The 56,274-nt window shown below is 72.3% G+C and carries 53 protein-coding genes (2 of these 53 only partly in view); 29 read left to right on the top strand and 24 right to left on the bottom strand.

Annotated elements, in window-relative coordinates:
* A protein-coding gene (locus ABZX11_RS11715; RefSeq protein ID WP_354912330.1) for an MEDS domain-containing protein crosses the window boundary here: on the bottom strand, positions 1–293 show its start. Its footprint begins 595 nt before the window's first position; 293 of the gene's 888 nt are visible here — the first part of the coding sequence; it begins with the start codon at positions 291–293; its stop codon lies off the left edge, out of view.
* Positions 294–1,261: 968 nt separating this feature from the next.
* Here ABZX11_RS11715 and ABZX11_RS11720 point away from each other — a divergent pair.
* Together ABZX11_RS11720 and ABZX11_RS11725 are read left to right on the top strand one after the other, a co-directional pair.
* Positions 1,262–2,077: a Crp/Fnr family transcriptional regulator gene (locus tag ABZX11_RS11720; RefSeq protein ID WP_354912333.1), complete on the top strand. Its 816-nt coding sequence runs from the start codon at positions 1,262–1,264 to the stop codon at positions 2,075–2,077.
* 54 nt (positions 2,078–2,131) lie between these two features.
* Complete coding sequence (locus ABZX11_RS11725) at positions 2,132–2,662, top strand: sigma-70 family RNA polymerase sigma factor (RefSeq protein ID WP_354912336.1); 531 nt, start codon at positions 2,132–2,134, stop codon at positions 2,660–2,662.
* A 66-nt stretch (positions 2,663–2,728) separates the two neighbouring features.
* Here ABZX11_RS11725 and ABZX11_RS11730 read toward each other — a convergent pair whose 3' ends face one another.
* The 4 genes from ABZX11_RS11730 to ABZX11_RS11745 all read right to left on the bottom strand — a co-directional run bounded on the left by ABZX11_RS11730 (position 2,729) and on the right by ABZX11_RS11745 (position 6,378).
* Positions 2,729–3,937: a glycosyltransferase gene (locus ABZX11_RS11730; protein WP_354912339.1), complete on the bottom strand. Its 1,209-nt coding sequence runs from the start codon at positions 3,935–3,937 to the stop codon at positions 2,729–2,731.
* Positions 3,938–4,493: 556 nt separating this feature from the next.
* Entirely contained in the window at positions 4,494–4,838 is a 345-nt protein-coding gene (locus ABZX11_RS11735; RefSeq protein WP_354912342.1) for an antibiotic biosynthesis monooxygenase, read from the bottom strand.
* On the bottom strand, positions 4,835–5,590 hold the full coding sequence (locus ABZX11_RS11740; RefSeq protein ID WP_176170525.1) for an MBL fold metallo-hydrolase: 756 nt from the start codon (positions 5,588–5,590) through the stop codon (positions 4,835–4,837). The genes ABZX11_RS11735 and ABZX11_RS11740 overlap by 4 nt, the downstream gene beginning before the upstream one ends.
* A complete protein-coding gene (locus tag ABZX11_RS11745; RefSeq protein WP_354912346.1) occupies positions 5,587–6,378 on the bottom strand; it encodes an alpha/beta hydrolase in 792 nt (263 codons plus the stop codon). Before ABZX11_RS11745 ends, ABZX11_RS11740 begins: the two co-directional genes overlap by 4 nt.
* A gap of 65 nt (positions 6,379–6,443) precedes the next feature.
* On the opposite strand from ABZX11_RS11745, the gene ABZX11_RS11750 reads away from it, so the two are divergent.
* The 3 genes from ABZX11_RS11750 (at position 6,444) to ABZX11_RS11760 (ending at position 8,819) form a co-directional block, all read left to right on the top strand.
* Positions 6,444–6,866: a MarR family transcriptional regulator gene (locus tag ABZX11_RS11750; protein WP_176170527.1), complete on the top strand. Its 423-nt coding sequence runs from the start codon at positions 6,444–6,446 to the stop codon at positions 6,864–6,866.
* A 145-nt stretch (positions 6,867–7,011) separates the two neighbouring features.
* Positions 7,012–7,953, top strand: coding sequence for an SDR family oxidoreductase (locus tag ABZX11_RS11755; protein WP_176170528.1), 942 nt, complete (start codon positions 7,012–7,014; stop codon positions 7,951–7,953).
* Between the two features lie 23 nt (positions 7,954–7,976).
* Positions 7,977–8,819, top strand: a complete 843-nt coding sequence (locus ABZX11_RS11760) for a helix-turn-helix transcriptional regulator (RefSeq protein ID WP_354912350.1) — start codon at positions 7,977–7,979, stop codon at positions 8,817–8,819.
* Between the two features lie 24 nt (positions 8,820–8,843).
* On the opposite strand, the gene ABZX11_RS11765 is transcribed toward ABZX11_RS11760, so the two are convergent.
* From ABZX11_RS11765 to ABZX11_RS11780, 4 genes are read right to left on the bottom strand one after another with little or no spacing between them, the layout of a single operon-like run.
* Positions 8,844–9,164 carry a DUF4387 domain-containing protein gene (locus tag ABZX11_RS11765; protein WP_176170530.1) on the bottom strand — a complete coding sequence of 107 codons (321 nt, stop codon included), beginning with the start codon at positions 9,162–9,164 and terminating at the stop codon, positions 8,844–8,846.
* Complete coding sequence (locus ABZX11_RS11770; protein ID WP_354912353.1) at positions 9,157–10,515, bottom strand: acyclic terpene utilization AtuA family protein; 1,359 nt, start codon at positions 10,513–10,515, stop codon at positions 9,157–9,159. Before ABZX11_RS11770 ends, ABZX11_RS11765 begins: the two co-directional genes overlap by 8 nt.
* Positions 10,516–10,520: 5 nt before the next feature.
* Positions 10,521–11,459, bottom strand: a complete 939-nt coding sequence (locus ABZX11_RS11775) for a phosphoglycerate dehydrogenase (RefSeq protein ID WP_354912356.1) — start codon at positions 11,457–11,459, stop codon at positions 10,521–10,523.
* Positions 11,456–12,724, bottom strand: a complete 1,269-nt coding sequence (locus ABZX11_RS11780) for an MFS transporter (protein ID WP_354912359.1) — start codon at positions 12,722–12,724, stop codon at positions 11,456–11,458. The genes ABZX11_RS11775 and ABZX11_RS11780 overlap by 4 nt, the downstream gene beginning before the upstream one ends.
* A 93-nt stretch (positions 12,725–12,817) precedes the next feature.
* Here ABZX11_RS11780 and ABZX11_RS11785 point away from each other — a divergent pair, with 93 nt between their 5' ends.
* Positions 12,818–13,519, top strand: coding sequence for a GntR family transcriptional regulator (locus tag ABZX11_RS11785; RefSeq protein WP_176170534.1), 702 nt, complete (start codon positions 12,818–12,820; stop codon positions 13,517–13,519).
* A gap of 1 nt (position 13,520) precedes the next feature.
* On the opposite strand, the gene ABZX11_RS11790 is transcribed toward ABZX11_RS11785, so the two are convergent.
* From ABZX11_RS11790 to ABZX11_RS11800, 3 genes are read right to left on the bottom strand one after another with little or no spacing between them, the layout of a single operon-like run.
* Positions 13,521–15,551: a hydantoinase/oxoprolinase family protein gene (locus tag ABZX11_RS11790; RefSeq protein ID WP_354912362.1), complete on the bottom strand. Its 2,031-nt coding sequence runs from the start codon at positions 15,549–15,551 to the stop codon at positions 13,521–13,523.
* A complete protein-coding gene (locus tag ABZX11_RS11795; protein WP_354912365.1) occupies positions 15,548–17,107 on the bottom strand; it encodes a hydantoinase B/oxoprolinase family protein in 1,560 nt (519 codons plus the stop codon). The genes ABZX11_RS11790 and ABZX11_RS11795 overlap by 4 nt, the downstream gene beginning before the upstream one ends.
* Positions 17,104–18,174: a tartrate dehydrogenase gene (locus tag ABZX11_RS11800; RefSeq protein ID WP_354912368.1), complete on the bottom strand. Its 1,071-nt coding sequence runs from the start codon at positions 18,172–18,174 to the stop codon at positions 17,104–17,106. The genes ABZX11_RS11795 and ABZX11_RS11800 overlap by 4 nt, the downstream gene beginning before the upstream one ends.
* Positions 18,175–18,260: 86 nt before the next feature.
* Between ABZX11_RS11800 and ABZX11_RS11805 the strand changes: the two genes are divergently transcribed.
* Positions 18,261–19,163: a LysR substrate-binding domain-containing protein gene (locus ABZX11_RS11805; RefSeq protein WP_354912371.1), complete on the top strand. Its 903-nt coding sequence runs from the start codon at positions 18,261–18,263 to the stop codon at positions 19,161–19,163.
* Between the two features lie 7 nt (positions 19,164–19,170).
* On the opposite strand, the gene ABZX11_RS11810 is transcribed toward ABZX11_RS11805, so the two are convergent.
* The gene (locus tag ABZX11_RS11810; RefSeq protein WP_354912374.1) at positions 19,171–20,202 is read right to left on the bottom strand and encodes an aldo/keto reductase; all 1,032 of its coding nucleotides are present in this window, start codon (positions 20,200–20,202) and stop codon (positions 19,171–19,173) included.
* A gap of 65 nt (positions 20,203–20,267) precedes the next feature.
* Between ABZX11_RS11810 and ABZX11_RS11815 the strand changes: the two genes are divergently transcribed.
* From ABZX11_RS11815 to trpA, 3 genes are all read left to right on the top strand, one after another.
* Complete coding sequence (locus tag ABZX11_RS11815; protein WP_354912377.1) at positions 20,268–20,804, top strand: TetR family transcriptional regulator; 537 nt, start codon at positions 20,268–20,270, stop codon at positions 20,802–20,804.
* 314 nt (positions 20,805–21,118) lie between these two features.
* On the top strand, positions 21,119–22,342 hold the full coding sequence (trpB, locus tag ABZX11_RS11820) for a tryptophan synthase subunit beta (protein WP_354912379.1): 1,224 nt from the start codon (positions 21,119–21,121) through the stop codon (positions 22,340–22,342).
* Positions 22,339–23,151 carry a tryptophan synthase subunit alpha gene (trpA, locus tag ABZX11_RS11825; RefSeq protein ID WP_354912382.1) on the top strand — a complete coding sequence of 271 codons (813 nt, stop codon included), beginning with the start codon at positions 22,339–22,341 and terminating at the stop codon, positions 23,149–23,151. Before trpB ends, trpA begins: the two co-directional genes overlap by 4 nt.
* Before the next feature lie 293 nt (positions 23,152–23,444).
* Here trpA and ABZX11_RS11830 read toward each other — a convergent pair whose 3' ends face one another.
* Positions 23,445–24,173: an SDR family NAD(P)-dependent oxidoreductase gene (locus ABZX11_RS11830; protein WP_354912384.1), complete on the bottom strand. Its 729-nt coding sequence runs from the start codon at positions 24,171–24,173 to the stop codon at positions 23,445–23,447.
* An 87-nt stretch (positions 24,174–24,260) separates the two neighbouring features.
* Between ABZX11_RS11830 and ABZX11_RS11835 the strand changes: the two genes are divergently transcribed.
* Entirely contained in the window at positions 24,261–24,863 is a 603-nt protein-coding gene (locus tag ABZX11_RS11835) for a TetR/AcrR family transcriptional regulator (protein WP_217709554.1), read from the top strand.
* Here the strand turns inward: ABZX11_RS11835 and ABZX11_RS11840 are convergent.
* From ABZX11_RS11840 to ABZX11_RS11855, 4 genes are all read right to left on the bottom strand, one after another.
* Positions 24,785–26,254 carry an MFS transporter gene (locus tag ABZX11_RS11840; protein ID WP_354912386.1) on the bottom strand — a complete coding sequence of 490 codons (1,470 nt, stop codon included), beginning with the start codon at positions 26,252–26,254 and terminating at the stop codon, positions 24,785–24,787. The two genes, ABZX11_RS11835 and ABZX11_RS11840, sit on opposite strands and share 79 nt — an antisense overlap.
* On the bottom strand, positions 26,251–27,135 hold the full coding sequence (locus ABZX11_RS11845) for a helix-turn-helix transcriptional regulator (protein WP_354912388.1): 885 nt from the start codon (positions 27,133–27,135) through the stop codon (positions 26,251–26,253). The genes ABZX11_RS11840 and ABZX11_RS11845 overlap by 4 nt, the downstream gene beginning before the upstream one ends.
* A gap of 123 nt (positions 27,136–27,258) precedes the next feature.
* On the bottom strand, positions 27,259–30,222 hold the full coding sequence (locus ABZX11_RS11850) for a trypsin-like serine protease (protein WP_354912390.1): 2,964 nt from the start codon (positions 30,220–30,222) through the stop codon (positions 27,259–27,261).
* A gap of 137 nt (positions 30,223–30,359) precedes the next feature.
* Positions 30,360–31,238, bottom strand: a complete 879-nt coding sequence (locus ABZX11_RS11855) for an XRE family transcriptional regulator (protein WP_354912392.1) — start codon at positions 31,236–31,238, stop codon at positions 30,360–30,362.
* A 137-nt stretch (positions 31,239–31,375) separates the two neighbouring features.
* On the opposite strand from ABZX11_RS11855, the gene ABZX11_RS11860 reads away from it, so the two are divergent.
* The gene (locus tag ABZX11_RS11860) at positions 31,376–32,263 is read left to right on the top strand and encodes an XRE family transcriptional regulator (protein WP_354912394.1); all 888 of its coding nucleotides are present in this window, start codon (positions 31,376–31,378) and stop codon (positions 32,261–32,263) included.
* A gap of 138 nt (positions 32,264–32,401) precedes the next feature.
* Positions 32,402–32,929, top strand: a complete 528-nt coding sequence (locus ABZX11_RS11865) for a CHAP domain-containing protein (RefSeq protein ID WP_354912396.1) — start codon at positions 32,402–32,404, stop codon at positions 32,927–32,929.
* A gap of 267 nt (positions 32,930–33,196) precedes the next feature.
* Here the strand turns inward: ABZX11_RS11865 and ABZX11_RS11870 are convergent, their stop codons facing one another.
* Positions 33,197–33,769, bottom strand: coding sequence for a hypothetical protein (locus ABZX11_RS11870; RefSeq protein ID WP_176170550.1), 573 nt, complete (start codon positions 33,767–33,769; stop codon positions 33,197–33,199).
* Between the two features lie 276 nt (positions 33,770–34,045).
* Between ABZX11_RS11870 and ABZX11_RS11875 the strand changes: the two genes are divergently transcribed.
* From ABZX11_RS11875 to ABZX11_RS11905, 7 genes are read left to right on the top strand one after another with little or no spacing between them, the layout of a single operon-like run.
* On the top strand, positions 34,046–34,990 hold the full coding sequence (locus ABZX11_RS11875) for a helix-turn-helix domain-containing protein (RefSeq protein ID WP_354912398.1): 945 nt from the start codon (positions 34,046–34,048) through the stop codon (positions 34,988–34,990).
* Between the two features lie 57 nt (positions 34,991–35,047).
* Complete coding sequence (locus tag ABZX11_RS11880) at positions 35,048–35,815, top strand: MoaF C-terminal domain-containing protein (RefSeq protein WP_354912400.1); 768 nt, start codon at positions 35,048–35,050, stop codon at positions 35,813–35,815.
* 11 nt (positions 35,816–35,826) lie between these two features.
* Positions 35,827–36,222 (top strand): nuclear transport factor 2 family protein, encoded by a 396-nt coding sequence (locus ABZX11_RS11885; protein WP_354912402.1) that lies wholly within the window; start codon positions 35,827–35,829, stop codon positions 36,220–36,222.
* A complete protein-coding gene (locus ABZX11_RS11890) occupies positions 36,219–37,391 on the top strand; it encodes an ABC transporter substrate-binding protein (RefSeq protein ID WP_354912404.1) in 1,173 nt (390 codons plus the stop codon). The genes ABZX11_RS11885 and ABZX11_RS11890 overlap by 4 nt, the downstream gene beginning before the upstream one ends.
* A 10-nt stretch (positions 37,392–37,401) precedes the next feature.
* Entirely contained in the window at positions 37,402–38,262 is an 861-nt protein-coding gene (locus ABZX11_RS11895; RefSeq protein WP_354912406.1) for a branched-chain amino acid ABC transporter permease, read from the top strand.
* On the top strand, positions 38,249–39,952 hold the full coding sequence (locus tag ABZX11_RS11900; protein ID WP_354912408.1) for an ATP-binding cassette domain-containing protein: 1,704 nt from the start codon (positions 38,249–38,251) through the stop codon (positions 39,950–39,952). Before ABZX11_RS11895 ends, ABZX11_RS11900 begins: the two co-directional genes overlap by 14 nt.
* Positions 39,949–40,641 (top strand): ATP-binding cassette domain-containing protein, encoded by a 693-nt coding sequence (locus ABZX11_RS11905; RefSeq protein WP_354912410.1) that lies wholly within the window; start codon positions 39,949–39,951, stop codon positions 40,639–40,641. The genes ABZX11_RS11900 and ABZX11_RS11905 overlap by 4 nt, the downstream gene beginning before the upstream one ends.
* A 1-nt stretch (position 40,642) precedes the next feature.
* Here the strand turns inward: ABZX11_RS11905 and ABZX11_RS11910 are convergent, their stop codons facing one another.
* Both ABZX11_RS11910 and ABZX11_RS11915 read right to left on the bottom strand, forming a co-directional pair.
* Positions 40,643–41,443, bottom strand: coding sequence for an SDR family oxidoreductase (locus ABZX11_RS11910; RefSeq protein WP_354912412.1), 801 nt, complete (start codon positions 41,441–41,443; stop codon positions 40,643–40,645).
* A gap of 13 nt (positions 41,444–41,456) precedes the next feature.
* Positions 41,457–42,155, bottom strand: a complete 699-nt coding sequence (locus ABZX11_RS11915; protein WP_176170559.1) for an SDR family oxidoreductase — start codon at positions 42,153–42,155, stop codon at positions 41,457–41,459.
* Positions 42,156–42,268: 113 nt separating this feature from the next.
* Here ABZX11_RS11915 and ABZX11_RS11920 point away from each other — a divergent pair, with 113 nt between their 5' ends.
* From ABZX11_RS11920 to ABZX11_RS11935, 4 genes are all read left to right on the top strand, one after another.
* Positions 42,269–44,131 carry a primary-amine oxidase gene (locus ABZX11_RS11920; protein WP_354912414.1) on the top strand — a complete coding sequence of 621 codons (1,863 nt, stop codon included), beginning with the start codon at positions 42,269–42,271 and terminating at the stop codon, positions 44,129–44,131.
* 7 nt (positions 44,132–44,138) lie between these two features.
* Positions 44,139–44,891 carry a MoaF C-terminal domain-containing protein gene (locus tag ABZX11_RS11925; protein ID WP_176170561.1) on the top strand — a complete coding sequence of 251 codons (753 nt, stop codon included), beginning with the start codon at positions 44,139–44,141 and terminating at the stop codon, positions 44,889–44,891.
* A 2-nt stretch (positions 44,892–44,893) separates the two neighbouring features.
* The gene (locus ABZX11_RS11930; protein WP_354912416.1) at positions 44,894–46,495 is read left to right on the top strand and encodes an amidohydrolase; all 1,602 of its coding nucleotides are present in this window, start codon (positions 44,894–44,896) and stop codon (positions 46,493–46,495) included.
* Between the two features lie 283 nt (positions 46,496–46,778).
* Complete coding sequence (locus ABZX11_RS11935) at positions 46,779–47,366, top strand: TetR/AcrR family transcriptional regulator (protein ID WP_354912418.1); 588 nt, start codon at positions 46,779–46,781, stop codon at positions 47,364–47,366.
* Positions 47,367–47,368: 2 nt separating this feature from the next.
* On the opposite strand, the gene ABZX11_RS11940 is transcribed toward ABZX11_RS11935, so the two are convergent.
* Together ABZX11_RS11940 and ABZX11_RS11945 are read right to left on the bottom strand one after the other, a co-directional pair.
* Positions 47,369–48,286 carry an alpha/beta hydrolase gene (locus ABZX11_RS11940; protein ID WP_354912420.1) on the bottom strand — a complete coding sequence of 306 codons (918 nt, stop codon included), beginning with the start codon at positions 48,284–48,286 and terminating at the stop codon, positions 47,369–47,371.
* A 2-nt stretch (positions 48,287–48,288) separates the two neighbouring features.
* Positions 48,289–49,263: a methyltransferase domain-containing protein gene (locus tag ABZX11_RS11945; RefSeq protein WP_354912422.1), complete on the bottom strand. Its 975-nt coding sequence runs from the start codon at positions 49,261–49,263 to the stop codon at positions 48,289–48,291.
* A 230-nt stretch (positions 49,264–49,493) separates the two neighbouring features.
* Between ABZX11_RS11945 and ABZX11_RS11950 the strand changes: the two genes are divergently transcribed.
* The 5 genes from ABZX11_RS11950 (at position 49,494) to ABZX11_RS11970 (ending at position 55,376) form a co-directional block, all read left to right on the top strand.
* Positions 49,494–51,230 carry an ABC transporter ATP-binding protein gene (locus ABZX11_RS11950; protein ID WP_354912424.1) on the top strand — a complete coding sequence of 579 codons (1,737 nt, stop codon included), beginning with the start codon at positions 49,494–49,496 and terminating at the stop codon, positions 51,228–51,230.
* The gene (locus tag ABZX11_RS11955) at positions 51,227–52,804 is read left to right on the top strand and encodes an ABC transporter substrate-binding protein (protein ID WP_354912426.1); all 1,578 of its coding nucleotides are present in this window, start codon (positions 51,227–51,229) and stop codon (positions 52,802–52,804) included. Before ABZX11_RS11950 ends, ABZX11_RS11955 begins: the two co-directional genes overlap by 4 nt.
* A complete protein-coding gene (locus ABZX11_RS11960) occupies positions 52,801–53,745 on the top strand; it encodes an ABC transporter permease (RefSeq protein WP_354912428.1) in 945 nt (314 codons plus the stop codon). Before ABZX11_RS11955 ends, ABZX11_RS11960 begins: the two co-directional genes overlap by 4 nt.
* Positions 53,742–54,647 (top strand): ABC transporter permease, encoded by a 906-nt coding sequence (locus ABZX11_RS11965; RefSeq protein ID WP_354912430.1) that lies wholly within the window; start codon positions 53,742–53,744, stop codon positions 54,645–54,647. Before ABZX11_RS11960 ends, ABZX11_RS11965 begins: the two co-directional genes overlap by 4 nt.
* A 75-nt stretch (positions 54,648–54,722) precedes the next feature.
* Entirely contained in the window at positions 54,723–55,376 is a 654-nt protein-coding gene (locus tag ABZX11_RS11970) for an alpha/beta fold hydrolase (RefSeq protein ID WP_354912730.1), read from the top strand.
* Positions 55,377–55,423: 47 nt separating this feature from the next.
* On the opposite strand, the gene ABZX11_RS11975 is transcribed toward ABZX11_RS11970, so the two are convergent.
* Positions 55,424–56,274, bottom strand: partial view of an aldo/keto reductase gene (locus ABZX11_RS11975; protein WP_354912432.1) — the 3' portion only. The gene runs 70 nt beyond the window's last position; 851 of the gene's 921 nt are visible here — the last part of the coding sequence; its start codon lies beyond the right edge, outside the window — the gene reads right to left on this strand; the stop codon is at positions 55,424–55,426.

Raw genomic sequence — 56,274 nt, forward strand, 5'->3', positions numbered from 1 at the left:
AGAGGCAGCCGGACGTGGTGATCGCGGACCGACATGACCAGCAGCTGACCTCGGTCGGTCAAGCGACCGACGTTCACCCCCGCCGCCGCGAGCCGGTCGAGCGCCCGCAACCGTTCCCCGGCCGACACGAGGCAGCAGATGCGCTCGCCGAGCTGGACACCGGCGGTGACGAAGGAATAGATCAACCTGCGGTACTCCGCATCGGTACCGAACACGGCACCGGCGTGCTCGTGCCGAAGGGCACCCTCGCCGGTGTTCGGCTTCGACCGGCGGATGTCCAGCGGACCTGTCATGCCTTGTCAGACCTTTCCGTTGGCTTGCGCCCATCGTTCGCCAGGCGACGGCCGACCGGGTGCGAGCGGGGTGGTGCACACCATGGCGTGGACGAGGGCAGGTGCCGACCGGCCGGCACCTGCCCCCAGCGGTTCCCTCAGGCGACGGCGCACTGTCCGGTGCCCGAGGTCACCAGATTCCCGACGGCCCCCTCCGGGCCGGCGCTCACCTGCCACGCCTGGTAGTAGGCACAGCCGGAACCGCGGCCACTCCCGCCACCCCCGGCACACCCACCTACGCCGGAGCCGGTGGTGGCCGCGGTGGCACCGTTCGGTCCGGCTGCGACCGAACCGGCCTGGTAGTGGGCACAGTCCGGACCACCACCGCTCTGCGCGGACGCCACCCCCCACCCCGCCAGCCAAAGCGGAACGGAAATCCCGACCGCGGTCACACCTTTCACCAACAGGTTCATCATCTATTCCTCACTCGCTTTGTTTGAATTGACGAATCCACTGGGCAGTACATTCAGGACCGCACCGCGGAGCTCGCTACCCCGCCGCATCCCTATTTGCCGAGCACGTCCTCCGACACGAGGAACACTACCGCACACTCCGCCGAAGACCGCGCTGTCGAACCGCGTTGCGAAGACGTACCACCCAGGCAGGTGCATAGATTGTTCGAATTTGACCGTTACCGGTTCCGCGCACCCGTATGAGAAGAACCGGACCCGCCTTTCCGGCTTCGAAAAGTCATCTGACTGACGATTTGCTCGACCAGCCGAGTGATGCTCCGGCAAGAGTGTCTGACCAGGTACTTCCCGGGGTAGCCGCACGATGTCTGCGACACCCCGACAAGTCTTTCGAACCAGACTTCACTTCCCCGTCCCACGGAAGGCCCCGCCGGCTGCACGTTACCGGCCCCAATCGGCAATGCCACGCGAAGCCCGGTACTCGAAGAGTGCACTCGATGTCACAACAAGTGAGAAACCATGACGCACACCGATGACAGCCCACCCTCCGATCCGGCCGAATCACCAGCCCGCTCCGCGCGCCGCGACGCGAGATTCGCGCTCGATTGCCTCTTGCCGGGCGATCCACCCGACTTCGGCGCCCAAGAGGATCTGCTCGACAGCCTCGCGCACGAACTCCTTCCCGTTCGCTGCCCGCCCCGCACGGTGCTGTGCCGGCGCGACCATCGGCCCGACGGTGTCGCGTTCATCCAGGACGGCATCGTCGAACTGGTGACGGGTCCGCGCGACGTGGTGACCCAGACGCTCTGCCGAGGAGACGTTCTGGGGCTCGAAGAACTGATCAGCGGCAGGACGGCTCCGCGGCTCGCCCGCGCGGCGAGCCACGTTTCGTACCTGTTCCTGCCCACCGACCCCCTGCTCCACGCCTTCCTGGCACGCCCGGGCGCCGCACCCCACCTGATGTCCGGCTTGGCCGACCGCCTGGTCACCACGTCGGGACGGCTCGCCACCGTGCTGGAGGGCGACGTCGAGCAACGCACGGCGCGCATGCTGCTGTTGGAGGAGCGCAACGGTGTCCTGGTGATTTCCCAGTCCGCGCTCGCGGCCATGGCCGGGATATCACGCCCCAGCCTCAACCGGGCGCTGAAGGCGCTGAGCGACCGAAACGCCGTCCAGCTCCAGTACCGCCGGATCCGGATTCTCGACGAGTCGCTCCTCAGAGCCGCGGCGACAGCCGACCGGTGGTCGTCCTCGGCCCCCGGCGACGGCCTGAGCGACGCGCCGCACCACACACCCGACGCCGCCATCGCGCGCCACCACCACGAGAGGAGCTGACCGGAGATGACCGACCCAGCGAACCGTCCCGGCCAACCGCCGGACTGCGGTGAAATGTATTCACGCCACTTCACGTCCGCACGCGCCTACGCGAGGCAGTTCACGTACAACAACGCAGACGCCGAAGACATCACCGCCGAGGCCTTCGCCCGGATCTTCGCCCTGATCCAGCGTGGTCTCGGACCCGGTACCGACGGGTTCAAGACGTACCTCCGGCACACGGTGCGGTCGTGCGCCGTCTCCCACATCAAGAAGCGCGAACGGGAGTACCTGGCCGACGGCGCGGTGTTCGCCGGTCTGACCGGTCCGGACGGTCCGGACGCCGGCGCCGACCGGCAGGCGGCCGCCGACCGGCAAAGCCTGCTGGTCCAGGCGTTCGGCGAGCTGTCGGCCCGACACCGGCTGGTGCTGCTGCTGACGGCCGTCGACGGCGTCCAGCCGTCCGTCGTGGCCATGGCGCTCAACAAGACCCCGAATCAGCTCACCGCCCTCGCCTACCGCGCCCGCAACAGCCTGCGCGACGCCCTTCACCGGCTTGCCGCCCAGCACCAGGAGCATTCCGGAAGCACGTCCGGCCCGCCGTGATCAGCGGCAGGCGGCCAGGGTGTCGAAGTCCGGGAAGTCCGCCGACAGCGTCGCGCCGGCCACGGCTCACCGCGCCACCTCGGCCGGATCGAGCAGCCACGACGTGGCCACCGCGGCCCCGTCGGTCCGCATCGCGGCCGCGACCTCCCGGGCCCGGGCCGCGGTTCCCGGCGCCAACGCCCGGTCCAGCGCGCTCGACAGCGAATCGACCGTCGGCGTCGGACCCTCGTGGGCCACCCCGATGCCGAGTTCGGCCACGCGCCCGGCCCAGTACGGCTGGTCCACCATCTGGGCGACCACCACCTGCGGCGCGCCGGCCCGCGCGGCCACCGTCGTCGTGCCCGCGCCGCCGTGGTGCACCACCGCGGCGCTCCGCGCGAACAGGGCGTGCAGGTTGACCTCGCCGACCGCGCAGCAGTCCGCGCCGTCGTCGACCGGCGACAGGTCGGCCCAGCCCCGCCCGACGACCACCCGGCGTCCCCGGACGCGGATCGCCTCGATGGCCACCTTGGCGACGCCTGCCGGGGCGCGCATGCTGCCGAACCCCACGTACACCGGCGGATCACCGGCATCGAGGAACGCCGTGACGTCCTCGGGCAGCGGGCGATCGTCCGGCAGGATCCACGCACCGGTCTGCCCGACGTCGAGGTCCGAGGGCCGGGGCCACGGCGCCAGCACCGGATCCGCGGCCAGCCAGGGCCGGTCGGTCAGGACGTGGCGGCGGACGTCGTCGACGGCGGGCAGGCCCATCGCCGCCCGGTGGGCGTTGAGCGCGGCGCCGAACACCGCGTTGTAGTTGCGGGCGTCCAGCTCCCACCGCGTGCTGGGGTCGCTCGCCTCGGGCGGGAACGGCCGCTCCGCGAACGGGACCGGCGAATGGTGCGGCGAGGGCAGGATGACCGGGCAGTAGCTCGCATACCGGTAGCGCAGCCCCAGTTTCTCGGCCACCGACCGCGCCGCGACCGGCATCAGCCCGGCCGCCACCAGCGCGTCACACCCGTGCGCCGCCGCGGCCAGCGCGTCGAACTGCGCCGCGATCAGCTCCGCGACGCGCCGGGACCGGTCGCCGGCCGGCGGTGGCGTCACCCCGTGCAACACCGGCCGCACCGGCCAGCCCACCGGGACCAGCTCCACACCGGCGGCCGCCAGTCGCTCCGCGAAATCGGGCGGCGCGCACACCCGCACCTGCGCGCCCCGTTCCCGCGCCCGTACGGCCAGTCCGACCAGAGGCTCGACATCCCCGCGGGACCCGTAGGTCGACAACAACACACGCACGTGGCGACTCCCGTCTTCGCCCGCCATTCTGAAGACGGCGGCGGGATCGCGGGCCCGCAGTTCTACCCACGCGTCCGGTGTGGAAGACCCGATCGGAGCAAGGCTCCGGCGGGGCCGTAGCGGAATCGAACCGCCCTGTCATACCAACGGGTTGACCTCGCGTGACACCGTGGACACGAAATGTCAGCCCGCTCATGCTGAACGACGTGGCAATGGCGCCAGAGACGTGGCGGGTGGCCGACCTGACGCACGCGTGCCACTGGTGGTCATCGACCGGTCCGCCGAAGTGGCCCGTGAGCCCGGTGGCCGGGTCCGGTCCCGGGCGCCTCGGGCACGGGGTCAGCCTGCTTGACCCGGTGCCGGGCCTGCCGGACATGGTGTTTCACCGCCAACAGCGCCGTGGTGGTCGGCGGCCGGGCGTTCGTGGCGCGGTGAGGGGGAAGGCGACTTCCTCTTCATCGGACGGCATGTCCTGGCGGGCAACGGCTTCCGCACGAACACGCCACGCACCTGGAGGCCTATTGCGCGCCGGCTCCCGCGGCTTTCCGGAATCCTCCTAACCCGGCAGCTCGACGAGCTGGACCAGCGCACCGGCATCGGCGGTGCTGTGCTCGGCCAGCTCGGTGAAGAACTGCGCCACGTGGCCGGTGGTCAGGTGCGCCCGGAATGCCTCCGTGTCGGCATACACCTCGTACAAGTGGAAAACACCCGGCTGCGCGGCGTCCCGGAAGGAGCGGAACTCGACGCAGCCCGGCTCCCGCCGGACCGCTGCGGTGAGTGTCGCGATCGCCGCCGCGAGTTGCTCCTCGTGGCCCGGGATCGCCCGGACCACCGCTACCATCGGCCGCTCTCCGGGTGGGAGGTCGTCGGCGATCTCGGGCACGTACTGCCGCTCGCTCACGGGACCACCACGGGGGTTCCGGGCAGGACCATCCGGACCTCGGTCTCCGGGGCGAGCCGGGCCACGGCGTCGGCGTAGTGGCGGGGGTCCTGGTCGCCCTTGGTGATCATCCGGTCGCCCAGGCGTCCACTGTGGAACGCGTAGTGGTGCGGGATGGCCATCGCCGGCTTCAGCGCGGCCGTCAGCCCGGCGGCTTCTTCGGCGTCCATCACGACCTGGGCGAGGTTCATCGGCCGGATGCACAGGCCGTTGGTCGGCAGGATGGCCAGGTCGACGGGACCGAACCGGTCCGGGATCGTGTCCAGCTCCGGGACGCGCAGCGAGTCGCCGCCGAAGAAGACCGTGCGGCCGCCCGCCTGGAGCACGAACGTCACCTCGTGGACGCCGTGCTTGCCGGGCGTGGCGGTCACCGTCAGCTCGCCCACTGTCGCGGCTTCCCAGGCCTCGACGACGCGGACGTCACTGAACCCCTTGTCCCGCGCGATGGCCGCCACCGTGCCCGGGCCGATCAGCGGCGTGCCGAGGTCGAACCCGCCGTCGACGAGCGCGTCGAGGTCGCAGTGGTCGTAGTGCTCGTGGGTGACGACGACCGCGTCGATCCGCCCGAGCGATCCGACCGTCGCGGCCACCGGTTCGCCCTGGTGGTAGGTCGGGGTCTGGGTGAACCACGGGTCGGTGAGGACGCGGGTGCCGCCGATCTCGAGCAGCTGGCAGGCGTGCCCGATCCGGGTCACGGTCAGCGAAGTGGTCATGCCCGCTCCCCGAGGTCGAGCAGCGCGCCCAGCAGTTCTTCGGGCGTTTCGACCTGCGGCAGGTGGCCGGTGCGCGGGAGCAGGGTGAAGGCCGACATCGGGATCGCCGCGGCGTAGGCCTTGCCGTAGTCCGGGTCGACGATGCGGTCGCTCTCGCCCCACACGACGTGCACGGGGAGGTCGAGGCCGCCGAGCCGCTCGGCCAGCGTCGGGTCGGACATGTTCGGGCCGGTGTAGCCGATGAGGGCCTGGATGTCCGGGCTGGGCCCGGTGCCGCCGCCCGGCGGGACGGGCGCCTTCGCCGGGTCGTGCCAGGAGAGCGCGCGGATCTCGTCGAGGCTCAGGCCGCTGACGTCGGCCGGCGGGTGGCTGTCGACCTCGATGCCGATGCCGTCGATGATCACCGCGCCGCTGACGCGCGGGCTCTCCTGCAGGGCGATCTCGGCGGCGAGCCAGCCGCCGAAGGAGTTGCCGATCACCGTCACGTCGGTGAGGTCCAGCTCGTCCAGCAGCTCGACGTACAGGCGGGCCAGCTCGGTCACGCCGGTGAGGCTCTCCGGCTTGGGGGTGCCGCCGAAGCCCGGGTGGGTGGGCAGCAGCACCCGGGCGTGGGTGCGTTCGGCGAGGAGGTCGGCGAAGCCGGACATCGTCGCGACCCCGCCGCCGCCGTGCAGCAGCAGGTACGGGCGCGTGCGGTCGCGGTCTTCGACGGTCACTTCGACCGGGCCGAGGGTGTGGGTTTCGGTGCGGGTGGGCCGGAGCGAGCCGGCGGCGGGGAGCGAGGTCATGCCAGGAACCTTATATAAGCTTCCTGATATAAGCAACCTGTCTTCCGTGAGTTACAGTGAGGCCCATGAAGTACCACCCGGGCGAGGTCTCGCTGGCCGTCAAGCGTCTGCAGCACCGGCACCACCGCGCGCTGAGCCGCGCGCTGGCGCCGCTCGGCCTTTCCCTCGTGCAGTGGGACACCCTGCGCCACCTGCACCGCAAGCCGGACGCGTCGCTGCACGACCTGGCCGTGCTGACGTTCCAGACCGACCAGTCCTTCGGCTCGCTGGCGACGCGGATGGCCGAGCGGGGCCTGATCGAACGCGTCCCGGGACCGGGCCGGGCGGTGCGGCACCGGCTCACCGAGAAGGGCGCGCGGCTGCGGGCCGACGGGCAGGAGCTCGTCGACCAGGTCGTCGAGTCCTCGTTCCGGGACCTGTCACCGGACCAGATCGACGCGCTGGGCGACCTGCTGGCCATCGCACTGGGGCCCGATCCGACCGCTTAGCCCGCCGATCACCCGTCCGGGTCACGACCACGGTCCCGATCTGTCCGATGAGGACGGCCTCCGCAAGGGTGGATCGGCAGTCCCTGAATAAGGCGGCCCACTTCCGCGACAGTGGAACCGGCAACCCGACTTCCAGGAGTGGACCATGGCACGCGCACCCATCGACATCACCATCCCCGACCTGTCCGGAAAGCTCGCCGTCGTCACCGGCGCCAGCGACGGCGTGGGCCTGGGGATCGCCGCGCGCCTCGCGGCGGCGGGAGCGGAGGTGCTCATGCCCGTGCGCAACCCGCGCAAGGGCGAGACCGCGATCACCACGATCCGCGAGTCCGTGCCCGGCGCGAAGGTCTCGCTGCGAGACCTCGACCTGTCCTCGCTCGAGTCCGTGGCCGCACTCGGTGACACGCTGCGCGCGGAAGGGCGGCCGGTGCACCTGCTGATCAACAACGCGGGCGTCATGACGCCACCGGACCGGCAGACCACGGCCGACGGGTTCGAGCTGCAGTTCGGCACGAACCACCTGGGTCACTTCGCGCTCGTCGCGCAGTTGATGCCGCTCCTGCGGGCCGGCCGCGCGCGGGTGACCTCGCAGCTGAGCATCGCCGCCAACCAGGGCTCGATCAACTGGGACGACCTGAACTGGGAACGCAGCTACGCCGGGCAGCGCGCCTACAGCCAGTCGAAGATCGCCCTCGGCCTCTTCGGCCTGGAACTCGACCGGCGCAGCCGCGCGGGCGGGTGGGGCATCACCAGCAACCTCGCCCACCCGGGAGTCGCTCCGACGAACCTCCTCGCGGCGCGCCCCGAACTGGGCCGCGGCGAGGACGTGGCGGCCCGGAGGCTCATCCGCGTCCTGTCCGAGAGGGGCATCCTGGTCGGGACCGTCGAGACGGCCAAGCTGCCCGCGCTCATGGCGGCCACGGACCCCGACGCCAAGCCCGGCGGTTTCTACGGTCCGCGCTGGCCCGGACGGGTCGGGGGCCCGCCCGCCGAGCAGAAGCTCTACTCGCGGCTGCGCAGCGCGGACGAGGCCGCCCGCGTCTGGGAGGTCTCCGAGCAGCTGACGAAGACGACCATCGCCGTCTGAGCGGCGGACGAGGAAGGCGGAGCATGGAGATCGACCGGACCGGCCTGGCGGAGTTCCTCCGGCGTCGCCGGGAAGCCCTGCAACCCGAGGACGTCGGTCTCCCCCGCGGTCCACGCCGCCGGACCAGCGGGCTGCGCCGGGAAGAGGCGGCCGCGCTCTGCCACATGTCGACCGATTACTACTCGCGGCTCGAACGGGAGCGCGGCCCCCACCCGTCGGAGCAGATGATCGCCTCGATCGCACAGGGACTGCACCTCACCCTCGATGAACGCGACCACCTGTTCCGGCTCGCCGGCCACCGGCCGCCCACCCGCAGCAGCACCGGCGACCACATCGGTCCCGGCCTGCTCCGCGTGCTCGACCGCCTGGACGACACCCCGGCGGAGATCGTCACCGAACTCGGCGAGACACTCCGGCAGAACCGGCTCGGCACCGCCCTCACCGGCGACACGACCTCGTTCACCGGTTTCGCGCGCAGCATCGGCTACCGGTGGTTCACCGACCCGGCCACGCGGGACCGCTACGCGCCCGAGGACCACGCGTTCCTGTCCCGGCTGTTCGTCTCGGGCGCCCGCGAGATCGCCACCCTGCGCGGCCCGCATTCCCGGGCCGCCCGGCTGGTGGAACTGCTCCTCGAACGGAGCGAGGAGTTCCGGGCGTTGTGGGAACACCACGAGATCGGCATCCGCCCGGCGGAAGGCAAGACGTTCATCCACCCCGAAGTCGGCAGGCTCGAACTCCACTGCCAGGTGCTGATCGACCCCGGGCAGTCCCACGCCCTGCTCGTCTACACCGCCACGCCGGGTACCGAAAGCCAGGAGAAGCTGCAGCTGCTGTCCGTGATCGGGACGGCCTTGCTGCCCTGACCCGCGCACGCGGCGGCCGATCCGTCACGCCGGTGGGGCCGGGACCACCACCCTCGCCAGTGGCACGTGGTGCTGCCCCGCGTGCATGTCCCGATCCAGCAGCGACCCCTGGCTGACCGGCCGAGGGAACGAAACCTTCACCACGTTGAGCGACGGGATGCGGAAGATCCGGATCGTCCCCTCATCGACGTGGTAAAGAGCCGCGATCACCCGCTCGTTCACCGAATCCGCCGCAACGCGGTAGCCGGCCGCGTCGCGCATGAACAGCTCCATCGTCACCCAGAACGGGCCCGCGTTCTTCGAGCGGACCTCGTGGGCCAAGTCCGCCAAAGTGGTTTCAGGCAAGGGTCTTCCCCTCCAGTTCGATCCGGAACAGCTCCAGCGGCGCGCAGTCGACGACGTGGTTGAGCACGAACTCGTACGCCGCGCCGCGTTCGACCTCGGCCGGGGACGAGGGGAACGCGAAGCTCGGCAGGTAGTCCATCGATGGTGTCGGCAGGTGCAGCATCAGCGGGTTGGCCACCTTCGCCACCGCCGTCGCGGTTGCCTGGTCCGGCGCGTTGACCAGGAGCATCACCCCGACCTCGCGCGGCGGCCCGCTCTCCGGTTCCAGCTCGCCCAGCACCGCGTTGTGACCGTAGAGCCGCAGGTCGAACGCGTACTCCCCGGCAGACAGGCCCAGCGTCTGCGCGACGCGCTGGGTGAGCACCGTGCGCATCAGCGCCGCCCACTCGTCGATCTCCGCCAGCACCAGCGGGTCGCGGATCGCCGAGAACGACATCGTTTCGTAGCCGGTGATGCGCGCGCCTTCCAGCTTGATCGTGTACTGGTCCGCGACGTGGAACTGCGACCCCGTGACCCGCACGATCCGGTCGTCGACGGCGGTGTACTCCGCCTCGCGGACGTCGAGCGTGCCGTCGGGTTCGCGCATCTGATGCGGGTCCGCCGTCTCGTACAGCATGTGCGCGGCCACCAGGATCGGCGTGCACGCCGCCGCGGGGTCGAGCGGCTCGATCGTGAAGCCGTCGGCGTCGATGGTCGCCAGGACGCCGCCCGCGCGCGGGTTGTCCGTGCACTGGCCGCCGCACTCGATGATCTTGGCCGCGTGCCAGGTCGGACCGGGCGGCATGCCCTTCATCAGCGGGAACGCCGCCGCCACCGCGGTGTCCGTCGCGCGGCCGGCCAGCACCACCTGCGCGCCCGCGCGCAGCGCCTCGACGATCGGCTCGTGGCCCATCGCGCCGACGATGTGCGTGCAGCTCTCGAGCGTCTCGGCGTCGAGCTCACCCAGCGGCGGCAACGGGTGGATGCGGTCCAGGTACTCCTTCAGCCCGGCCGCGTCCTGCTCGCTGTAGATCCGCGCCACCTTCAGGTCCAGCCCCAGTTCGGCGAGCACGTCGGCGGCGATCCCGGCGACCCAGTCGACGCCGGCGTCGGTGCCGCTCGTCCCGCACGAGCCGACGATCACCGGGATCCCGGCGTCCGCGGCCGCGGTGAACAGGCTGCGCAGGTCCCGCGCCACGGCCTTGGCCGTGGTCTTCGCCGTCGCGGCGCCCAGGTAGTACGGGCCCGAGTCGGTGGAGCCGCCGTCGATGCTGATGACGTCGGCGCCCAGGGCGATGCCGCGCTCGACCGTCGCGTGGTCCCAGCCGGCGCCGAGCATCCCGCTCGGCGCCAGCACCCGCACCTTGTCCATGTCCCTCACTTCTCTCCGTTCACCACGAATCGGGCCCGCCCGTCGAGGGCCGCGACCAGTTCTTCGGCCCCGCGCAGGCCGGTGGCCCGGCGGGCTTCGGCGGTCTGCCCGGCCAGGTGCGAATAGACGACGATCCCGGGCACCCCGCGCAGCGGGCTGTCCGCGGGCAACGGCTCTTCGCCCACGACGTCGAGCGCCGCACCCGCGATCTCACCGGACAGGACCGCCGAGACGAGCGCGCCTTCGTCGACGATCGCACCGCGCGCGGTGTTGACCAGCAACGCCGTCGGCTTCATCAGCTTGAACGCCGCCGCGTCCAGCAGTCCCCTCGTCCGCTCGGTCAGTGCCGTGTGCACCGAGACGTAGTCCGAAGTGGACAGCAGCTCCGGCAGCCCGGTGAACCGGACGTCCGGGCCGCGCAGGGCGGACGTGCACACGACGTCCATCCCGAACGCGCGCGCCAGCGGCACCACCGCGCGCGCCGCGGCGCCGTAGCCGATCAGCCCGAGCGTCGAGCCGCGCAGCTCGTGCCCGTCCTCGCGCGGCCACTCCCCCCGCGCCACCCCGGACGCCGACTGCACCAGCCGCCGGGCCCCGGCGAGCAGCAGGCCGAAGGTGTACTCGGCGACGGCGTTCGCGTTGACGCCCGGCAGGTTGCTGACGCTGATCCCCCGCCGGGCCGCGGCGGCCACGTCGATCGAGTCGTACCCCACGCCGGTCCGGACGACGACGCGCAGCTTCGGCGCGCGGGCCAGCACCTCGGCCGTCATCGGCTCGTTGGCCACCAGTGCCGCGTCGATCCCGGCCAGCAGACCGGCCAGGTCATCCGGGTCGCGCTTGCCGGTCATCGGCGCGTGCACGGTGTCCAGCCCGGCGCCGCGCAGGTAGGCGTCCACTTCGTCGCCGGGGCGCAGGTAGTCGGTGGTGATCAGGACCCGCTTCACAGCGCCCGCCCGTCGTCGCGGCGGCGCTGCAGCACGGCGACGCGGGCGACCAGCAGCACCGCGACCGCCGTGACGAGCGCGAGGTCGAGCAGCAGGAGCGGCCAGCCGGTCACGTCGACCATGCCGCCGACGAGCGCCGGCCCGAGGAACCCGCCGCCGGCCCAGCCGACGGTGTAGAGCCCGGTGTAGGTGCCGAGCACCCGCGCCGAGGGCGCGAGGTTCCACAGCACGACCGCCATGTTCACCATGAACGCCGACGCGCCCGCGGCCGCCACGCACATGGCGACGACGGTGCCGGCCGGCGTCCGCACGACCGTGCCGAGCACCATCGCCGCGGCGAACACGGCCATCCCGGCCAGGATGACCCGCAGCCTGCCGAAGCGTTCCGCGAGCAGCGCCACCGGGTAGGCGGCCGCGATGAAGGCCAGCCCGCTGGGCAGGGTGAGGCCGCCGGCGTCGCCGCGGGACATGCCCAGCGCTTCCATGCCGTAGTTGGTGATCAGGGAGCGGGAGGCGAACCACGCGCTGCCGAAGGCGAGCACGGCCAGGACGACCAGCAGCCGGCTGCGGTCGGTGTCGCGGAGGATGTCGAGCAGGACGTCCCGCATCCGCACACGGGGCGAGTTCTCCGTGTGCCCGGCCCGGTCTTCTTCCAGCGCGGCCCGGTAGGCCGGGGACTCGCTGTCCCGGACCCGCCAGGCGAGCACCGCCACCGACGCCAGCATCAGCACCGCCGGGATGGCGAAGGACAGCTTCGGGAAGTCGTCGATGAGGAACAGGCTGATCAGCGCGGCGACGATCACCGTGATGCTCGAGGCGATCTTGACCGCCGCGTTGGCCCGGCTGCGGCGTTCGGGGGCGACGAAGTCCGGGACCAGCGACTCGGCGATGGGTTTGAAGGAGTTCGCGACCAGCGCGTAGCCGAACATCGTGAGGACCAGCAGCGGCAGCGAGGCCGCCGCGTGCGGGATGAGGACGAACAGCACCCCGGCGATCGGCATGCCGACGACGAGGTACGGGATGCGCCGGCCCCACGACGTCCGGGTGCCGTCCGAGCGGTTGCCCATCCACGGCTGGATGAAGATGCCGAGCAGGTTGTCCATCCCCATCAGCGCGCCGATGAGCGCGGCGCTGCTCACGTGCTCGCGCAGCAGCGGCGGCACCTGCGAGTCGTAGAGGTTCCACGTCGACTCCTGCGCGAAGACCGCCAGGGCCACGAAGAACGTGATGCGCCCGGTGCGGACGCGCGGGGTGGTCAACGTCATCGTCGGCCCCTTCCGTGGGAGATGGCGCCACCGTACTTTTGCTATAGCAAGATGGTCAAGAGTTGCAAAGAGATTTGCCGTAGACTAAGTCGCATGCTGGGTGACGCACTGACCACCGACACGCTGGCCGACCGCGTGTACCGCGCGCTCCGCGACGCGATCACCACCGGTGAGCTGCGGCCGGGCCAGAAGGTCACCGAGCGCGGGTTCGCCGAGCAGCTGTCGGTCAGCCCGACGCCGGTGCGCGAAGCCATCCGGCGCCTGGAGCAGGACGGCCTCCTCGAACGCGCCGGACCGCGGACGGTCAAGGTCGCGATGTTCGGCGGCGTCGCCATCCAGGACCTCGCCGAGGTGGAGATCGGCCTGCGCGGCATGGTCGCCCGCTTCGCCGCCCGGCACGCGACCCCCGAGCAGCTGGACGGCCTCGACGCCGTCCTCGACGAGGCCGACGACCTGCTCATCCTCATCAAGCAGCGCCACCAGTCCGGCCAGGACGTCGAGAAGCACATCGGCCGGCTCTTCGACGCCATGCAGCGCTTCAACGGCCTCGTCGAGGCCTGCGCCGGCAACCCGGTGCTCGTCCGCCTGCTCGACCAGACCCGGGTGTTCTCCTACCCCGAACGGCGCTCGCGGGTGCTCGAACGCGCCACCGTGGACGAGACGTTCGGCATGAAGCGCTACGCCACGCACCGCGCGCTCGTCCGGGCCCTTCGCGCCGGCGACTCCGCGAAGGCCGAAGCGCTGGTGCTCGAAGACGCCCGGGGCGGGCTCGGCGACCTGCTCGCCGGCCGGTAGCTCACCCGATGTCCGCGAACAGCGTCAGGTCGTCGCCGACGCGGATGCGGCAGTCCGGCCCGAAGGAGCAGGAGGACTCCCGTTCCTCGAAGACGGCAGGCCCGGTGAGTTCCGTGCCCGGCCGCAGCCGGTAGCGGTCCCACACGGTGGCCCGCACCCGGCCGTGGCCGGGGAAGTGCACCTCCCGCTCGCCCCGCCGGGGGTCGCCGTCGGCGGGTGCGCACCCCAGCCCGACGTCGTGGCCGGGCAGGTCCGCGGTCAGGCGCCAGTCGACGACCTCGACGGGCCCGTCGAGCGTCCGTCCGAACGCCTCGCGGTACGCCACTTCGAAGGCCTCCCGGAGATCACCGCCTTCGGGCAGGCCGACCTCGAGCGCGGCGCCCTGGCCGAGGTAGCGCAGGTCGGCGGACCGGCGCAGGCGCACCCCGGGGCCGAGTACCGCGGCCGCCTGCTCCGCCATCTCGCCGTAGAGGGCGGCCACCCGCTTCCAGTCCACTTCGGACAGTGGCGACGGCAGGCTGCGGGCCAGGTCCACCGTCGGCGCGGCGACGAGGAACCCGTAGGCGGACATCACGCCCGCGCGCATCGGCACGATCACCCGCCGGATCTTCAGCTGCTTCGCCAGGCCGTAGGCGTGCACCGGGCCCGCGCCGCCGAACGCCACCAGGGCGAACCCGGCCGGGTCCCGGCCGTGCTCGGCCAGGTGCATCCGGGCGGCCGCGGCCATGCTCGCCGTCGCGACCTCGACGATGCCGGCGGCCGCGCCGGTCTCGTCGAGCCCCAGCGGGTCGCCGACGTCCCTGGCCACCGCCTTGCGGGCTTCGGCGGCGCGCAGCCGCAGCTCGCCGCCGAGGAACGCGTCCGGGTCGAGGTAGCCGAGCACGACGTCGGCGTCGGTGACCGTCGGCTGCTCGCCACCGCGGCCGTAGGCGACCGGCCCCGGCACCGACCCGGCGCTGCGCGGCCCGACCTTGAGCAGGCCCAGCGGGTCGGGCGCGGCGATCGACCCGCCGCCCGAGCCGATCTCGATCAGGTCCACGACGGTCAGCTTGACCGGCAGTCCCGAGCCGGGCTTGAACTTGTCGACGCGGCCCGCCTCGAAGTCGTGCTTGCGCCGCGGCTCGCCGCCGCTGACGATCGCGATCTTGGCCGTGGTGCCGCCCATGTCGAACGAGAGGACGTCCGGCTCGCCGGCCCGGCGGGCCACCGCGGCGGCGGCGATCGCCCCGGCCGCGGGACCGGATTCGAGCAGGCGGACGGGGAACGCCTTGGCGTCCTCGACCGTCGTGACCCCGCCGCCGGAGAGCATGATGTGCAGCGGTGCCTCGATCCCCAGCGTGGTCAGGCCGGCCCGCAGCGCGTCGAGGTAGTGCGCCACCAGCGGCTGGACGTAGGCGTTGAGGCACGCCGTGCTCGCCCGCTCGTACTCGCCGATGACCGGGGTGACCGCGCTGGAGAGGGTGACCGGCAGGCCCGGGTGGGCCCGCGCGAGCAACTCGCGGACCCGGCGTTCGTGCCGGTCGTCGCGGTAGGCGTGCAGCAGCGCGACGGCCAGCGCTTCGACGCCGTGCGCCAGCAGGTCCGCCACCTGCGCCAGCACGGCGTCTTCGTCGAGCGGTGTCAGCTCGGTGCCGTCGGCGGTGAGCCGGCCCGGCACGCCGCGGCACAGGTGGCGCGGCACCAGCGGGGGCGCCGGGCGGGCGTGCAGGTCGGTCGGGTCGAAGCGGATCTCGCGGGCCATCTCCAGGGTGTCGCGGAAGCCATCGGTGGTGAGCAGGCCGACGACCGCGCCGGTGCGTTCGAGCAGCGTGTTCGTCACCAGGGTGGTGCCGTGGACGACGCCCGCGACGTCACCCGGGTCCGTTCCGGTCTCGGCCAGCAGCCGGGTGATGCCCGCGGTGATCGCGTCGTGCGGCGCGTGCGGGGTGGTGGGCAGCTTGCCGGGCCAGGTCAGGCCGCGGGCGGGGTCGTGCAGCAGCAGGTCGGTGAACGTGCCGCCGACGTCGACGCCGATCCGGGCGGTGCGGCTCATCGGCCAGCCTCCGGTGCGCCGTAGCCGCCGCCACCGGCGAACGAGATGACGACCGTGCCGCCGGGGGCCAGCTGCGAGATCGACTTCAACGGGACGCGGTCGCCGTTGTCCAGCACGACCTTGGCCGTGGCACCCGGCCCACCGCCGTCGACGCCGAGCGCCGGGTGTCGTTCGCGGTCGCCGAGCAGCACCAGCTGCACCGGGCGGCTGGTCGGGTTGTGCACTTCGATGTCCTGGCCGAGCCCACCGCGCCGGCGTCCCGCGCCGCCGGACCCCTCCCGCAGCTCCTTGCGGACGAACCGCAGCGGCGACGCGGCTTCCATCGCCTCGACGCTGCCGCTGCCGGAGTTGGTCGGGAACGCCGTCGCCGAGAGGCCGTCCTGGTCCTTCGAGGCACCCATCCCGGCGTTGGCGAAGAGCATCTGCGCGAACGGGCGGCCGGCGTCGTCGACCCCGGCGAAGCGGACGCGCAGGGCAGGCGCTCCCCCGCTGTCGGCGATGACCCGGTCCGGCAGCACCGGCGCGAGCGCGCGGTAGATCGCGCAGGAGAGCAGGTGCCCGGTCAGGTGCCGCGCGACGACCGGTGCCGGGAACCGCGGGTTGACGATCGTGCCTTCGGGCGCGGTCACGGTGATCGCGCGGTAGGAGCCCCAGTTGGTGCGCGTGGCCGGGTCGAGCAGGATCTTCAGCGGGTACACCGAGTACGCGCGGGTGTAGTTCAGCGTCGAGTTGGTGGCGAACGGGACCTGCGGCGAGGTTCCGGTGTAGTCGATCGCGATCGTGTCGCCGCTGACGGTGACCGTGCACTCGATGTGCGTGGGGTGGCCTTCGACGCCGTCCGCGTCGACACCCGCGCGGTAGACGCCGTCGGGCAGCTCGCGGGTCGCCGCGCGCGTCGCCGCCTCGGTCATCGCGTGCACCTGGCCGGCGAAGTCGTCGAAGCCGTCCTCGCCGAAGTCCTCGAGGAACTCCTGGGCGCGCCTGCGGCAGACGGCGTGCGCGGCGGCCTGGGCTTCGAGGTCGCCCCACAGCTCGCCGGCGAGGCGGACGTTGGCCAGCAGGAGGTCCTTGACGCCCTGCTCGACGCGGCCCGCGCGGAACAGCCGGACCGGCGGGATCAGCAGGCCCTCGGACATCAGGTCGGTGGCGGCGAGCGACGGCGTCCCGCCGATGTCCGGGGAATGCGCCGCGGTGCCGGTGAAGCCGACCAGTGCGCCGCGGTGGAAGACCGGCGCGAGCATGGCGATGTCGGGCAGGTGGCCGGTCGCGATCCACGGGTCGTTGGTGATGACGACGTCGCCGTCCTGCCACTCCTGGGCCGGGAACCGCTGCAGCACCAGCGAAGTCAGCGAACTCATCAAGGCGGCGAAGCCGGGGATGCCGGCCCGTGACTCGGCCATCGTGCGGCCGCGGCGGTCCATCAGCACGACGGTGTAGTCGTTGGATTCGCGGATGATCGTCGAGAACGCGGTGCGCAGCATGGTCGACGCGGCTTCGTCGGTCGCCGCGGCGAGCCGGTCCCAGCGGACCTCCAGGCCGATCGGGTCGACGCTCACGCGAGCACCCGCTCGGCGATGGCCTTCCCGAGCCCCTCCGTCGTCCCCGTTCCGCCGAGGTCGGGCGTGCGCACGTCCGGCTGCTCGTCGAGCACGCTCTCGATGGCCGCGACGACCCGCGCGGCGGCCTCCGGCTCGCCGAGGTGGTCGAGCATCATCGCCCCGCTCCAGATCTGCCCGACCGGGTTGGCGATCCCGCGTCCGGCGATGTCGGGGGCCGACCCGTGGACCGGCTCGAAGAGGCTCGGCCAGGTGCGGTCCGGGTTGATGTTGGCGCTCGGGGCGATCCCGATCGTGCCGGTGCACGCGGGCCCGAGGTCGGAGAGGATGTCGCCGAAGAGGTTGCTGGCCACGACGACGTCGTAGTTCTCCGGGCTCAGCACGAACTTCGCCGCCAGGATGTCGATGTGGTCCTTGTCCGCCGTGACGTCCGGGTACCGGGCGGCCATCACGGCCGCGCGTTCGTCCCAGTAGGGCATCGAGATCGAGATGCCGTTGCTCTTGGTCGCCCACGTCAGGTGCTTGCGGGGCCGGGTGGCGGCGAGGTCGAAGGCGTAGCGCAGCACCCGGTCGACGCCGGTGCGGGTCATCACCGTCTCCTGCAGCACCGTCTCGCGGTCGGTGCCCTCGAAGATCCGGCCGCCGATGCTGGAGTACTCGCCCTCGGTGTTCTCCCGCACGACGAGGAAGTCGATGTCGCCGGGTTCGCGGTCACGCAGCGGGGCGCGCACGCCCCGCAGCAGCCGGACCGGCCGCAGGTTGACGTACTGGTCGAAACCGCGGCGGAACTTGAGCAGGCTGCCCCACAGCGACACGTGGTCGGGCACCACCGCGGGCCACCCGACCGCGCCGAAGTAGATCGCGTCGAAGCCGGCCAGCACGTCGTGCCAGTCCGGCGGGAGCATCTCGCCGTGCTCCAGCCAGTATTCGGCGGAGGCGAAGCCGAATTCGGCCGTCTCCAGTTCGAAGCCGTGGACGGCGGCCGCGGCCCGCAGGCAGCGCAGGCCTTCCGGGACGACCTCGCGCCCGATGCCGTCGCCGGGGACGACCGCGATGCGGTGGGTCACGCAACCTCCTCGAAGCCGGGTCCCTCCACTGTGGGCGGTGGCACGGCGCCTGGCAAGAACGCGCGCGGCAACCTATCCTTTCTCCTGTGGAAAGACTGGACGACCTCGGCTTCTTCCACGTCGTCGCGGTCAGCGAGACGCTCACGGCCGCCGCGCGCGAGCTCGACGTCTCGCTGCCGGTGGTCAGCAAGCGCCTGAAGGCACTGGAACGCCGCCTCGACGTCCGCCTGGTCCACCGCGGCGCGCGCCGGCTCACGCTGACGTCCGAAGGACGGCTCTACGCCGCCCGCGTCGAAGCCATCCTCGACCAGGTCCGCGAGCTCGACGACCTGGTCAGCCACTCGTCCGGCGAGTTGCGCGGCTCGATCGTCGTCCAGGCGACGCTCGGGCTGGGCCGCGCGCACGTCGCCCCGCTCATCGGCGAGTTCGCCGCCCGCCACCCGCAGGTGCGGATCCAGCTGCGCACGTCGGCGCTGCCGCTGCGACCCCACCGGCGCGAGTTCGACCTCGCCGTGCACGTCGGCACGCCACCGGATTCCACGCTGCGGATGCGCCGGCTGGCCCGCAACCGCCGGGTCCCGTGCGCCGCACCATCCTATGTGGAGCGACGCGGCGCGCCGGAGCGGATCGAGGACCTGACCGCCCACGACTGCATCGTGCTGCGCGAGAACGAGGGCGACTTCGCCGTGTGGCGCTTCGGCAGCACGACGAAACCCCGTCAGGTCCGGGTCCGCGGCACCCTGTCGAGCAACGACGGCGACATCGTGACCGACTGGGCATTGCAGGGCCGCGGGATCGTGATGCGCTCGGAGTGGCAGGTCCGGTCCCACCTGGACAGTGGCGCACTGATCCGGCTCCTGCCCGGCGTGCCCACCCCACCGGCCGATATTCACGCTTTGCTGGCCGACGACGTCCACGTGCCGAGGCGCACCGAGGAGCTGATCGCCTACCTGGCCGCCCGGCTCCCGGAGCGGCTTTCTCCGTCGTGAAAGTGACTCACTGCACGGGAACGGCCGGGGTTTCGAGGAGGCTCCGATCACCGTCGAGGCCGTGGGCCAGCGCGGCCGCCACGTCGTCGTGGGGCGTCCCCAGCGGGACCGCGCCCACCTCCGTCAGCCACCGGTGGTGCTCGTCGGCGAGTTCGACGTCCAGTGCGGCGAGGTACCCCTGCAGGTGGGCCGGGGTGCGCGGGCCCACGATCGGGACCATCGACGTCCGGGCCTCGGCGGCGCGGCGGCGAAGCCAGGCCAAGGCGACCTGGACCGGGCCGGTCCCGGTCTTCCCGGCGACGTCGAGGACCGCGTCCAGCACCGCGGACCGCCCGGCGTCCGGTGCCCGGCCGCTGAGCCGCCCCTGCTCGCCGCGCCGGTACTTGCCGGTCAGCAGGCCGCCGGCCAGCGGCGAGTACAGGACGACGCCGAGCCCGTGCGCCTCGGCCATCGGGAGGAGCTCCCGCTCCGCGGACCGCTCGGCCAGGCTGTACTCGGTCTGGATGCCGGCCAGCACCGGGTACCCGCCCAGCTCCGACCGGACCGCGGCACCGGCGACCCGCCAGGCCGGGAAGTTCGAGAGCCCGCCGTAGCGGATCTTGCCCGCGCGGATCAGGTCCTCGAAGCCCGCCAGGATCTCGGCCACCGGCGTCACGCCGTCGGGGAAGTGCGGCATGAAGACGTCGACGTAACCGGTCTTCAAGCGGCGCAGGCTGTCCTCCAGGGAGCGGATCATCGTCTTGCGGCTGTTGCCGGTGGCACCCGCCCGGACCGCACGCCTGCTCCCGCTGTACTTGGTGATCAGCACGAAGTCGTCGCGCTCGCGGCCGAGGAGGTCGCCGAGGACGGTCTCGGCTTCGCCGTCCTGGTAGATGTTCGAGACGTCGAACGTGGTGCCCCCGGCCGCGACGAACGACTCGAAGATCGCCTTCGCGCCCGTGAGCCCCGCGGCCGTGGGTGCCGAGCCGAAGTTGGCCGTGCCGAGCACGTACTCCGAGATCCGCACCCCGCTGTGCCGCCCGAAAGCCTGGTAGCGCACGTGAAAGCCTCCTCGAGCCGGTATGGTGGCGACGTTAGCACAAAAAAACGAATGGTCGTTCTTTTATGCCGAGAGTCACCCAGGCCCACCTCGACGCCCGCCGCCGCCAGATCCTCGACGCGGCCCGCGCCCGCTTCGCCACGCACGGCTTCGCCCGGACGTCCATGACCGACCTCGTCGAAGCCTCCGGCCTGTCCATCGGGGCGATCTACCGGTACTTCAAGAGCAAGGACGAGATCGTCGCGGCCATCTGCGAACAGTCGACCCAGGCGCTGCCCGCCGAGCTGACCGCCGCGTCGGTGCGCGAGTTCGTCGAGCACATCCGCACACTGGCCCATGCGGAGGACCACGCCCGGCTGGTCGCGCAGATCTACGCCGAAGCCGCCGTGTCCCCGCCGCTCGCGGACCTCGTCCACCGGCAGCTCGACGACCTGCGCGCCGAGGTCGCCGCACTGCTGCCCGGCCGCGAGCCCGCCGACGCGGCCCGGATCGCCGAAGCTTTCGTGGCACTCTGCCACGGCTACACCCAGCAGCTCGCCGTCCGCGGCGACGTCGACCCCGCCCCCTTCACCTCGGCGCTGGTGGCGATCATCGAGTCGTGACCGGAGCCACCCGAAGGGAGTTGCCGGAACCGGGCTCCGGCGAGCTAAGCTGCGGTCGTGCCCCTCACCGTCCGCTTCGCCCGTGGCCGCCGGCCGCGTGGCTGCCAGGCGCCCGCGCGGCGCGTGCGCGGACGCCGGGTGCGGTACGCGATCGGCTCCGAGGCGGGCCAGGTCGACGGGATGCGATGGCACCGCGTGCCGCGCGTCGCAAGGGATCACTGAGAACAGCGTGATCCCGCGCGTTCGTGCGCTCCGGTGATCCCCGACCAGCCACGAACCACCCGGGACGTCCCCGGGTCAGGAGCACTGCCACCATGGACTTCTTCTTCCCGGCCGCGCCGGGACACTTTCCCGACGCCAAGGGCTACTTCGGTGCCTTCGGCGGCCAGTTCGTCCCGCAGGCGCTCGGCGCCGCCGTCGACCAGGTCGCGGCCGAATACGAACGGGCGAAGGCGGATCCCGCCTTCGTCGCCCGGTTCGAGGACCTGCTCGCCCACTACGTCGGCCGCCCCAGCGCGCTCACCGAGGTGCCGCGCTTCGCCGCGCACGCCGGGGGCGCCCGCGTCTTCCTCGAGCGCGAAGACCTCAACCACACCGGCTCGCACAAGGTGAACAACGCGCTCGGCCAGGCGTTGCTCGCGCAGCGGATGGGCAAGACCCGCGTCATCGCCGAGACCGGCGCCGGATCGCACGGCGTCGCGACCGCCACCGCCTGCGCGCTGGCCGGTCTCGCCTGCACCGTCTACATGGGAGAGACGGACATCCGCCGCCAGGCGGTCAACGTGGCGCGGATGGAACTGCTCGGCGCCGAGGTGGTGCCGGTGACGTCGGGGTCGCGCACGCTCAAGGACGCCATCAACGAGACGTTCCGCGACTGGGTCGCCCACGTCGAGGACACGCACTACCTGTTCGGCACGGTCGCCGGGCCGCACCCGTTCCCCGCCATGATCCGCGACTTCCAGCGCGTCATCGGCGTCGAAGCCCGCCGCCAGCTCCTCGAGCGGACCGGACGCCTTCCCGACGCCGCAATCGCTTGCGTCGGCGGCGGATCCAACGCGATCGGCCTGTTCCACGCGTTCCTCGACGACCCCGGTGTGCGCCTGATCGGCTGCGAAGCCGCCGGACACGGGGTCGACAGCGGGGAGCACGCGGCGTCGCTGTCGGCGGGCGAACCCGGCGTCCTGCACGGTTCCCGCTCGTACGTCCTGCAGGACGACGAAGGGCAGATCCGCGAAGCCTGGTCGATCTCGGCCGGGCTCGACTACCCCGGCGTCGGACCGGAACACGCGCACCTGCACGACTCCGGCCGCGCCGCCTACCGCCCGGTCACCGACGACGAAGCCATGACCGCGTTCCGCCTGCTCGCCACGACCGAGGGGATCGTCCCCGCGATCGAAAGCGCGCACGCACTCGCCGGGGCCCTGCAGGCCGGCGCCGAACTCGGCCCGGACGCCCTCCTGCTGGTGAACCTCTCCGGCCGCGGCGACAAGGACATGGACACCGCGGCGGTCCACTTCGGACTGGAGGGTGCGCGATGAGCCAGCGGCTGCTCACCGAGACCCTCGCCGCGACGAAGGCGGCCGGCCGGGCCGCGCTCGTCAGCTACCTGCCCGCCGGGTTCCCCACGGTCGACGGCGGGATCGCGGCGCTGCGGGCCACCCTCGACGCCGGCGCGGACATCGTCGAAGTCGGCCTGCCGCACAGCGACCCGGTGCTGGACGGCCCGGTCATCCAGACCGCCGACGACCGCGCACTGCGCGGCGGCGTCCGGATCGCCGACGTCCTGCGCACGGTCCGCGACGTCCACGCGGCCACGGGCAAGCCGGTGCTGGTGATGTCGTACTGGAACCCGGTGTCCCGCTACGGCGCCGAGCGGTTCGCGCGCGAGCTGGCCGACGCGGGCGGCTCCGGCTGCGTGCTGCCGGACCTGCCGGTGGCGGAGTCCGCGCCGTGGCGCCGGCACGCCGAGGAGCACGACCTGGCCACGGTGTTTGTGGTCGCACCGAGCAGCACGGACCGGCAGCTGGCGGACACGGCCGCGGCCGGCACCGGCTTCGTCTACGCGTCGGCGCTGATGGGGGTGACCGGGAAGCGCACATCGGTGGACGAGGCCGCCGCGGTCCTGACGCGCCGGCTGCGCGCGGTCACCGAGCTGCCGGTGTGCGTCGGGATGGGCGTGGCGGACGGGGAGCAGGCCGCCGAGGTCGCGGGATTCGCCGACGGGGTCATCGTCGGCTCCGCGCTGGTCGAAACGCTCCTCGCGACGGACGACGAGGCCATGGGCCGGGCCGGGCTCGAGCGGCTCACCGCCCGGCTCGCGGCTGGGGTGCGCACCCGCACCGCATGAGGTGGGCCGGGCCCGCGCCGCCGCGGGCCCGGCGCTCGCCGACGCCGCCATCGTCGGCTCAGCCCTGGTCGAAACACTCCTCGCCACGGACGACGAGGCCATGGGACAGGCCGGGCTCGAGCGACTCACCACCCAGCTCGCGGCCGGAGTGCGCACCCGCACCGCATGAGGTGGACCGCGCCCGGCTCGCGCGCCGCGTCGCCCGGCTCGCGGCCGCGGGTGCGCCGGGCCCGCGTCACCGTGGGCCCGGCACGCCGCGGGATGCCGCTGTCCCGCAGCTCACCCCCGAGGCGTCACCCGGCGAGTGCGGCGAAGTCGAACGCCTGCGGCGCCCCGGCGAGGGTCGCCTTCGCTTCGGCACCGAGGCGGTCCAGGATCTCGATCTCGCCGGCCTCCAGCCCGTCGAGCGCCGCTCGGGCGAGGTCGGCCGGGTCGTTCATGACCTCCTCGGGCAGCTCGAGCCCGGCCGCCCGCGCGTAGTCGCGCAGCGTGTCGGTCGCGATCAGGCCGGGGACGAGCGCCGCCACCAAGGTGCCCTGCGGCGCGAGCTCCACCCGGACGCCGTTGGTCAGCCCCCACTGCGCGGACTTCGCCGCGGCGTAGGACGTGTTGCCGTCGACCGTCGTCCACGCCGTGGCCGAGAGGACGTTGAGGATGGCGCCGCCGCCGTTGCGGGCGAGGATCGGGGCGAACGCCCGGATCATGGCCAGGGTGCCGTAGTAGTTCGAGTCCATCACCTGCTTGATCGCGCCGAGATCGCCGGTCGTGAGGTTGCCGCCGGCCGTGAACGCCGCGTTGTTGATCAGGACGTCCACGTCCGTGGCGGCCGCCGCCGCAGCGTCCACGCTCTTCTGGTCGGTGATGTCGAGGCGCAGCACCTCGGCGCCCGGAAGGTCGACCAGCTCGGGCCGGCGTGCGGTGGCGTAGACCTTCGCGCCCCGCCGCAGCAGTTCGTGCGCGAGGTGGTGGCCGAGTCCGCGGTTCGCGCCGGTGACGAGCGCGGTCGCGCCGTGCAGCTTCATCGTGTCCTCCATAAAATGACCGATCGGTCAACTTAAGGCGACGCTACACATAAAATGACCGACGGGTCAAGTTGCTAGGATGACACAGTGCCGCCTGCCACCCGCCGCCCGCGCTCCGACGCGATGCGCAACCGTGAACGCGTCCTGGCCGCGGCCGAGGAAGAGTTCGCCGAACACGGCATCGAGGCGTCGGTCTCGGACATCGCCCGCCGCGCCGGGCTCGCCAAGGGGACCGTCTTCAGCCATTTCGCGACGAAGGAGGAGCTGATCGTCGCGGTCGTGGCGAACCACCTGGCGGAACTGCGGGATGTCGCGGAGCGGCTGGCGAACGCCCCGGACGCCGGCGCGGCCCTGCTGGAGTTCTTGACGGTGGCCGGAGACCGCCGCCGGCAGCGCGACCTGACGTTCCTCCTGTCGGCCAGTGCCGACGACGCCGTGGTCACGGAAATCAGGAACAGCCTGCACGCGGACGTGAGCGCGCTGGTCGACCGGGCGCGTGCCTGCGGCGCCGTCCGCCACGACATCACGGGCACCGACGTGTACCTGCTGATCTGCGCGCCGGTGCACGTCGCCGAGAACCTGCCCGGCGCCCCTGCGGACCTGTGGCTGCGCTACCTGACGATCGTCTTCGACGGCCTCCGCCCGGAGGGCGCCAGCCCGCTGCCCCGTCCGGCACCGGACTGGACGTAGCCGTCCAGTGCCGGCACCCGTTCGGCGCGCAGCGACAGCAGGGCGGAGGCGAACAGCAGCGCGGCGATGAGGAGCGAGACCGCGGTGAGGGCGGCGCCCGACCCGTACGCGCCGGAAACGGCGTAGTAGAGACCGCCGATGACCGCGACCGACAGGGCCGCGCTGATCTGCAGGGTCGCGTTGACCAGGCCGCTGGCCAGGCCGGCGAAGGCACGCGGGATGTGGGTGACGGTGAGGCGGATCAGCGAGGGCAGGGCAAGCCCTTGCCCGAAGCCGATGAGCGCCAGGGGCGCAGCGGTCCACGCCGTGTGGCCGAACCCGGCGACGAGGCCGGCGAAGGCGAGGAAGCCGGCGGTCTCCAGGCCCAAGCCGAGTGCGGCGATCCGGCGCCCCATGACCCGCACGAGGTGGGCAACGGTCAGCGGGCCGATGAGGAAACCGATGCCCAGCGGCAGGATGTCCAGGCTCGCCTGCAGCGGCGTGCGGCCGGCCGTCTGCTCGTGTTCGGAGAAGACGAGGAAGAACGCGGCGATCGAGTAGAACAGGGCGACCGCCACGAGCGCGATCCGTACGCCGGGCGCCGTGACCGCTGCGGGTGGCACGAGGGGCGTCACGCGACCGCCGCCGCCGAGCGACGACTCGTAGCGCCAGAACCCGCGCAACAGGATGACGGCGGCGACGATCAGCACGAAGCACCACCACGGCCAGTCCAGGGCGCGCCCCTCGACCAACGGGATGACGATCCCGGCAAGGCCGGCGAAGAGCAGGATGGCGCCGGCCCAGTCCAGCCTTTCCCCGTCCCGGGTGTGCGGGTCGCGCAGGAACAGGCTGCCGAGGAGACCCACGGCCGCGACGGGCAGGTTGATGAGGAAGATCGCCCGCCAGCCCAGGCCCCAGAGGTCGGCGGTGACGAGGAGGCCACCCAGGGATTGGCCGATGACCGCGGCGAGCCCGAGGGTCGCACCGTGGAAGCCGAGGGCGACCGTCTGCTCGCGGCCGTCGAGGCTCGCGCGGATGAGGGCCAGCGACTGCGGCGCCATCAATGCGGCGGTCAGGCCTTGCAGGACGCGCCCGGCGAGGAGCAGCCAGGGTTCGCCTGCCGAGCCGCACAGCAGCGAGGCAAGGGCGAACCCGACGAGGCCGATGAGGAAAGCGCGCCGCCGCCCGTACAGATCGCCGAGCCGGCCGCCGAGGGTGAGCGTGACGGCGTAGGTGGCGGCGTAGCCGGCCACGATCTGCTGGCCGAGGAGGTCGCCACCGCCGAGGTCGTCTTGGATCGACGGGATGGCGAGGTTGACGACGAAGAAGTCCAGGGGCGGCAGCAGCGTGCCGGCCAGCAGGGTGACCACGCCGACCCACGTCCGGGCCGGGCTGTTCGAGGTCGAAGTCATTGCTCGGTCCCGCTTTCGGAGTGAGCGTCACCGTTTTCCAGTACCTCGTCCTGGCCGGAGCGGGCTGCCTGCTCGGCGAGACGGCGCAGGAGGACCAGGCCGTCGTGGCCGGCGCTGCCGGGCTCGGCGCTGTAGACGGACAGGTGCTGCCCGGGCGCGCTGGCGACGGCCAGCGTCTCGAAGTGCAGCCGCAGCTCCCCCACCTGCGGGTGCACGAAGTGCTTCACCTCGGTGGTGCGCGGACGCACTTCGTAGCGGGCCCACAGGTTCGCGAACGCCGGGCTGCGCACGGTCAGTTCCCCGACGACCCGCTCGATGTGCGCGTCCCCGGGGAACTGCGAGGAAGACGCCCGCAGGTTGCTCACCGCCAGCCGCGACGCGGCGTCCCAGTCACCGTAGAAGGACCTCGCGTACGGGTCCAGGAAGATCATGCGCAGCAGGTTGTCGTACCGGGCGAACCCGCGGTAGAGCTCCCGGGCCATCGCGTTCGCGGCGAGGACGTCCTGCGCCGCACCGACCAGGAAGGCGGGCACGTCCGCCAGGCCGTCCATCAGCCGGACCAGCTCCGGGGCGACGGTCAGCGACGTGGCCGTGCTCGCCCCGAACACGGGCAGGGCCAGCCAGAACAAGTGCCCCGCGGCGGCGTCGTCCAGCCGCAACGCGCTCGCGATCGACCGCAGCACCTGGTCGGAGGGGTGCCGCTCCCGCCCCTGCTCCAGCCGCACGTAGTAGTCGGTACTCACCCCGGCGAGCAGCGCCACCTCATCCCGCCGCAGCCCCGGCACCCGCCGGGGACCGTCGTCGGGCAACCCGACGTCCTGCGCCCGGAGCAGGGCCCGCCGCGCTCGCAGATAGTCACCGAGCTTGTTCTCACTGTCCACACCACCGACAGTAATGCGGCCCGAATCCCGGTACCTGGGTGCAAGGCACCCAGGTACCGGGGTGCCGAATGTGGGCGGCGGTGCCACCCCGTCCCCGGGGGTGGCACCGCCTGGTGGTGCGACTCAGCCGAACACGAACCAGAAGAACGCCGCCGACGCCTTCTTGCCCGCCGAATCCGTCACCGTCACGGTGACCTGCCGGCTGTCGGCTCGGGTCGGGGTGCCCGAGATGACTCCGGTGGCCGCGTTGAGGCTCAATCCGAGTGCCAGTGCGGTCGAGGACCACCGGTACCCGCCGGCACCGCCGGTGGCCTGCAGCGGCAGGTTCACCGCCTGGCCGGTCCAGCTGCTCTGGTTGCCCGGGTTGGCGAGTTTCAGCTCGGCGGGCTGCCCGCCGGTGACCGTCAGGCTGTAGTGCGCCGTCTGCGTCGACTTCGCGCTCTTGCCGGAGATCGTGACGTCGTACGTCCCGGCCGGGGTGCTCGCGCTCGTCGAGATCGTGAGCGTCGCGTGGCCGCCCACGTCCACGCTCGCCGGGCTGAACGCCGCCGTCGCGCCCGAAGGCAGGCCGGCCGCGGTCAGCGCGATCGCACCGGACGGCGGCGGGGTGTCGCCACCGGGCAGGTGCGGAGCGATGTCCGCCGCGTACGTCGAGACCCGGGCGTAGACGGCGTACCAGTCACAGCCCGTCGACATCCACGAGAACACGCCCACGACCGAGTTGCCGACCAGGTACGGGCCGCCGCTGTCGCCGACGCAGGCGCCGGCGTGGTGATCGGCGTACCCCGTGCACAGCATCGCCGGTGTCTTGTACTGCTCCTGCCCGTGCGGGTCGGTGTACCGGCCCCGGCACGCGCTGTCCGCCGCGACCGGGACGTCGGCCTGGCGCAGGACGTTGCTGTAGGTGTTGGCGCCCGTCTCGCCCCAGCCGATGGACAGGCCCTGCGTCCCGGCGGCTTCGAGACTCGGGTCGGTGTTGAGCTTCGGGTAGGTGATCCCGGCCGGGACCGGCATGTCCTTGTCGAGGGTGACGACGGCGATGTCGGCGCCCGCGCTCCAGTCCGTGTAGCCCGGGTGCACCCACTGCGAGGCGATTTCGGCGGTGGTGCCGGTGTTCTGCGTCAGGTCGTCGGCGCCGTAGACGAACCACTTGTGGCCGGGCTTCTCCAGCAGGCAGTGCGCGGCCAGCAGCACCGTGTGCGGCCCGAACAACGTGGCCGTGCAGGACTGCTGCCCCGGGAACGCCGAGCCCTCGCGCCGCATCGAGATGATGAACGGGTGCGCGGCCGTCGTGGTCGGGCTGCCGCCCACGACCGACGGCGAAGCGGACGAAGACGCCGTGGCGGTCGCGGTGACCGTGGTGCTCACCGAGCTGCCGGCGGCGACGCTGCCCGAAGTCGGCGAGGCGGACACGCCGAAGTCGCCGGTCGGGGGCGGCGGGGTGTCGCCGCCCCCGACCAGTTTCGCGCCGAGGGCGTCGGCCTTCGGCGAGCCCCAGCCGGTGCACAGGTCGTAGCCGGTGCCCGCGTTGTAGGTGCCGTTGCCGCCGGAGGTGACGTCGTGGAAGGTCGAGGCGTAGTCGGCCGAACCGGCGATCTTGTAGATGTTCGGGTTCAGCTGCCCGAGCCGGGACTTCCCGCTGCCGAGTGACTTCTGGTTCAGCATCGCCACGTACCCGGCCCACAGCGGCGAGGACAGGCTGGTGCCGCCGACGTCCTGCCAGCCGCCGTTCATGTACACCGAAAGCGCGCCGGCGCCGTAGTCGGCCAGCAGCGAGACGTCCGGCACCGAGCGGTACTGGCTGGTTCCCGGCTGCCAGTCCGGGCGCGCGTAGATCTTCGAGTACGCGCCGCCGGAGCGGGTGTTGCCGCTGCTGCCCTGGTTCCAGCACGACTCCGACTGCCAGGTGCCCGCGCTGTCGGAGGTGCGCAGCTGGGTGCCGCCGACGCCGGTGAACAGCGGGTCGCTGGCCGGGTAGTCGGCCTGGACGGTCTTGTTGTCGCCCTGGTAGCCGCAGCCGGTGGCACCCCAGTCGCCGGACGCCGAGAGCAGCGTGACGCCCTGGGCGGCGAGCTGGGTGTAGGAGTCGTGCGAGGCCGCGATCGGGTCGGACTCGCAGATCTCGCCGTTGAGCCACGAGCCCGACAGGATGGTGATCTTGTTGTCCGACGCGATCTTCGCCATCTCGTGCACCCACGCCTGGTCGGAGTTGGGCGCGGAGTAGACGATCTGCTTGGCCTTCGGGGCCGTGGCGGCCACGGCCTGGATGTCGAGGGTGACCTCCAGCTGGTCGCTGCCGGGGTTCGGGACGCCGCCGTCGACCTTCACCACCTCCGGCGTGACGGCAGGCTGCTTGAAGTACTGCGTCCAGGCGTCGATGTCCGACTGCTTGAAGGTGTCGAACTCGATCAGCCCGACCGTCTCCCCCGATCCGTCGTACGAGCCGGAAAGCCCGCTCATGCTGTAGGCGGTGCGCAGCTGCGCAGGGGTGTAGCCGCCGGCGGGCCCGGCCGGTCCCGCCGGCGAACCCGCGCGGTGCGCGGCCGGCCGGTTCGTCAGGCCGGTGACGCCGCGGACGACCGACGCGACGTCCGCCGGCACCGCCGCGGGCTCGGTGGCGTTGAAGAAGCGCTCACCCGTGGCCGACCGGAAGCCGGAAAGCGTGGTGGTGAAGGCGCTTTCGACCTGGCCCGGGGTACCCGACGCGGTGACGACCTGGCGGTTGCCCGTGACGTCGACGACCCGGAGTCCCTTGCCCGTCAGGTAGTTCCGCACGAAGTCGACCGCCCCGGCGGTGGGCCCGAACCGTTCGGTGTACTCCGCGGCGCCCAGGTAGTGGTGGTACAGCGGGGATCCCGGGTCGGCGGTCGCAGCGGCGTACCGTTCGGCTCCCGCTGCGTCCCGGGGTTTCAGCGCGACGGACACGGTGAGGTTTCCGGGGATCGCCGAGCCGTCCGGGGTGGCGCCGGCCGGGATGGCGGGAGCGGTGCCCAGCGGGACCAACGGGGGTGGCGCGGCCGCGGCCTGCGGCGGGGAAAAGGCCGTCGTCACCAGGAAGACGGCAGCGAGGAAGGCTGGTTTTCGCATGTGCTGCTCCGGGGAGGTGAGGAGGAATACAGCACCACGGACCGTAAGAACCGGGGTTCCCGATTTGCCAGCAGAAGTGACGGCCACACCGCGCCGGAGCGATATCCGCTGTTCAACGGCCGGTGTTCACAGAATTGCTACCACGCCCATTCGACACCGATGATGCCGGCTCCGACCTCCCGCGCCGCCACGGCCACGACCCTGCGGTCCGTCAGCCGCAGCCGGTGCACCTTCCTGCGCGGGGCCGCGAGATCACGCCGCTCGAAACGTTCGACGCTCCGCGGGACCGTCCGGCCGAACTGCACCTGACAGGTGTACATCGAAGCCGGCCGGGTCAGCCGGCGGTGGTAGCCGAGGGTGGGCAGGCCACGCGAGAAGACGAGTTCGTATTCCACGGCGGCGACGTCTCCGGCGGCCAGCTCCCGGTCGAAGAACAGCTCGGCCACCAGCAGGCCACCATCCACGTCCCTGCGGACCCGGCCCGCGCGGCAGCAGAACACGGCGGCGAAGCGCGGTGGCGGCCGGGTGATGTCCTCGGTCTGGTAGTACACCGGCATCCGCGTGACGCCGTCCGTGGTGGCCTCGGCGACCACCCGCACCCGCAGCAGGCGTTCCCGCTGGTCGTCGTCGACGACGAGTTCGTCGTGCACCGACCGCAGGTGGACGTCGTCCTCCGGCGGAAGCTCGAGCGCCGTCTGCCGCACCGACGGCCACAGCCGGCGCCGCTCCAGCAGCGGTGTCCGGCTCCCCTGCCGGAGGCACCGCGGCTGATCCGGTCCGAGCAACGACGTCAGGGCCCCGATGGTCAGCCCGAGCACCTGCTCGAGCTCGACGACCGCGCGCAGCGACGCCTCGCGCTCGGGCTTGGACCGCCCCATCCGCCAGTACACCAAAGCGCTGCGCGAGACCGAGACCCCGCGCGCGGCCAGGTGTTCGCGGACCCGGTCCAGAGTCAGCCCCGCGTCGCTGATCGCGGCGTCGAGGGCCCCGGCGAACGTTTCACGGGACGGCGGCACGGCGCTCACTGTGACGCCCGCGGGTCCGGCCGGCCACCGCCGTTCGTCGGAAATCGAGGTCACACCGTGGGAAGGGAGGTCGAGGAGCAGGACTTTCGTCGGTTCCACGAGGTCCTGCTCCTGATCATGCTGGACGGGTGAACCGGCCGTCGCCCGGCTCGTTCGCGGTCACGCTGGACGCCGCGATCGACGAATCCGGGTTGTCTCTCGAACGGCTCCAGCACCACCTCGCCGCCCGCGGGGTGCGGCTCTCGCGCTCGGCGCTGTCCTACTGGCAGCGCGGCCGGTCGCAGCCGGAACGCGACACGTCGATGGTCGCCGTCACGCAGCTGGAATCGGTGCTGGGCCTCGACGCCGGGACACTGACCTCGCGGCTCGGCCCCAAAGCGCCCCGCGGCCGCTGGCTCGGCGAGCCCGCCTGCCGGATCGAACGCCGCCGTCTGTGGCCGCAGCTGCGGGCCCTCGCCGGCGAGCTGAAGCCACCGCCGGACGGCCAGCTGTCCTTCTGGTCGATCCACGACCGCCTGCTGCTCGACGAGCACGGGGCCGAGCGCGCTCTGCAGGTCCGGATGGTCGCCGAAGCCACCGTCGACGGCGTCGACCGGCTGATGACCTACTACCAGGCCGACTCGGCCCTGACCGCCGATCCCCGCTACCACTACGTCCGCTCGGCGCGGCTGGGGCGGGTCTGCGTGGACCGCGCGACCGGGATGGTCGCCGGCGAGCTGCACCTCGCCCACCCGCTCGCGGTGGGCGCGGTGACCGTGGTGGAGTACGAGGTCCGCTTCCCGCCCGGGCCCCCGATCGACCACTACCACCGCCGGTTCACCCGGCCGATCGCGGAATACGTCTGCCAGGTGAGCTTCGGCCCGCGAGTGCCGCGCCACGTCCGTTCCTTCGAGCAGCGGGGGCTGGGCGGACCCGAGCACCCCGGCAGCCCGCTGTCGGCCGGGAGCACGCACGCGGCGACCCTCGCGCTGCGCGACGTCCGTCCCGGCATCTACGGCACCGGGTGGCAGTGGTGACGGCAATTCTGTGAACGGCTGACGCCGACCTGGGCGTTCGTGCCGCCGCCGACCTGTCGTTCACAAAGGCCTGGGCCGGGCGCGATCACGGACTTACCGTGACGGCGCATTCACTCCCCGAACAGGAAGGCCGTCACCATGCGCCGACCGTCCCGTGCCCTGCTCACCCTCGCCGCCGTCGTCGCCTTCGCCGCCAGCGGCACCGCCACCGCGACCGCCGCCCCCCACGCACAGCCGGCGTCGATGGCCGCCGAATTCGGCACGGTCCCCGCCGCGGCGACCGCCACCACCATCGGCGACATCTACCCCGCGAAGTGGCGCAACGTCCCCCAGGACTCCGTGGTCGACGACTGGAACATGTACAACCGCGAGTGCGTTTCCTGGGCCGCCTTCAACATCGCCCGCCACGGCGAGAGCGCGAACAACTACGGCGACGCCAAGTACTGGGACGACAACGCCCGCAACCAGGGCTACCGCGTCGACAACACGCCCACGGTCGGCTCGATCGCCCAGACCGACAACGGCCGCTACGGCCACGTCGCCATCGTGGACAGCATCCACGGCGGCACCATCACGGTCGAGGACTACAACTGGACCGGCGACGGCCACTACCTCGTCCACGACGTCAGCACGTCTTCCTTCCGCTACATCCACTTCTACGACTGACCGGGACGACGACACCGGGGCGGCCCGCCGACACGCACCCGCCGATCGGAGCGGCTCACCCCTCCCCCGCGCTGGCCGGTCGTGATGCGCAGCGTTCCCCTGGGCTGCACCCCGCACGGTCCGCCACCAGCCGGCGGCAGGACCGTGCGGAGCGCGCTCAGCCCACCAGCTGCTCCGCGACCGCGTCGCGGTGTGCGTGGAGCGGCTCGCTCCGTGCCGGGGCGCGCCGTCCGGGTGTCGCTGTCGACCTTCGAAATTCACCCAGGGTCAGGCGAGGGACGGCGCGGAATCCGCGGGCTCCGGCTCGGCCGGGCTCTCCCCCTCGGCCTCGCCGCCGTATCGGGCGTGCAGGTCCTCGACCGCCTCGGCGATCCGGCTCAGCTGGCTCAGCACCGCCTGGTGGGCGGCCCGGATGGCCGCGGCTTCTTCTTCGGCGCGGGAGACGATGAGTTGCGCCTCCCGCCGCGCGGTGCGCTCGGTTTCCTCGCGGGCACTCTCCGCTTCGGCGGCCGTCTTCTCGGCCGCCGACAGGATTTCCTCGCTCTCGCGGCGGGCCTGTTCTTTGATCTCCGCGGCCTCGGATTTCGCGACCTCGAGAATCTTTTCGATCCGCCTGCCCAGTCCGGCGGCACCATCCGGTTCCGCGGCCCGCGGCGCCGGCACCTGGGCCTTGGCCAGCCGGCGCTCGGCGACCCGTCGCGCCTTCTCGTGCCGATCCACGCGCTTCTCGGCCACGCGCACGTATTCGTCCACCTGCCTGCGGTCGTACCCCCGCAGGACGATCGGGAACCGGACGTCGGACTCCGGCGGGGCCTCGGGTTCGGAAACCGTGTTCTCCATGCACCGAGTGTCGGCAAGATCGAGACGACCGGCAATCCGAAAACACCCGTCCACACGCCCGCGGCCCACTTTCGAAGGAATCTCGCCGATCGATGTTTCCGGCGGCGCGAAAGGGTCACCGGCGCCATTCCCAGAGGCCGTCCACCACGGGGCGTCCCGGCCGACGGAGGACCGGTGACGGCGAACCCGAGGCTGCGGGCAGGCCGAGCATTGTCGCCGGAGATCGTATCGCTTATCGTATACGACGCTACCTCCTCCCGACGCTGCGAGGTGACCGTGCCTGCCCCGACGACCCTCATCGCCCGCGACTTCACCGAATTCCGCGCCGCGGTCTCCCAGTCCTTCGTGCCGCTGCACGTGACCGCGGGCGGTGACGGGTTCCGCGGCCGGATCCGCTCGTCGGTGGCCGATGACGTGCAGGTTTCCGAGGTCACCGCCTCGCCCCACGTCGTGGAGCGCACGCCGGAGCTGATCGCGCGCGCCGAGCGCCGCTACTACAAGCTGAGCCTGATCCTGGCCGGCACCGGGCTGCTGGTGCAGGACGACCGGCAGGCCGTGCTGCGCCCCGGCGACGTCGCCCTCTACGACACGCACCGGCCGTACTCGCTGGTGTTCGAAGAGGATTTCCGCACCCTCGTCGTGATGTTCCCGCAGCGGCTGATCGACCTGCCCGCCGAGCTGGTCGGGCGGCTGACCGCCGTCCGGATGTCGGGCAAGGAGGGCGTCGGCAACGTCGTCGTGCCGTTCCTCGCCCAGCTCGGTGGCAACCTCGAGCAGCTCGCGGGCCCCGCGGGCGCGCGGCTGGCGCACAGCGCCGTCGACCTGCTGTCCACCCTGGTCGCCACCGAACTGGACCTCGCGCGCGCGAACGCCGACCCGCACCACGAGCTGATGCGCCGCATCCGCGCCCACATCGACGCGAACCTGCAGTCGACCGACCTCACCCCGGCGCGGATCGCCGCCGAGCACTTCATCTCGACCCGCCACCTGCACGGGCTGTTCCAGGAGCAGGGCACCACCGTCTCCGGCTGGATCCGCACCCGGCGGCTCGAGCACTGCCGCCGCGACCTGCTGGACCCGGTGCACGCCGGCCGCCCGGTCGCGGCCATCGCCGCCCGCTGGGGGTTCGTCGACGCCGCGCACTTCAGCCGGGTGTTCAAGAGCGCGTTCGGCCGGGCGCCGAGCGAGCTGCGCCGGGAGTTGACCGTCAGCGTCCGGTAGTTGCCCGCCAGCGCGTGACCGCTCGCCCGGATCACGGGGCCGCCCGACGATGAGGCCATGCCCGAAGCCCCCTCCGACGACTGGCGCACCTACGACGAGTTCGCGGCCGGCATCGCCACCTACCGGCTGCCGAACGCCGACCTCACCGGCCGGGACGTCACGATCACCCTCGACGACGGCGAAACCCTCGCGCTGACCTTCAAGGACGCCGGGCACGTCGTGTGCAACGGCGTCGAAGACCCCTACGACGCCGTCGCCGTGCGCGACGACGTCTTCTTCGTGAACCTGCCGCTCACCAGCGTCGACGGCGAAGCGCTGACCGTCGTGTATTCGACGGCCACCCATCGCGCCCTCGCCGTCCGCTCGGTGATCGGCGCCGAGGACGTCGACGGCGTTCCCCGCGTCTCGCAGGACTTCCGGGCGGGAGTCACCGACGGCGGCGAACCGTCCGGGGCCGTGCCCGGGCCGTCGCGCGACCTGATCGGCAAGCGGAACCTCTACCGCTACAGCCCCGACCACCTCTACGAACACGTCTACGTCTCTTCGCAGCGCTACGCCTGGCAGTGCCTGGAAGGCGTGCAGCGCGGCCACGGCGACATGGACCTCTCGACCGTGTGGAAGTTCGCCGACGGCCTGTACCTGTTCTGCTTCCGCGAGTTCCGGATCGCCGTGGCGAGCGTCTGGCTGCACGACCTCGGCTACGCCCTGCGCACCACCGGCGTGTTCCTCGGCCTGACCGGCGACGGGGAGTCCGAGCACTCCCGTGCCGGCGGGCACATCTACCCGCTGGGCGCGGTGGCCTACCCCGACGCCCAACCCGTCTGAAGGAGCCACTCGTGTCCAATGTGGACGTCATCCGCGCGCACTACGCCGCCAGCGACGCCGGCGACCTGCCCGGCATGCTCGCCCCGCTCGGCCCCGGGACGACGTGGACCGAGGCGGCCGGGTTCCCCTACGCCGGCACCTACACCGGCCCGGACGAGGTGCGCGAGCACGTGTTCGAGGCCATCGGCCGGGACTGGGACGGCTACCGCTTCACCCTCGGCGACCTGCTCGACGCCGGGGACGCGGTGGTCGGCGTCGGCACCTACACCGGCACCCACCGCCGGACCGGCCGGTCCTTCACCGCCCGCGTCGCGCACCTGTGGCGCTTCGCGAGCGGCGAGGTCGTGTCCTTCGAGCAGATCGTCGACTCCGCGCCCATCGTGGCCGCCCTCCGGGAGCAGCAATGAGAAAAACCCTGCCCGTACTCGCGATCGCCGTCCTGCTGGCGGCCGCCGGCTGCGCCGGTTCCGAAGCCGGCGCGAACGGCCCGATCGTGGTCGGTTCGGTCAACGCGCTGTCCGGCGCGGCCACCTTCCCGGAGGCGTCCCAGGCCGCGAAAGCCGTGTTCGACGCGGCCAACGCGGCCGGCGGTGTCGGCGGCCGCAAGATCGAGTACAAGGCGATCGACGACAAGGGCGACCCGGCGGCCGCCGCGGCGGCCGCCCGCGAAGTGGTCGGCGGCGACCAGGCCGTCGCGCTCGTCGGTTCGTCGAGCCTGATCGAGTGCGAGATCAACGAGAAGTACTACGAGCAGCAGAAGATCCTGTCGATGCCGGGCATCGGCGTCGACCCGGCGTGCTTCTCCAGCCCGAACATCGCGCCGGTCAACGTCGGCCCGTTCCACGACATGACGCTCACCCTGCTCTACGGCTCGGAAGTGCTGAAGCAGGACGACATCTGCGCGTTGCTGGAGATCGCCGGCAACACGCTGCCGGCGTACCAGGCGGCCATCGCGGAGTGGACGAAGATCACCGGCAAGAAACTGAAGTACGTCGACTCGACCGTCCCCTATGGAGGGTCGGACTACACGCCCTACATCGTCAAGGCGCGGGCGGCGGGCTGCAAGGCGATCACCGTCAACCCGGTGGAACCGGACTCGATCGGCCAGCTCAAGGCCGCGCAGGCGCAGGGCTGGACCGACGTCACCTGGCTCCTGCTGACCAGCGTCTACAGCGAGAACTACGCCAAGGCGATCTCGAACGCGGGCGCCGGCGTGTACGTCCCGGCCGAGTTCTACCCGTTCACCGACGCGGCCGCCCCGGCCAACAAGGACTGGCGGGAGCTGATGGCGACGAACGGGATCCCGCTGACGTCGTTCAGCCAGGGCGGCTACCTGGCGGCGAAGTACTTTCTCGCCGTGCTGCGCGGCATGAAGGGCGACATCACGCGCGAGACGGTGTCGAAGGCGCTGCGCGAGATGCAGCCGATCAGCGACCCGATGGTCGGCACGCCGTACGTGTTCGGGCCCGCGCAGGCGCACCACGACAACACCGCGGGCTGGCCGATCAAGCTCGCCACCGGCGCCGGTAAGTGGGAGCTCGTGGCGCAGGACTGGCTCCGGATCCCCAAGCAGTAGGAGGACCTCGATGCTGCAGGGCGCTTTGGCCGGTCTGGCCGCCGGCGGGCTCTACGCGGTGCTCGCGGTGTGCCTGACCCTGATGTCGCGGCTGGTGCGGGTGGTCAACTTCGCCCAGTCCGCGACCGGGATGTTCGGCTGCTACGTCGCCGTCTTCCTCGCCGTCCACCTCGGTGTCCCGTCGTGGCTGGCCACCCTGGCGGGCATCCTGCTCGGCGGCGCGCTGAGCGCGGTGCTCGGCTGGATCGTCGCCACCTGGCTGGCCGAGGCCGACACCGGCACGCGCTCGGCGACGACGGTCGCGGTGCTCCTGCTGCTGATCTCGCTGGCGTTCATCCTGTTCGGGAACAAGCCGCAGCCGTTCCACCCGCTGCTGGCCGGGCCGGCGTTCACGGTCGGCGGAGTGGTGGTCAGCCAGGTCACGGTGCTCACGGTCGCGCTGGCGGTCCTGGTCGCCCTCGCCTGCCGGGCGGTGCTGGCCCGGACGGCGCTGGGCGTGCGCCTGCGGGCCCTGTCGGAGCGCCCGACGACGGCGGAGCTGCTGGGCATCCCGGCCCGGCCGCTGTCGGTCGGGGTGTGGACGGCCACCGGGGTGATCGCGACCCTGGCGGTCTCGATCGTGGCGCCGTCGCAGTCGAACGACCCGACCTCGCTGGCGATGCTGGTGGTCCCGGCCGCGGCGGCGGCCCTGCTGGGCGGCTTCCGGCGGCTGGACCTGGCGGTGCTCGGCGGCCTGGTGCTGGGCATGGCCCAGGGCGCGGTCGCCCAGAGCGACCGGCTGTCGGTGCTGCGGTATTTCCTCCCGTTCCTGGTGATCGTAGCCCTGCTGCTGTGGACGCAGCGCAAGGAGGTGTGGGATGCGGCTCGCTGAGAGGCTCGTGCCGTTCGCCGTCGCCGCGGCGGCGGTCGCCGTCGGCTACGCGCTCAGCGTCGGGCTCGCCGGGTACTTCGTGTACCTCGGGGTCAGCGCCGTCGTCGCGGCCATCGCGCTGCTCGGGCTCGGGGTCGTCACCGGGACCGCCGGGATGATCTCGCTCTGCCAGCTGACCTTCGCCGCCGTCGGAGCCTTCGTCGTCTCCGCCTGCAACGTGGCCGGCGTGCCCGGCGGGTTCGTCACCTGGCTGCTGCTCGGCGGTCTCGCCGCCGCCGTGGCCGGGGTGCTCGTCGGGCTGCCCGCGCTGCGGCTGCGGGGCATCACCCTCGCCGTCGTCACCCTCGGGCTCGCCTCGGCCGCCGACCTCACGCTCGTGCAGATCCAGTTCCCCGGCGCCACCGACGGTCTCTCCGTCGAGCGGCCCGAAGCGTTCTCCGACGACCGCTCCTACTTCCTGTTCGCCGTGCTGGTGCTCGTCGCCTGCGGGCTGGTCGTGCACTTCCTGCGGCGCGGGCGGTGGGGCAGCAGCTGGCACCTCGTCGCCTTCTCCGAGCGCGGGACCGCGGCGGTCGGCGCGGGCGTGCGGACGTCGAAGCTCACCGCCTTCGCGGTCAGCGCCGCCCTCGGCGGGATCAGCGGCGGCCTGCTCACCGGCCAGGTCGGACTGGCCTTCCCGGCCAGTTTCACCGCCATCCAGTCCCTCGCGCTGTACGTGCTGGCCATCATGTCCGGCGCGCACCTGATCGACATGGCCGTGTTCGGCGCGCTGCTCTGGGTCGCCGTGCCCGAGCTGCTCAAACGCTGGGGCGTGCCGCAGGACTGGGGTTTCGTCGTCTTCGGCGTGCTCGGCGTCCAGGCCCTGACCGGCCGCGGCAACCTCGGCACCGCCGTGCGGGCCCTGTGGTACCGCCGCCGCTCCGGCCGGACTGCCGGGGTCGGGCTCACCGAACCCGTCCCCGACGTCGCGCCGCTGCCACCCGGCGACCCGGTGCTCGAGGTCCGCGGGCTGAGCGTCTCCTTCGGGCACGTCACCGCGTTGTCCGAAGTGGACATCGCGGTGCCGGAACACGGGATCCTCGGCGTGATCGGCCCGAACGGCGCCGGGAAGTCCACTTTGGTCGACGCGATCAGCGGCTTCCTGCCCCGGGCCACCGGCACCGCCACCCTCGGCGGACGGCCGCTCACCGGATCGCCGGCCCGGCGAGCCCGTGCCGGCCTGCGGCGGACGTTCCAGCAGGACCGCGTCCCGCCCGGCCTCACCGTCGGCTCCTACGTCCGGTTCGTCGCCCGGCGGCGGCTCACCGGCCGCGAGCTCGACGGCGCGCTGGGGTTCTTCGGCTGCCCGGCGGCGCGGACGCCGCTGTCGCGGGTCGACGCGGGCGCGCGGCGGCTCGTCGAGGTCGTCGGGCACCTGCTCGCGAAGCCGCGGGTGCTGCTGCTCGACGAACCCGCGGCCGGCTTGCCGCACGAGGAGCACGTGGCGTTCGGGCGGCGGCTGCGGCAGGTGCCCGCGCGGTTCGGGGTGTCGGTGCTGCTCATCGAGCACGACCTCGACCTCGTCCGGTCGGTCTGCGACACGCTCACCGTGCTCGACTTCGGCCGGGTGCTGGCGAGCGGGCCGCAGGCCGACGTCCTGGCCGATCCGGCCGTGCTGAAGGCGTACATGGGCGAAACGGAGCTGCTGTGAACGCGTTGCGAGTCCACGGGCTGACGGTGACGCGCGGGGCCGGCCCGGTCATCCGCGACGTCGACCTGGTCCTCGAACCGGGCCGGATCACGGCGCTGGTCGGGCCCAACGGCGCCGGGAAGACGAGCCTGCTGGAGGCGGTGTCGGGCGTGGTCGCGCCGTCGGCGGGCAGCGTCCACCTGGGCGGGGTGAACGTCACCCGGCATTCCCGGGTGGCGCGGGCCCGGCTCGGACTGGCCCACATCGAACAGGGCCGCGCGGTGTTCCCCGGCCTGACGGTGCTGGAGAACCTCCGCCTGACCGCCCGCACGCCCGCGGTCGTCGACGAGGTCCTCGGGCTGTTCCCCGAGCTGGAGAAGCGACGCGACTCCCCCGCGGCCCTGCTGTCCGGCGGCGAGCAGCAGATGGTCGTGCTGGCGCGGGCGTTCGCCGCACGCCCGGCGTACCTGCTCATCGACGAGATGTCGCTGGGCCTGGCGCCGGTGGTCTTCACCCGCCTGCTGCCGGTCGTGACGCGGTTCGCGGCCGAGGGTGCGGCGATCCTGCTGGTGGAGCAGTTCACCCACCTGGCACTCGGCGTCGCGCAGGAGGCGGTGGTGGTCTCGTCGGGCCGCGTCACCTACACCGGTGACGCCCGGACCCTCCTCGACTCCCCCGCCACCCTGCACTCCGCCTACCTCGGGTCCTGACTCACATCCCGGCGCGCTCGAAGGCCAGGGTCGGCAGGTCGACGGCGTGGGCCCCGCCGTCGGCGACGATCACCGCGCCGGTGATGTACGACGACTCCGCCGAGCCCAGGAACCGGACGATCGCCGCGATCTCCCCGGGCTCGGCGGGGCGGCGCAGCGGGACCTCGGCCGTCACGCGGCGGTAGCCCTCGTCGTGGCCGCCGGTGAAGCCAGCCGCCGCGACGAACTGGTCCATCTCGCCGTCCGCCATCGGGGTGCGGACCCAGCCGGGGCACACCGCGTTCGCCCGCACCCCGCGCGGCCCGAAGTCGCGGGCGATCGAGCGCGTCAGGCCGATGAGCGCGTGCTTCGCCACCGTGTAGCCGGCGACGTTCGGCCCGGCGAACAACCCGGCCAGCGACGACACCACGACCACCTGCCCGCCCGTCTCGACCAGCGACGGCAGCGCGGCCCGGCAGAACACGAACGCGCTGGAGAGGTTCGAGCGCAGGGCCAGTTCCCACTCGTCGTCGCCGGTGTCGACCACCGACGACAGGCCGTGGCCGCCGGCGTTGGCCACCACGACGTCCAGCCGTCCGTACTTGCCGATGATCTCGGCGACGGCGCTTTCGGCGTCCTCGCGGACGCTCGCGTCACCGGTGATGACGTGCGCGCCGGTTTCCGCGGCCACCTCCTCGAGGGGCTCGCGACGCCGTCCCAGCACGACCACGCGCGCGCCTTCGCCCGCGTACCGGCGGGCCACCGCCGCGCCGATGCCCGTGCCGCCGCCGGTGATCGCGACGACCTTGCCTGATGAGTCCACTCTGGATCCTCTCTTAAGCGGGGAACGCCGAACGCGCCGACATCCCGAAGTCGGCCAGCAGGGCCTGGCCGTTGACCGGCCGCGAAGCCGGGGACGCGAGGAACAGCACCTGCCGGGCGACATCGACGGCCGCCTGCACCGGGAACGCCGGGTCGTCCAGGAGGGCGCCGAGGTCGGCGCGCGCCATCGGCGTGTCCACCACCGACGGGCAGACGCAGTTGACCCGGATGCCCGGCACCTCGACGGCCAGCGCGCGGGTCATCGCGACCACCGCGCCCTTGGACGCGCAGTAGGGCACCATGCCCGGCGCCGCCGTGAACGCCGAGTCACTGCCGAGCAGGACCACCGCGCCGCCCTCGTCCAGCCACGGCAGTGCGTGCTTGACCAGCAGGAACTGCCCGGTGACGTTCACCGCGAGCACCCGGGCGACGTCGGCGGCCGTGGTCGCGGACAGCGGGGTGCCGACCGGGCCGGAGATCCCGGCGCAGCCGACCACGGCGTCGAGGCCGCCGAAGTCACGGGCCACCGCGTCGACCGCGGCGGCCAGCGCGGGTTCGTCGGTGACGTCCGCTTCGACGACGCCGGGACCGGCCCGGCGGTCGACGACGCCGACGCGCGCGCCCTCGGCGCGGAACGCCTCGGCGCAGGCCAGGCCGATGCCGGACGCGCCGCCGGTCACCAGCACCGCCTTCCCGGCGAGTTCGGTTCGCATGCGCCCATCCTGACCGCGGGCGGCCGCCGGGCGGTTGGCCGCGAGCGCAGCGTTGTTGTCCGGCGCCGCAGGGCCGATGGCGCGCACGGCGCCCGGGGCCGAGACTCGTCAGGGTGAGCACGCCGCACCCCCTCGACCCGCTGACCGCCGCCGAGCTGTCCGCCGGCCGCGCGATCCTCGCCGCGGCCGGGCTGGCCGGCGCCACGATCCGGGTCCCGCAGGTCCTGCCGGTCGAACCCGCCAAGGCGGAGGTGCGCGCCGGCGGTGGCGACCGCCGGATCCGGTACACGCTCCTCGACACCGCCACCGGCCGCGCCGGCGAGGCCGTCGTCTCGGTGACCGGGGGCGAGCTGGTGTCCTGGGACGACTGGGCCGAGGCCGACGGACAGCCGTCGTACCTGTTCGAGGAGTACGCGCTGGCCGAACGGCTGACGAAGGCGTCGGCGCAGTGGCAGGCCGCGATGGCCCGGCGCGGCCTCGCCGACCGGATCGAGCACGCCTTCTGCGCACCGCTCGCACCCGGCTACTTCGGGCGCGAGGACGAGACCGGCCGCGTCATGCGTTCCCTGACCTTCCTGCGGGAAGACGCCGGCGACAGCCCGTGGGCGCACCCGGTCGAAGGCCTGGTCGTGCACCTGAACCTGACCGAGCAGCGCGTGCTGCGCGTCGAGGACGAGGGGGACGTCCCGGTGCCCGCCGAGAGCGGGCGGTACACCGGCGTCCCGGCGCGGACGACGCTCAAGCCGGTCGAGATCACCCAGCCCGCCGGGCCGAGCTTCACCGTCGAGGGCTCCGAGGTGAGCTGGGAGGGCTGGCGGCTGCGCATCGGGTTCAACGCCCGCGAAGGGCTGACGCTGCACCAGGTCGGCTTCCAGGACCGGCCGGTCCTGTACCGGGCGTCCGTCCCGGAGATGGTGGTCCCGTACGGGGACGTCGCACCCGGCCGGTTCTGGATCAGCTACTTCGACGCCGGCGAGTACCAGTTCGGCAAGAACGGCAACGACCTGCGCCTGGGCTGCGACTGCGTCGGCGAAATCCGCTACTTCCCGGCCTGGGTGGCCGACGACCGCGGCGAGCCGGTCGAAATCCCGCGCGCGGTCTGCCTGCACGAGGAAGACGACGGCATCCTCTGGAAGCACACCGACCTGGCCGGGCGGCCCGAGGTCCGGCGGTCGCGGCGGCTGGTGGTGTCGTCGATCTCCACCATCGGCAACTACGACTACGGCCACTACTGGTACTTCCACCTCGACGGCTCGATCGAGTTCGAGGCGAAGGCCACCGGCATCGTCTTCTGCGGCGCCGGGACACCGGGGCAGGACCAGCCGCACGCCACCGAGCTGGCGCCCGGCCTGTTCGCGCCGGTCCACCAGCACCTGTTCTGCGCGCGCCTCGACGTCGAGGTCGACGGCGACCGCACCAGCCTGCACGAAGTCGACGTCGAAGGCGTGCCGACCGGCCCGCGCAACCCGTACGGCAACGCGTTCACCTGGAAGACCACGCCGCTGCGGACCGAACGCGAGGCGATGCGCCGGGCCGATCCGGCCCGCGCCCGCGTCTGGGAGGTCCGCAGCGCGTCGCGGGTCAACCGGCTCGGCAAGCCGACCGCCTACCAGCTGGTGCCGCGGCCCTCGGCGACGCTGATGGCGCAGCCGGAGGCGACCGTGCACGCCCGCGCCACCTTCGCCACGCAGCACCTGTGGGCGACGCCGTACCGCGAGGACGAGCGGTTCCCGGCCGGCGACCGCCCCAACGCCCACCCCGGTGGCGCGGGCCTGCCGGCGTGGACGGCCGCCGACCGCGACCTCGTCGACACCGACCTCGTGCTGTGGCACGTGTTCGGCCCGACCCACGTGCCCCGCCCCGAAGACTGGCCGGTGATGCCGGTCGACCGCTCCGGGTTCCTGTTCCGGCCGTCCGGGTTCCTCGACCGCAACCCCGCGCTCGACCTCCCGGCCGGCGACCACTGCGCACATTGAGGACATGATGACCCTTTCGGACACCTCCACCTGGCTGCCGCTCGACGGCCTCGCCCCCGGCTTCGACGCCGACAAGGCGCCGGTCGTCGACGACCTGCGCGGCCGCTCCTTCGTGCTGCGCGACGACGACGGCGGCCCCGGCCGGGTCGTCGACGCGGAGATCGCGGCCGGCGAGACGTTCCTCGTCGACGACGACCTCTACTACGTCCAGCACCACCCGTCGCCGGACGCGCGCGAGGCCGTGTCGCTCTTCCTGGACCTGCGGGACGGCCGGGCGCTGGTGGTCACCACGACGATCGGCGACCACGGCACCCCGCGCGTCACCCAGGAGTTCCGGCCCGCGACCATCGACGGCTTCGACGTCCGCGGCGAGCCGATGGCGCCGAGCACCGCCCTGATCGGGCGCCGGGTCCTGTGGGTCTACAGCCGCGAGCACGCCTACGAGCACGTCTACCTGAGCCCGCACTGGTACACCTGGCAGTGCCTCGCCGGGCCCGAGCGCGGCCTCGCCGACACCGACGAGAACACCGTCTACCGGCTGCGGCCCGGCATCCACGTCTTCACCTGGCGCGAGAAGGTCATCCCGTGCGCGTCGGTGACCGTCGCGGACCACCGCAACGCCCGCGCCCTGCGCTCGCACGGTGTCCTCTTCGGACTCGATGCCACCGGCGAGCGGCCGGCGCACTTCACCTTCGGTGCGCACGGGCGGCTGCTGAGCACCACCGTCCACCCGGCCGGATACGACCCGGCGGAGAGCTGACCGTGGCCGCCGACCTGGTGCTGGCGAACGCCGTCGTGTACACATTGGACAGCACGCGGCCCTGGGCGTCGTCGTTGGCCGTGACCGGCGGCAAGGTCGTCGACGACGTCGCCGGCCCGGGCACCGAGGTGCTCGACCTCGGTGGCGCGTTCGTCATGCCGGGGCTCGTGGACGTGCACAACCACCACGCGATGGCCGGACGGGCGGAGCTGTTCGAGCTCACCTTCGGCGCGGACGCCGGGATCGAGGACATCCTGGCCGCCGTCCGCGCGCGGACCGCGTCGCTGGGACCGGACGAATGGCTCACCGGCGGCGCCTGGGCGTCCACCTTGGTCGCCGAGCTGTCGGTTCCGGCGGCCCGGCGGGCGCTGGACGAAGCCGCGGGCGGGCGCCCGGTGTCGCTGTCGGACGACAGCAGGCACAACCGCTGGGTGAGCAGCCGGGCACTGGAGCTGGCCGGGATCACCGCGGCGACACCGGACCCGCCGGGCGGGGTCGTCGTCCGCGACGGCGGGGAGCCGAGCGGGCTGCTGCTGGAGGCCGCCGGGGTGCTGGTCGAGCGCGTGATCGCCGGGCCGACCCCGGAGCAGCACCGGCGGGCGTCCCGGCGGGCGATCGAGGTGCTGCACGGCTTCGGCGTCACCGCGTTCCAGGACGCCGGGGTCTCGACCGACATCCTCGGCGCGCTCCGCTCGCTGGACCTGGCCGGCGAACTCGACGCCTGGGTGGTGTCGTCGTTGCTGGTCAACGACCCGATCTTCGGCTTCGACCCGGTCGGGGCGCCCCTGCTGGAGCTCGCCGGCGAGTACCGCACCGAGCACCACCGGCCGGACTTCGTGAAGATCTTCCTCGACGGCGTGCCGCCGACCCGCACGGCGGCGTTCCTGGAGCCGTACCTGCCCGACGAAACCCACGGCAGCTGCTTCCACGGCGCCACCACGATGTCCCCGGCCGAACTGACCGGCTGGCTCTTGAAGGCGGCGGCCGCGGGCTTCTCGGCGAAGGTCCACTGCACGGGCGACGCGTCGGTGCGGCAGTTCCTGGACGCGGTCGAGCAGGTGCGCGCGGCCGGGTACGCCGACACGCGGTTCCAGGTGGCGCACGGGCAGTTCGTGCACCCGGACGACCTGCCGCGGTTCGCCGAGCTGGGCGTGGCGGCGGACATCTCGCCGTTCCTGTGGGTGCCGGGGGTGATCCCGGAGGCGATCGCGGAGGTGCTGCCGCCCGCCCGGGCGGCGCGGATGCAGCCGAACCGCACGTTGCTGGACACCGGCGCACTGGTGGCGGGCGGCTCGGACTGGCCGGTGAGCGAGTCGCCGAACGCCTGGGAGGGCATCGCGGGCCTGGTGACGCGTGCGGACCCGCACGGCCGCCGCCCGGGGGCGCTCTGGCCGGAGCAGGCGATCACCCTGGCCGAGGCGATCGAGGCGTTCACCCTGGGCGGCGCCCGGGCGTGCGGCCTGGACGACGTGACGGGCGCACTGACCCCGGGCCGGTCGGCGGACTTCGTGCTCCTGGACCGCAATCCCTTCCGGACGGCGGAGGTAGCCGGGACGAAAGTCGTGGAGACGTGGTTCGCCGGCCGGCGCGTGTTCCGGCGCTGACCACGTCCCGCACCCAGAGGGGTCGGCTTGCGTACCCAGAGGGTCGGCTTGCGTACCCAAAGGGTCGGCTTGCGCACCTAGAGAGTCGGCTTGCGTACCTAGAGAGTCGGCTTGCGTATCCGGCGAACCGACCTGCTGGGTACGCAAGCCGACCGTTTCGGTACGCAAGCCGACCGGCTGGGTACGCGAGGCGACCGGTGGGGTGCGCGGGCGCTGACCCCGGTACTGTTCGCGCGCACACTTTCTCCTACACTGGTAGAGAAACCAGTGCGGGAGGTGCCGGGTGCCCAAGATCATCGACCACGACCAGCGGCGCAGCGACATCGTCGACGTCACCTGGGACCTGATCGTGCGGGGCGGGATCGAAGCCGCCACCATGCGGGAGATCGCCGCCGCCGCCGGGTTCGCCAACGGGGCGCTCAAGCTGTACTTCCCCAGCAAGGAAGACATCATCGCGGCCACCTACGAGCGGGCCCTCGACATGATGCGCCAATACGTCGAACTCGACGGCCTGCGGGGGCTCACCGCGCTGCGCGAGATCTGCGTTTCGTCCATGCCGATCGACGAAGAGCGGATCACCGCCGGGCGGGTGCTGCTCGTCTTCTGGCAGATGTCGCTGGGCAACCGGCGGATGCACGACAAGTACCTCGAGCACGTCCGCGAATGGCGTGGGCTGCTGCACCGCTTCCTCGCCGAGGGCCGCGAAGACGGCGACATCGTCACCGAAACCCCCGACGAGCAGATCGTCGACGAGATCGTCCTGCTCAACGCCGGCGCCAACGTGATGAGCCTGGTGGCGGGTGAGTTCTCCACGATCGACCTCCAGCACCGGCACCTGGAGTCCCTCCTGGACCGCCTCACCCGCCCCTGACCTCAGGCGAAGATCCCCCGCAGGTACGCGGCCACTTCCGCGTGCGAGCGCGCCGACGCGGGCAGGTCCGTGTACAAGCCGTAGAAGCCGTGGATCTGCCCGGCGTACCGGTGCCGGTCCACCGCCACCCCGGCCTCCGCCAGCCGGCGGGCGAACGCCTCCCCCTCGTCACGCAGGACGTCGTACTCCGCCGTCAGCACCAGCGCCGGCGGCAGGCCCGTGAGGTCACCGGCCCGCGAGGGCAGCACGTAGGGGTCGTCGAACGAAGGCGGGGCGTACTGGGCGAAGAAGAACCGCATCGCGTCGGCCGTCATGCCGTAGCCGGTCGCGAAGTCCACATAGGACGCGTGGCCGTCGTCGGGGTGGCCGAACACCGGGCAGACCAGCACCTGCGCCGCGATCGGCGGACCGCCGCGGTCGCGGGCCATCAGGGAGACCACTGTGGACAGATTGCCGCCGGCGCTCTCGCCGCCGACCGCGATCCGGGACGGCGAAACCGCCGGGCCCGCGCCGCCCGCCGCCAGCCATTCCAGCACCGCGTAGCAGTCCGCGGGCGCCGCCGGGTACGGGTCCTCCGGCGCGAGGCGGTACTCGACGGCCGCGACCGCGACCGACGCCGCCGCGCACACCGCGCGGGAGGCGACCTCGTTCTCGTCGATCGAGCCGATCGTCCAGCCGCCACCGTGGATCCACACGAACACCGGCACCGGGCCGGGCGCGTCCGGCAGGTACAGCCGGACGCGCAGGTCACCGCCCGGGCCGGGCACGGCCACCTCGGTCACCGAAGCCACCGGCGCCACCGGGCCGGGCTCCGGCCGCGCCGCCGCGAACGCCGCCCGCAGCTCGGCGGCCGTCATCGGGCGGGCGGGCCCGTCGGGGCTGCGGGCCAGCAGTTCCCGCACCGCGGGGTCGAGACCCATGGTCACACCGCCTCCGCGACGAGCACCCGCGGCGAACCCGGCAGCGTGAGCCGGTCCACCGGGCGCCACCCGGCCCCGGCCAGCCAGCCCCGGACGTCCCGCTCGGGGTACACCACCGTCCCGTCGATGACCAGGTACTCCCCCGCGTGCAGCGCGTCCAGCGCCCGCGGCGAGTCGTCCTCGTCGAGGAAGAAGTCCAGCAGCAGCAGCCGGGCGCCCGGCGCCGCCGCGGCCCGCGCGTGCCGCAGGATGGCCCGGTTCTCGTCGACGGAGAACCGGTGGACCACGTGGTTGACCATGACGAGGTCGAACTCGCCACCGGGTTCGGCGTCCGGGGTCGCCGCGCCGGTGACGGTCGTCCGGCCGGCGAACTCCGCGACGGCCGCGGTGACCGAGTCCACCGACCTCGGGTCGTAGACGAAGCTCGCCCGCAGGACGTCGTTCGCCTGGAGGGCCTGCAGCGCGAACTCGGCGGAAAGGCCGCCCAGGTCCAGGAGGTTCTTGTACCCCCCGAAGTCGAAGTTGCGCGCCAGCATGCGCGCGTGCAGGGCGTTGTACGCCATGACCCCGCCGAGGAAGGTCGTCCAGCGGTCGCCGTCGAGGTCGAGGTCGCCGGGCTCGCCGGTGTCGGTGGTGTGCGCGAACTGCAGCCAGTGCGGGTAGCTGATGGTCTCGAGGAAGGTCAGGAACGGGGCGAGGTCCAGACCTTCCCCGCCGAGGTATTCGGCCGTGTCGGGGGTGAGCGCGTAGCGACCGTCCACGCGGGACAGCAGGCCGCGCGCGGCGAGGGCGTCGCCGAGGATCCGGACGATCTTCTCCGGCTTGCCGGTGCGCTCGGCCAGCTCGGCCGGGCCGAGCGGGCCGGCCGCCAGCGCCGGGAACAGGCCGATCCGGTTGGCGGCGAAGAGCTGCTGGGCGGCCATGTAGCCGGTGGCGGTTTCCACGATCTTCTCGGGCGCGGCGGGGGTGGGCGTCACGTCGTCCTCCTTGTGTTCGACCCGGACACTCTACATGCGTAGATAAAAGAGTCCAGAGCCGAATTTTCCCCGCACAGCAACAAAAACCCGTGATGTTTCAACTTCCTACGTTTGTAGAATAAAACCATTGACACGGCCACCGGCCAGTGTCAACATGCGTAGAACTACCCCTGCCGGTGCCCGGCAGTCCGGCCCGCCCTCATCAAGGCGGGCGCGAGGAAGGGGAACCCATGACGCTGCTCGAAATCCGGGAGCTCACCGTCGGCGTCGTCACCGACGACACCGAACGCGAACTCGTGCGGGAGCTCTCCCTCGATCTCGGGCAAGGGCGGACGCTCTGCGTGGTCGGCGAGTCCGGCAGCGGCAAGACCGTGACCGCCCTGTCCATCATCCGCCTGCTCGAATTCGTCGCCCCCGTGCGCACCCGCGGCGAAATCGCCTTCGACGGCGTGGACCTGGCGAAGCTGCCCGCCGACGCGATGCGCGCCTACCGCGGGCCGCGGATCGGCATGGTCTTCCAGGAGGCCCTCGATTCGCTGAACCCGAGCCGCCGCGTCGGCCACCAGCTGGCCGAGGCCTACGGCGAACCCGGGTCGCTGCCCGGCCAGGCCGCCCGCCGCGGCAGCCCGCTGCGCAAGCGGGCCGAAGCCAAGGCGAAGCGGCTGCTGACCGAGGTCGGCCTCACCGACACCGACCGGATCCTGCGGCTGTACCCGCACCAGATGTCCGGCGGCATGCAGCAGCGCGTGATGATCGCGCTGGCCCTGATGGCCGACCCGGACCTGCTGATCGCCGACGAGCCGACCACCGCGCTCGACGTCACCACGCAGGCGGAGATCCTCACGCTCTTCGACCGCGTGCGCCGTGACCACGGCACCGCCTGCGTGTTCATCACCCACGACATGGGCGTGGCCGCGCAGGTCGCCGACCGGATCGCGGTGATGTACCGCGGCCGCCTGGTCGAAGTGGGCTCGCGCGACGAGGTCTTGACGCGGCCGAAGCACCCGTACACCCGGGCGCTGCTCGGCTGCGTGCCGCAGCTCGGCGTCGACCGCCGCGACGGGTTCCCCACCATCTCCCCCGCCCTGCTCGAATCCGCCATGGCGGGCGAAGCGACCGAAGCCGTCGAAACCCGGACGCTGAAGCCACATCCGCGAAAAGACCACGACGGGTCGCCACTGCGCATCACCGCGGTGTCCAAAGTGTACGGCCGGAAAGGACACCGGGTCGAAGCGGTGCGGGAGGTCTCCCTGGAGATCCCGCCCGGCGAGTTCTTCGGCCTGGTCGGCGAATCCGGCTCCGGCAAGTCGACCCTCGGCCGGCTGGTGAGCGCGCTGGAACCGCCGACGTCCGGCACGATCGTCTTCGGCGCGCACGGGATCACGCCCGGCGGGCTGACGGGCGACGAGCGGGCGTTCCGCCGCCGCGTCCAGCTCATCTTCCAGGACCCGCAGAGCTCACTGGACCCCCGGCACACCGCCGCGCGGATCATCGCCGAGCCGCTGAAGGAACTGACCCCGCTGCGCGGCGCTGAGCTGGACCGCCGCGTCGCCGACCTCATCGACGAGGTCGGCCTGCCGAAGGACACCGCCGGGAAGCTGCCGTCGCAGCTGTCCGGCGGGCAACGGCAGCGCGTCTCCATCGCGCGGGCGATCGCCGCCGGGCCCGAGCTGATCGTCGCCGACGAGCCGACGTCGGCCCTCGACGTCTCGGTGCAGGGCCAGGTCATGAACCTGCTGCTGGACCTGCGCCGCACCCGCACGCTCAGCCTCCTGTTCATCACCCACAACCTCAGCCTCGTGCTGTCGGTCGCCGACCGCGTCGGCGTGATGTACCGCGGCGAGCTGATCGAAACCGGGACACCCGACGAGATCCGGCTCTCCCCGCGGCACGACTACACCCGGCGGCTGCTCGCCGCCAACCCCGACCTGCCCGCCCTCCCCCACACAGGATCGACGCGCCCATGAAGAGAACTCCCCTGCTCGCCGCCCTCGCCGCCGCGGCCACCCTGCTCGCCGGCTGCATGGGCAGCGCCGGCACGACCCCGGCCGCCGACGGGCCGCCGGTCCGCGGCGGCAACCTCACCGTCGCCGTCCCCACCGATCCGCAGTCGCTCGACATGGTCGCCAACCCCGGCCAGGTGACCGCGCAGATCGGCAACATGATGTACGAGAAGCTGTTCGAAGTCGACCAGCACTTCGTCGCCCGGCCGATGCTCGTCGACACGTACACGACCAGCCCGGACCGGCTCTCCTACACCTTCAAGCTGCGCCAGGGTGTCACGTTCCAGGACGGCAACCCGCTGACCGCGGACGACGTCGTCGCGAGCCTGCAGCGCTGGCAGAAGAGCCACCGCACCGGGCAGCTCGTCACGCCGGACATCGCCGCCATCACCGCGCCCGACAAGGCGACGGTGACCATCGACCTCAAGCGGCCGCGCTACCCGCTGATCGACGAGCTGGCCGGCGCGGGCACCGAGATCTACGAGGCAAAGAACCTCTCCGGCCTGCCCGCCACCGGGTTCGGCCAGGACAAGGCGATCGGCACCGGCCCGTACAAGCTGAAGAGCTGGGACATCGGCCAGCAGCTGGTGCTCCAGCGCTACGACGGCTACCGGTCGCGGTCCGAAGAGGACTGGGGTGGTCAGGCCGGCGCGAAGCACGCCTACCTCGACACCGTCACCTACAAGGTCGTCGGCGACCAAGACGCGCTGATCAACGGCCTGCAGACCGGCCAGTGGGACCACGCGATGCCGGCCAACGACCAGTACGAGCAGCTCAAGGCCAACCCGAACCTGGTGGTGCACCACCTGCCCGGCGGCAACGAGAACGTCGTCATCCCCAACTTCCACCCCGGCTCGAAGTTCGCCGACCCCCGGGCCCGCCAGGCGCTGAACCTGCTGCTCGACAAGCCCGCCATCAACGCGGCGACCGGCGGCAGCAAGGACCTGACCATCGAGACGGGCGCGTTCGCCTCGCCGGACAACAAGGCGTCCTACTCGACCGCCGGCGAGTCCGTCTACCGGGAACACGACCCGGCCCGCGCGAAGCAGCTGCTCGCCGACGCCGGCGTCACCGCCGGCGCGACGATCCACATCGTCACCACCAACTCCTACCCCGAGTTCGGCAAGTGGGCCGTGCTCATCCAGGACGCGCTCGGCAAGATCGGGCTGCAGACCAAGATCGACACCTTCGACTTCGCCACCATGCTCGGCACCCTCACCAAAGAAGCGGGCGGCTGGGACATCACGACGCTGTTCTTCGACTCGTCGCTGACCTCGCCCGCCCAGATGCCGGCGCTCACCCTCGGCACGCTGAACGGCTCGTCGTCGCCGGAGCTCGACGGGCTGCTGGCCGAGTTCAACGCCTCGACCACGCCCGAGCAGGCCAAGGCCGTCATCGACAAGCTCCAGGCGTTCACCTGGAAGCAGCTGTCGGTGATCACGCTGAGCCAGTCGAAGCTCTGGGCGGCCTACACCCCGCGACTCAAGGGCTACGGCGACTTCTACCGGGTGTTCTGGAACTCCTGGCTGGCGGCATGACCGGGGTGCTGCTGCGCCGGCTGCGCGATCTGGTGATCATCCTGGTCATCGTCGGCACCATGATGTTCTTCGTCATCCGGCTGATCCCGGGCGACCCGGCCCAGGCCATCCTCGGCCCGACCGCGCGCCCGGCCGACGTCGCCGCGCTGCGCACGAGCCTGGGTCTCGACGGCTCGCTCTGGCAGCAGTACCTGAGCTGGGCCGGGCACGTGCTGCGGGGCGACTTCGGCACGTCGATCACCTACCACCAGCCGGTGCTCGGCGTCGTCGCCGCGCACATCGTGCCGACGCTGACGCTCGCCGTGCTCTCGACGGTGATCAGCTTCGTCCTCTCGGTGGCGATCACCTCGTGGCAGGCGGTGTCACCGCGCAACCCGGTGGCCCGCACGCTCGACCGGCTGTCCTCGCTCGGGATGGCGATGCCGGACTTCTGGATCTCGCTGGTGCTGGTGCTGGTGTTCTCGGTGACGCTGCGGTGGTTCCCGTCCAGCGGCTACCACGACCTGCTCACCGACCCGGTGGCCGCGGTGCCGGCGCTGGTGCTGCCGGTGACCGTGCTCGTCATCGGGCAGACGGCGCTGTTCGTGCTCACCCTGCGCGAGAGCGTGCTCGGCGAGCTGCCGCTGGCCTACCTGCGGACCGCGCGCGTCAAGGGCCTGCCGGAGCGGCGGGTCATGCTGAAGCACGTCCTGCCGAACGCGCTGATGCCGCTGGTGACGCAGCTGGGCAGCAACTTCGCCATGCTCGTCGGCGGCATCGTGATCATCGAGTCGATCTTCGTGGTGCCCGGCCTCGGGCACCTGCTGATGGGGGCGGTGTCCACCCGCGACTTCCCGCTCATCCAGGGCGTGACGTTGTTCGTCGCGGTGCTGTTCGTGGTGGTCAACCTGCTGGTCGACCTCTCGTACGCGCTGCTCGACCCGAAGGTGCGTGTCGCATGAGCCTCGCCGTCGCCGAACCCGCCGCCTCGGTGGACGCTCCCCCGCCGCGGCGCGCGGCCCGGGTGTTCCGGCGCAACCGGACCCTCGTCGTGTGCTCGGTCCTGCTCGGCCTGATCGTGCTGGCCGTGATCGTGCTGCCGTTCTTCCTGCCGAGTGTCAGCGCGACCGATCCGGTGCACCGCCTGCTGCCGCCGTCGGGCGCGCACCCGCTCGGCACCGATTCCTTCGGCCGGGACGTCTTCGCCCGGCTGGTGTCCGGCGGCCGCGCGTCACTCGGGCTGTCGGCGCTGATCACGCTGTGCGCGGCGTTCTCCGGCATGGTGATCGGCCTGGTCAGCGGCTTCTACCGGGCCGCGGACGCGGTCCTGATGCGGCTGATGGACGCGTGGATGTCGTTCCCGGCGATCATCCTGGCGATGGCACTGGCCATCGCGCTGGGCGCGAGCATCTGGACCGAGCTGATCGCGCTGACGGTGATCTTCACGCCGTTCACCGCCCGGGTGATCCGCAGCCGCGTGCTCGGCATCGCCGGGCGGCAGTACATCGGCGCCGCCCGCGTGTCCGGGATGAGCCGCGGCAAGGTCCTGCTGGTGCACGTGTTCCCCAACGTGCTGCCGCTGGCGCTGGTCCAGGTCGTCATCCTGGCCGCGGCCGCGATGCTCGTCGACGGCGCCATGAGCTTCCTCGGCCTCGGCATCGCCCCGCCCACGCCGACCTGGGGCAACATGATCGCCGAGGGCCGGTCGTACCTGGTCACCGCGCCGTGGCTGGTCGTCGTGCCCGGCGTGACGATCATGGCCTGCGTGCTGCTGCTCAACCTCATCGGCTCCGCGCTGCGGATCGCTGTCGACACCCGTGCCCGCACGCTCGGCGAGCTGCAGCGCCTGCGCCGGGCTTCGTGAGAAAGGACCTCCTTGACGCTCACCTCCCTCGCCGTGCGCCGGTTCGCCCCCGAAGGCCCACCCGCCGGGCCGCCGGTGCTGCTGCTGCACGGGTTCGCCTCCGACGGGCCCACCGACTGGATCAGCACGGGCTGGCCGTCGGCGCTCACCGCCGCGGGCCGTCCGGTGCTGGTGCCCGACCTGCCCGGCCACGGCTCCAGTCCGGCGCTCGCCGACGTCACGCCGAAGGCGATCGCCGGGGAACTCGCTCTCGCGGCCGGCGATGTGTCCGAAGTGGACGTCGTCGGCTACTCGCTCGGCGCGCGGCTGGCGTGGGAACTGCCCGCGGTGCTGCCGGTCCGGCGGCTGGTGCTGGGCGGGCTCAGCCCGCACGAGCCGTTCGGCGCGGTCGACGTCGAGGCCGCGCTGGCGTTCGCCGGTGGCGGGCGGCTGCCGGCCGACCCGCTGACGGCGGCGATCGCGCGGATGATCACCGCACCCGGCCGCGACCCGGCCGCCCTGGCCCAGTGCATCGAAGGCCTGCGGCGCGAGCCGTTCGTCCCGGTGGCGGGCACCCTCACCGTGCCGACCCGGTTCGTCGCGGGCCGGGACGACCCGGTCAGCCAGGGCATCGAGACGCTGGTCCCGCTGGTGCCGGGCAGCGACCTCGTCCAGGTACCCGGCGACCACGGCGGCGCCCTGCGCGGCGCCCCCTTCCGCACCGCGGCCCTCACCTTCCTCACCTCCTGATCGGCCTCAGGGGCGGCGCCTTCCGGGCAAGCGCCGCCCCTGAGCCGTCACCAGGAGCCGTCGGGGGCGACCGCGTGGTCGAGGTGGAGGTGATCGAGGGCCGCGCGGATCTCGGGCCCGTGCTCGCGGGCCAGGAGCAGCGCGCCGAGGTTGTCGGTCAACTGGTCCACCCGGGTCACTCCGAACAGGACGTTCGCCACCGGTTCGTACGCCAGGCAGAAGGCCAGCGCGAGCTGGGCGCGGGTGGCGCCGAAGTCCGCCGCGACGCGCCCGATTTCCGCCGACGCGGCCACGATGGATTCGCGGATCCCGCCGACGTCCGCGCCGATCTTCCGGCTCGGGGAAGCGTTGCCCAGCAGCACTCCGCCTTCGAAGACGTCGGACGCCTGCAGCGCCAGCCGCCCGCTCGCGAAGTGCTTGCGGTAGGGCTGGCCTTCGGCCATCGAGCGGCGCGCGATCGAATACTTGAGCTGGGCGAACTCCGGGCCGGGGAGACCTTCGCGGTCCGCGAACCCCAGTGCTGCGTCCAAATCCGCGGCGAGCCAGTTGTTGACGCCCCAGCCGCCGATCCGCCCGGCCCGGACCTGCTCCGCGACCTCGGTGACGACCCGTGGGACGTCCAGCCGCTCCCGGTAGTCGCCCACCACGACCAGGTCCGCGCACTCCGTGCCGATCCGGCCCAGCGACGTCTCGAGCTGCTCGGCGAAGCCGCTGCGCGGGTGGTCCCAGAGCCAGAGTTTCCCGCACAGCACGTAGTCTTCGCGCGCGATCCCGGCCTTCCGGACGGCCTCGCCGAAGAGGATGTCCGTGCGCGAGTTCTCCGCGTGCGGGCCGAAGTCGTAGTGGGCGACGTCGAACAGCGTGACGCCGGCGTCGACGGCCGTCCGGAGCAGCCGGA

This window comes from Amycolatopsis sp. NPDC004169 (genome assembly GCF_040610315.1).
Classification (GTDB): Bacteria; Actinomycetota; Actinomycetes; order Mycobacteriales; family Pseudonocardiaceae; genus Amycolatopsis.

What these genes read in the sequence shown, in the direction of transcription:
- ABZX11_RS11760 (WP_354912350.1), top strand. Translation starts at nt 7,977, where the DNA reads ATGGAGATCGACCGGACCGGCCTGGCGGAGTTCCTCCGGCGTCGCCGG.
- ABZX11_RS11895 (WP_354912406.1), top strand. Translation starts at nt 37,402, where the DNA reads ATGCTGCAGGGCGCTTTGGCCGGTCTGGCCGCCGGCGGGCTCTACGCG.
- ABZX11_RS11925 (WP_176170561.1), top strand. Translation starts at nt 44,139, where the DNA reads ATGACCCTTTCGGACACCTCCACCTGGCTGCCGCTCGACGGCCTCGCC.
- trpB (WP_354912379.1), top strand. Translation starts at nt 21,119, where the DNA reads ATGGACTTCTTCTTCCCGGCCGCGCCGGGACACTTTCCCGACGCCAAG.
- ABZX11_RS11740 (WP_176170525.1), bottom strand. Translation starts at nt 5,590, where the DNA reads ATGACCACTTCGCTGACCGTGACCCGGATCGGGCACGCCTGCCAGCTG.
- ABZX11_RS11900 (WP_354912408.1), top strand. Translation starts at nt 38,249, where the DNA reads ATGCGGCTCGCTGAGAGGCTCGTGCCGTTCGCCGTCGCCGCGGCGGCG.
- ABZX11_RS11950 (WP_354912424.1), top strand. Translation starts at nt 49,494, where the DNA reads ATGACGCTGCTCGAAATCCGGGAGCTCACCGTCGGCGTCGTCACCGAC.
- ABZX11_RS11815 (WP_354912377.1), top strand. Translation starts at nt 20,268, where the DNA reads ATGCCGAGAGTCACCCAGGCCCACCTCGACGCCCGCCGCCGCCAGATC.
- ABZX11_RS11840 (WP_354912386.1), bottom strand. Translation starts at nt 26,254, where the DNA reads ATGACTTCGACCTCGAACAGCCCGGCCCGGACGTGGGTCGGCGTGGTC.
- ABZX11_RS11750 (WP_176170527.1), top strand. Translation starts at nt 6,444, where the DNA reads ATGAAGTACCACCCGGGCGAGGTCTCGCTGGCCGTCAAGCGTCTGCAG.
- ABZX11_RS11755 (WP_176170528.1), top strand. Translation starts at nt 7,012, where the DNA reads ATGGCACGCGCACCCATCGACATCACCATCCCCGACCTGTCCGGAAAG.
- ABZX11_RS11865 (WP_354912396.1), top strand. Translation starts at nt 32,402, where the DNA reads ATGCGCCGACCGTCCCGTGCCCTGCTCACCCTCGCCGCCGTCGTCGCC.
- ABZX11_RS11725 (WP_354912336.1), top strand. Translation starts at nt 2,132, where the DNA reads ATGTATTCACGCCACTTCACGTCCGCACGCGCCTACGCGAGGCAGTTC.
- ABZX11_RS11830 (WP_354912384.1), bottom strand. Translation starts at nt 24,173, where the DNA reads ATGAAGCTGCACGGCGCGACCGCGCTCGTCACCGGCGCGAACCGCGGA.
- ABZX11_RS11780 (WP_354912359.1), bottom strand. Translation starts at nt 12,724, where the DNA reads ATGACGTTGACCACCCCGCGCGTCCGCACCGGGCGCATCACGTTCTTC.
- ABZX11_RS11880 (WP_354912400.1), top strand. Translation starts at nt 35,048, where the DNA reads ATGCCCGAAGCCCCCTCCGACGACTGGCGCACCTACGACGAGTTCGCG.
- ABZX11_RS11890 (WP_354912404.1), top strand. Translation starts at nt 36,219, where the DNA reads ATGAGAAAAACCCTGCCCGTACTCGCGATCGCCGTCCTGCTGGCGGCC.
- ABZX11_RS11745 (WP_354912346.1), bottom strand. Translation starts at nt 6,378, where the DNA reads ATGACCTCGCTCCCCGCCGCCGGCTCGCTCCGGCCCACCCGCACCGAA.
- ABZX11_RS11940 (WP_354912420.1), bottom strand. Translation starts at nt 48,286, where the DNA reads ATGGGTCTCGACCCCGCGGTGCGGGAACTGCTGGCCCGCAGCCCCGAC.
- ABZX11_RS11965 (WP_354912430.1), top strand. Translation starts at nt 53,742, where the DNA reads ATGAGCCTCGCCGTCGCCGAACCCGCCGCCTCGGTGGACGCTCCCCCG.
- ABZX11_RS11915 (WP_176170559.1), bottom strand. Translation starts at nt 42,155, where the DNA reads ATGCGAACCGAACTCGCCGGGAAGGCGGTGCTGGTGACCGGCGGCGCG.
- ABZX11_RS11960 (WP_354912428.1), top strand. Translation starts at nt 52,801, where the DNA reads ATGACCGGGGTGCTGCTGCGCCGGCTGCGCGATCTGGTGATCATCCTG.
- ABZX11_RS11870 (WP_176170550.1), bottom strand. Translation starts at nt 33,769, where the DNA reads ATGGAGAACACGGTTTCCGAACCCGAGGCCCCGCCGGAGTCCGACGTC.
- ABZX11_RS11770 (WP_354912353.1), bottom strand. Translation starts at nt 10,515, where the DNA reads ATGGACAAGGTGCGGGTGCTGGCGCCGAGCGGGATGCTCGGCGCCGGC.
- ABZX11_RS11720 (WP_354912333.1), top strand. Translation starts at nt 1,262, where the DNA reads ATGACGCACACCGATGACAGCCCACCCTCCGATCCGGCCGAATCACCA.
- ABZX11_RS11785 (WP_176170534.1), top strand. Translation starts at nt 12,818, where the DNA reads ATGCTGGGTGACGCACTGACCACCGACACGCTGGCCGACCGCGTGTAC.
- trpA (WP_354912382.1), top strand. Translation starts at nt 22,339, where the DNA reads ATGAGCCAGCGGCTGCTCACCGAGACCCTCGCCGCGACGAAGGCGGCC.
- ABZX11_RS11850 (WP_354912390.1), bottom strand. Translation starts at nt 30,222, where the DNA reads ATGCGAAAACCAGCCTTCCTCGCTGCCGTCTTCCTGGTGACGACGGCC.
- ABZX11_RS11955 (WP_354912426.1), top strand. Translation starts at nt 51,227, where the DNA reads ATGAAGAGAACTCCCCTGCTCGCCGCCCTCGCCGCCGCGGCCACCCTG.
- ABZX11_RS11790 (WP_354912362.1), bottom strand. Translation starts at nt 15,551, where the DNA reads ATGAGCCGCACCGCCCGGATCGGCGTCGACGTCGGCGGCACGTTCACC.